This window comes from Rubrobacter sp. M3-4 (genome assembly GCF_059772285.1).
The window spans coordinates 55,001-110,653 of sequence record NZ_JCBAJP010000003.1; the positions used below are offsets into that span (position 1 = coordinate 55,001).

At 65.5% G+C, this 55,653-nt stretch carries 60 protein-coding genes, 3 tRNA genes, 1 rRNA gene and 1 pseudogene (2 of these 65 only partly in view); 21 read left to right on the top strand and 44 right to left on the bottom strand.

What is annotated here, in order from left to right; all coding sequences use genetic code 11:
- Together AC6EKW_RS04100 and tyrS are read right to left on the bottom strand one after the other, a co-directional pair.
- Positions 1–1,005: ribosomal RNA gene (locus tag AC6EKW_RS04100) — 16S ribosomal RNA — on the bottom strand; it reaches 549 nt to the left of the window's first position.
- A 306-nt stretch (positions 1,006–1,311) separates the two neighbouring features.
- Complete coding sequence (gene tyrS, locus AC6EKW_RS04105; protein ID WP_498513772.1) at positions 1,312–2,508, bottom strand: tyrosine--tRNA ligase; 1,197 nt, start codon at positions 2,506–2,508, stop codon at positions 1,312–1,314.
- A 146-nt stretch (positions 2,509–2,654) separates the two neighbouring features.
- Here tyrS and AC6EKW_RS04110 point away from each other — a divergent pair, with 146 nt between their 5' ends.
- The gene (locus AC6EKW_RS04110; RefSeq protein WP_498513773.1) at positions 2,655–4,637 is read left to right on the top strand and encodes a transglycosylase domain-containing protein; all 1,983 of its coding nucleotides are present in this window, start codon (positions 2,655–2,657) and stop codon (positions 4,635–4,637) included.
- Here the strand turns inward: AC6EKW_RS04110 and AC6EKW_RS04115 are convergent.
- Together AC6EKW_RS04115 and AC6EKW_RS04120 are read right to left on the bottom strand one after the other, a co-directional pair.
- The gene (locus tag AC6EKW_RS04115) at positions 4,610–5,248 is read right to left on the bottom strand and encodes a DNA-3-methyladenine glycosylase (protein WP_498513774.1); all 639 of its coding nucleotides are present in this window, start codon (positions 5,246–5,248) and stop codon (positions 4,610–4,612) included. The genes AC6EKW_RS04110 and AC6EKW_RS04115 overlap by 28 nt on opposite strands.
- Positions 5,245–5,586, bottom strand: coding sequence for a hypothetical protein (locus tag AC6EKW_RS04120; RefSeq protein ID WP_273887539.1), 342 nt, complete (start codon positions 5,584–5,586; stop codon positions 5,245–5,247). Before AC6EKW_RS04120 ends, AC6EKW_RS04115 begins: the two co-directional genes overlap by 4 nt.
- Positions 5,587–5,639: 53 nt before the next feature.
- Here AC6EKW_RS04120 and AC6EKW_RS04125 point away from each other — a divergent pair, with 53 nt between their 5' ends.
- Positions 5,640–6,218 (top strand): GNAT family N-acetyltransferase, encoded by a 579-nt coding sequence (locus AC6EKW_RS04125; protein WP_498513775.1) that lies wholly within the window; start codon positions 5,640–5,642, stop codon positions 6,216–6,218.
- Here the strand turns inward: AC6EKW_RS04125 and pheT are convergent.
- The 13 genes and pseudogenes from pheT to AC6EKW_RS04190 form a co-directional block, all read right to left on the bottom strand.
- A complete protein-coding gene (pheT, locus tag AC6EKW_RS04130; protein WP_498513776.1) occupies positions 6,205–8,649 on the bottom strand; it encodes a phenylalanine--tRNA ligase subunit beta in 2,445 nt (814 codons plus the stop codon). The genes AC6EKW_RS04125 and pheT overlap by 14 nt on opposite strands.
- A 12-nt stretch (positions 8,650–8,661) precedes the next feature.
- Positions 8,662–9,690, bottom strand: coding sequence for a phenylalanine--tRNA ligase subunit alpha (gene pheS / locus AC6EKW_RS04135; protein WP_498513777.1), 1,029 nt, complete (start codon positions 9,688–9,690; stop codon positions 8,662–8,664).
- An 8-nt stretch (positions 9,691–9,698) separates the two neighbouring features.
- The gene (locus tag AC6EKW_RS04140) at positions 9,699–10,436 is read right to left on the bottom strand and encodes a TrmH family RNA methyltransferase (protein WP_498513778.1); all 738 of its coding nucleotides are present in this window, start codon (positions 10,434–10,436) and stop codon (positions 9,699–9,701) included.
- An 82-nt stretch (positions 10,437–10,518) separates the two neighbouring features.
- A complete protein-coding gene (gene rplT / locus AC6EKW_RS04145) occupies positions 10,519–10,905 on the bottom strand; it encodes a 50S ribosomal protein L20 (RefSeq protein WP_273887534.1) in 387 nt (128 codons plus the stop codon).
- Entirely contained in the window at positions 10,906–11,103 is a 198-nt protein-coding gene (gene rpmI, locus AC6EKW_RS04150; protein ID WP_273887533.1) for a 50S ribosomal protein L35, read from the bottom strand. It lies immediately after the preceding gene.
- 125 nt (positions 11,104–11,228) lie between these two features.
- A pseudogene (gene infC / locus AC6EKW_RS04155) lies at positions 11,229–11,765 on the bottom strand (translation initiation factor IF-3); the annotation flags it as partial.
- A gap of 140 nt (positions 11,766–11,905) precedes the next feature.
- Positions 11,906–13,840, bottom strand: coding sequence for a threonine--tRNA ligase (thrS, locus tag AC6EKW_RS04160; protein ID WP_498513779.1), 1,935 nt, complete (start codon positions 13,838–13,840; stop codon positions 11,906–11,908).
- Positions 13,841–13,929: 89 nt separating this feature from the next.
- A tRNA-Val gene (locus AC6EKW_RS04165) sits at positions 13,930–14,001 on the bottom strand.
- An 18-nt stretch (positions 14,002–14,019) separates the two neighbouring features.
- Positions 14,020–14,090 (bottom strand) — tRNA-Cys (locus AC6EKW_RS04170).
- Between the two features lie 41 nt (positions 14,091–14,131).
- Positions 14,132–14,204: transfer RNA gene (locus tag AC6EKW_RS04175), tRNA-Gly, on the bottom strand.
- A gap of 40 nt (positions 14,205–14,244) precedes the next feature.
- Positions 14,245–15,423, bottom strand: a complete 1,179-nt coding sequence (locus tag AC6EKW_RS04180) for a glycosyltransferase family 4 protein (protein WP_498513780.1) — start codon at positions 15,421–15,423, stop codon at positions 14,245–14,247.
- A 27-nt stretch (positions 15,424–15,450) separates the two neighbouring features.
- On the bottom strand, positions 15,451–16,455 hold the full coding sequence (locus AC6EKW_RS04185; RefSeq protein ID WP_273887530.1) for an isocitrate/isopropylmalate dehydrogenase family protein: 1,005 nt from the start codon (positions 16,453–16,455) through the stop codon (positions 15,451–15,453).
- A 77-nt stretch (positions 16,456–16,532) separates the two neighbouring features.
- Positions 16,533–17,144: a YIP1 family protein gene (locus AC6EKW_RS04190; RefSeq protein WP_273887529.1), complete on the bottom strand. Its 612-nt coding sequence runs from the start codon at positions 17,142–17,144 to the stop codon at positions 16,533–16,535.
- Between the two features lie 146 nt (positions 17,145–17,290).
- Here AC6EKW_RS04190 and AC6EKW_RS04195 point away from each other — a divergent pair, with 146 nt between their 5' ends.
- Positions 17,291–18,352 (top strand): hypothetical protein, encoded by a 1,062-nt coding sequence (locus AC6EKW_RS04195; RefSeq protein WP_273887528.1) that lies wholly within the window; start codon positions 17,291–17,293, stop codon positions 18,350–18,352.
- A 6-nt stretch (positions 18,353–18,358) separates the two neighbouring features.
- Here AC6EKW_RS04195 and AC6EKW_RS04200 read toward each other — a convergent pair whose 3' ends face one another.
- On the bottom strand, positions 18,359–18,562 hold the full coding sequence (locus AC6EKW_RS04200) for a hypothetical protein (RefSeq protein WP_273887527.1): 204 nt from the start codon (positions 18,560–18,562) through the stop codon (positions 18,359–18,361).
- Between the two features lie 82 nt (positions 18,563–18,644).
- Between AC6EKW_RS04200 and AC6EKW_RS04205 the strand changes: the two genes are divergently transcribed.
- Both AC6EKW_RS04205 and AC6EKW_RS04210 read left to right on the top strand, forming a co-directional pair.
- A complete protein-coding gene (locus AC6EKW_RS04205) occupies positions 18,645–19,892 on the top strand; it encodes an NAD(P)/FAD-dependent oxidoreductase (RefSeq protein WP_273887526.1) in 1,248 nt (415 codons plus the stop codon).
- Positions 19,885–20,682, top strand: a complete 798-nt coding sequence (locus tag AC6EKW_RS04210; RefSeq protein WP_273887525.1) for an MBL fold metallo-hydrolase — start codon at positions 19,885–19,887, stop codon at positions 20,680–20,682. The genes AC6EKW_RS04205 and AC6EKW_RS04210 overlap by 8 nt, the downstream gene beginning before the upstream one ends.
- Here AC6EKW_RS04210 and AC6EKW_RS04215 read toward each other — a convergent pair.
- Positions 20,679–21,254 carry a nitroreductase family protein gene (locus tag AC6EKW_RS04215; RefSeq protein WP_273887524.1) on the bottom strand — a complete coding sequence of 192 codons (576 nt, stop codon included), beginning with the start codon at positions 21,252–21,254 and terminating at the stop codon, positions 20,679–20,681. The two genes, AC6EKW_RS04210 and AC6EKW_RS04215, sit on opposite strands and share 4 nt — an antisense overlap.
- A gap of 191 nt (positions 21,255–21,445) precedes the next feature.
- Between AC6EKW_RS04215 and AC6EKW_RS04220 the strand changes: the two genes are divergently transcribed.
- On the top strand, positions 21,446–22,423 hold the full coding sequence (locus AC6EKW_RS04220; RefSeq protein WP_273887523.1) for a malate dehydrogenase: 978 nt from the start codon (positions 21,446–21,448) through the stop codon (positions 22,421–22,423).
- A 7-nt stretch (positions 22,424–22,430) separates the two neighbouring features.
- Positions 22,431–22,880 (top strand): MaoC family dehydratase, encoded by a 450-nt coding sequence (locus AC6EKW_RS04225; RefSeq protein WP_273887522.1) that lies wholly within the window; start codon positions 22,431–22,433, stop codon positions 22,878–22,880.
- Here the strand turns inward: AC6EKW_RS04225 and AC6EKW_RS04230 are convergent.
- The 3 genes from AC6EKW_RS04230 to mce form a co-directional block, all read right to left on the bottom strand.
- A complete protein-coding gene (locus AC6EKW_RS04230) occupies positions 22,877–23,998 on the bottom strand; it encodes an Mrp/NBP35 family ATP-binding protein (protein ID WP_273887521.1) in 1,122 nt (373 codons plus the stop codon). The genes AC6EKW_RS04225 and AC6EKW_RS04230 overlap by 4 nt on opposite strands.
- A gap of 100 nt (positions 23,999–24,098) precedes the next feature.
- Positions 24,099–25,682, bottom strand: coding sequence for an acyl-CoA mutase large subunit family protein (locus tag AC6EKW_RS04235; protein WP_273887520.1), 1,584 nt, complete (start codon positions 25,680–25,682; stop codon positions 24,099–24,101).
- A 2-nt stretch (positions 25,683–25,684) separates the two neighbouring features.
- Positions 25,685–26,092, bottom strand: a complete 408-nt coding sequence (gene mce / locus AC6EKW_RS04240) for a methylmalonyl-CoA epimerase (RefSeq protein ID WP_273887519.1) — start codon at positions 26,090–26,092, stop codon at positions 25,685–25,687.
- Positions 26,093–26,181: 89 nt separating this feature from the next.
- On the opposite strand from mce, the gene AC6EKW_RS04245 reads away from it, so the two are divergent.
- Complete coding sequence (locus AC6EKW_RS04245; protein WP_273887599.1) at positions 26,182–26,403, top strand: DUF2630 family protein; 222 nt, start codon at positions 26,182–26,184, stop codon at positions 26,401–26,403.
- Positions 26,404–26,407: 4 nt separating this feature from the next.
- Here AC6EKW_RS04245 and AC6EKW_RS04250 read toward each other — a convergent pair whose 3' ends face one another.
- From AC6EKW_RS04250 to AC6EKW_RS04260, 3 genes are all read right to left on the bottom strand, one after another.
- Positions 26,408–26,638: a hypothetical protein gene (locus AC6EKW_RS04250; protein ID WP_273887518.1), complete on the bottom strand. Its 231-nt coding sequence runs from the start codon at positions 26,636–26,638 to the stop codon at positions 26,408–26,410.
- A gap of 2 nt (positions 26,639–26,640) precedes the next feature.
- Positions 26,641–26,874: a hypothetical protein gene (locus AC6EKW_RS04255; RefSeq protein ID WP_273887517.1), complete on the bottom strand. Its 234-nt coding sequence runs from the start codon at positions 26,872–26,874 to the stop codon at positions 26,641–26,643.
- Between the two features lie 68 nt (positions 26,875–26,942).
- Positions 26,943–27,635, bottom strand: a complete 693-nt coding sequence (locus AC6EKW_RS04260) for a DUF554 domain-containing protein (protein ID WP_273887516.1) — start codon at positions 27,633–27,635, stop codon at positions 26,943–26,945.
- 90 nt (positions 27,636–27,725) lie between these two features.
- Here AC6EKW_RS04260 and sucC point away from each other — a divergent pair, with 90 nt between their 5' ends.
- Genes sucC through AC6EKW_RS04275 form a run of 3 tightly spaced genes read left to right on the top strand, consistent with a single transcriptional unit; the run spans position 27,726 to position 30,808 of the window.
- Positions 27,726–28,880 carry an ADP-forming succinate--CoA ligase subunit beta gene (gene sucC / locus AC6EKW_RS04265; RefSeq protein ID WP_498513781.1) on the top strand — a complete coding sequence of 385 codons (1,155 nt, stop codon included), beginning with the start codon at positions 27,726–27,728 and terminating at the stop codon, positions 28,878–28,880.
- Position 28,881: 1 nt separating this feature from the next.
- Complete coding sequence (gene sucD, locus AC6EKW_RS04270; protein ID WP_273845166.1) at positions 28,882–29,751, top strand: succinate--CoA ligase subunit alpha; 870 nt, start codon at positions 28,882–28,884, stop codon at positions 29,749–29,751.
- Position 29,752: 1 nt separating this feature from the next.
- Positions 29,753–30,808, top strand: a complete 1,056-nt coding sequence (locus AC6EKW_RS04275; RefSeq protein ID WP_498513782.1) for an alpha/beta hydrolase — start codon at positions 29,753–29,755, stop codon at positions 30,806–30,808.
- A gap of 3 nt (positions 30,809–30,811) precedes the next feature.
- On the opposite strand, the gene AC6EKW_RS04280 is transcribed toward AC6EKW_RS04275, so the two are convergent.
- Together AC6EKW_RS04280 and rocF are read right to left on the bottom strand one after the other, a co-directional pair.
- A complete protein-coding gene (locus tag AC6EKW_RS04280; RefSeq protein ID WP_273887513.1) occupies positions 30,812–31,822 on the bottom strand; it encodes a lysylphosphatidylglycerol synthase transmembrane domain-containing protein in 1,011 nt (336 codons plus the stop codon).
- Between the two features lie 10 nt (positions 31,823–31,832).
- Positions 31,833–32,771, bottom strand: coding sequence for an arginase (rocF, locus tag AC6EKW_RS04285; protein ID WP_498513783.1), 939 nt, complete (start codon positions 32,769–32,771; stop codon positions 31,833–31,835).
- A gap of 203 nt (positions 32,772–32,974) precedes the next feature.
- On the opposite strand from rocF, the gene AC6EKW_RS04290 reads away from it, so the two are divergent.
- Positions 32,975–34,135 carry a nicotinate phosphoribosyltransferase gene (locus AC6EKW_RS04290; RefSeq protein ID WP_498513784.1) on the top strand — a complete coding sequence of 387 codons (1,161 nt, stop codon included), beginning with the start codon at positions 32,975–32,977 and terminating at the stop codon, positions 34,133–34,135.
- On the opposite strand, the gene AC6EKW_RS04295 is transcribed toward AC6EKW_RS04290, so the two are convergent.
- A complete protein-coding gene (locus AC6EKW_RS04295; protein WP_273887510.1) occupies positions 34,132–34,962 on the bottom strand; it encodes a carbon-nitrogen hydrolase family protein in 831 nt (276 codons plus the stop codon). The two genes, AC6EKW_RS04290 and AC6EKW_RS04295, sit on opposite strands and share 4 nt — an antisense overlap.
- Before the next feature lie 24 nt (positions 34,963–34,986).
- Complete coding sequence (locus AC6EKW_RS04300; protein ID WP_273887509.1) at positions 34,987–36,783, bottom strand: glycoside hydrolase family 15 protein; 1,797 nt, start codon at positions 36,781–36,783, stop codon at positions 34,987–34,989.
- Between the two features lie 144 nt (positions 36,784–36,927).
- Between AC6EKW_RS04300 and AC6EKW_RS04305 the strand changes: the two genes are divergently transcribed.
- Complete coding sequence (locus AC6EKW_RS04305) at positions 36,928–37,644, top strand: metal-dependent hydrolase (RefSeq protein ID WP_273887598.1); 717 nt, start codon at positions 36,928–36,930, stop codon at positions 37,642–37,644.
- Between the two features lie 54 nt (positions 37,645–37,698).
- Here the strand turns inward: AC6EKW_RS04305 and AC6EKW_RS04310 are convergent, their stop codons facing one another.
- The 4 genes from AC6EKW_RS04310 to AC6EKW_RS04325 are packed head-to-tail and all read right to left on the bottom strand — an operon-like array spanning position 37,699 to position 40,531.
- Positions 37,699–38,358, bottom strand: coding sequence for a hypothetical protein (locus AC6EKW_RS04310; RefSeq protein ID WP_273887508.1), 660 nt, complete (start codon positions 38,356–38,358; stop codon positions 37,699–37,701).
- 36 nt (positions 38,359–38,394) lie between these two features.
- The gene (locus AC6EKW_RS04315) at positions 38,395–38,988 is read right to left on the bottom strand and encodes a YdcF family protein (RefSeq protein ID WP_498513785.1); all 594 of its coding nucleotides are present in this window, start codon (positions 38,986–38,988) and stop codon (positions 38,395–38,397) included.
- On the bottom strand, positions 38,985–39,575 hold the full coding sequence (gene mobA / locus AC6EKW_RS04320; protein ID WP_498513873.1) for a molybdenum cofactor guanylyltransferase: 591 nt from the start codon (positions 39,573–39,575) through the stop codon (positions 38,985–38,987). Before mobA ends, AC6EKW_RS04315 begins: the two co-directional genes overlap by 4 nt.
- Positions 39,572–40,531 carry a PrsW family intramembrane metalloprotease gene (locus AC6EKW_RS04325; protein WP_498513874.1) on the bottom strand — a complete coding sequence of 320 codons (960 nt, stop codon included), beginning with the start codon at positions 40,529–40,531 and terminating at the stop codon, positions 39,572–39,574. The genes mobA and AC6EKW_RS04325 overlap by 4 nt, the downstream gene beginning before the upstream one ends.
- A gap of 138 nt (positions 40,532–40,669) precedes the next feature.
- Between AC6EKW_RS04325 and AC6EKW_RS04330 the strand changes: the two genes are divergently transcribed.
- Both AC6EKW_RS04330 and AC6EKW_RS04335 read left to right on the top strand, forming a co-directional pair.
- Positions 40,670–41,158, top strand: coding sequence for a flavin reductase family protein (locus AC6EKW_RS04330; RefSeq protein WP_273887595.1), 489 nt, complete (start codon positions 40,670–40,672; stop codon positions 41,156–41,158).
- A 2-nt stretch (positions 41,159–41,160) separates the two neighbouring features.
- Positions 41,161–41,643 (top strand): RidA family protein, encoded by a 483-nt coding sequence (locus tag AC6EKW_RS04335; protein WP_498513786.1) that lies wholly within the window; start codon positions 41,161–41,163, stop codon positions 41,641–41,643.
- Here AC6EKW_RS04335 and AC6EKW_RS04340 read toward each other — a convergent pair.
- Positions 41,640–43,292: a VanW family protein gene (locus AC6EKW_RS04340; RefSeq protein ID WP_498513787.1), complete on the bottom strand. Its 1,653-nt coding sequence runs from the start codon at positions 43,290–43,292 to the stop codon at positions 41,640–41,642. The genes AC6EKW_RS04335 and AC6EKW_RS04340 overlap by 4 nt on opposite strands.
- 177 nt (positions 43,293–43,469) lie before the next feature.
- On the opposite strand from AC6EKW_RS04340, the gene AC6EKW_RS04345 reads away from it, so the two are divergent.
- The gene (locus tag AC6EKW_RS04345) at positions 43,470–43,721 is read left to right on the top strand and encodes a glutaredoxin family protein (protein WP_273887503.1); all 252 of its coding nucleotides are present in this window, start codon (positions 43,470–43,472) and stop codon (positions 43,719–43,721) included.
- A gap of 53 nt (positions 43,722–43,774) precedes the next feature.
- Positions 43,775–44,401: a histidine phosphatase family protein gene (locus tag AC6EKW_RS04350; RefSeq protein ID WP_498513788.1), complete on the top strand. Its 627-nt coding sequence runs from the start codon at positions 43,775–43,777 to the stop codon at positions 44,399–44,401.
- Between the two features lie 6 nt (positions 44,402–44,407).
- Here the strand turns inward: AC6EKW_RS04350 and AC6EKW_RS04355 are convergent, their stop codons facing one another.
- The 6 genes from AC6EKW_RS04355 to AC6EKW_RS04380 form a co-directional block, all read right to left on the bottom strand.
- Positions 44,408–44,590 carry a cold-shock protein gene (locus tag AC6EKW_RS04355; RefSeq protein ID WP_420542034.1) on the bottom strand — a complete coding sequence of 61 codons (183 nt, stop codon included), beginning with the start codon at positions 44,588–44,590 and terminating at the stop codon, positions 44,408–44,410.
- Positions 44,591–45,201: 611 nt separating this feature from the next.
- Complete coding sequence (locus AC6EKW_RS04360) at positions 45,202–45,948, bottom strand: hypothetical protein (protein WP_273887500.1); 747 nt, start codon at positions 45,946–45,948, stop codon at positions 45,202–45,204.
- A gap of 37 nt (positions 45,949–45,985) precedes the next feature.
- Positions 45,986–46,228 (bottom strand): winged helix-turn-helix domain-containing protein, encoded by a 243-nt coding sequence (locus AC6EKW_RS04365; protein WP_273887499.1) that lies wholly within the window; start codon positions 46,226–46,228, stop codon positions 45,986–45,988.
- Positions 46,229–46,231: 3 nt separating this feature from the next.
- Entirely contained in the window at positions 46,232–47,341 is a 1,110-nt protein-coding gene (pheA, locus tag AC6EKW_RS04370) for a prephenate dehydratase (protein WP_273887498.1), read from the bottom strand.
- Between the two features lie 244 nt (positions 47,342–47,585).
- Positions 47,586–48,374: an undecaprenyl-diphosphatase UppP gene (gene uppP / locus AC6EKW_RS04375; protein WP_273887497.1), complete on the bottom strand. Its 789-nt coding sequence runs from the start codon at positions 48,372–48,374 to the stop codon at positions 47,586–47,588.
- A 42-nt stretch (positions 48,375–48,416) separates the two neighbouring features.
- On the bottom strand, positions 48,417–49,112 hold the full coding sequence (locus AC6EKW_RS04380) for a Crp/Fnr family transcriptional regulator (protein ID WP_273887496.1): 696 nt from the start codon (positions 49,110–49,112) through the stop codon (positions 48,417–48,419).
- Positions 49,113–49,289: 177 nt separating this feature from the next.
- Here AC6EKW_RS04380 and AC6EKW_RS04385 point away from each other — a divergent pair, with 177 nt between their 5' ends.
- Positions 49,290–49,427, top strand: a complete 138-nt coding sequence (locus tag AC6EKW_RS04385) for a hypothetical protein (protein WP_273887495.1) — start codon at positions 49,290–49,292, stop codon at positions 49,425–49,427.
- Between the two features lie 10 nt (positions 49,428–49,437).
- On the opposite strand, the gene AC6EKW_RS04390 is transcribed toward AC6EKW_RS04385, so the two are convergent.
- Both AC6EKW_RS04390 and AC6EKW_RS04395 read right to left on the bottom strand, forming a co-directional pair.
- Positions 49,438–49,740: an antibiotic biosynthesis monooxygenase family protein gene (locus AC6EKW_RS04390; protein ID WP_273887494.1), complete on the bottom strand. Its 303-nt coding sequence runs from the start codon at positions 49,738–49,740 to the stop codon at positions 49,438–49,440.
- A gap of 24 nt (positions 49,741–49,764) precedes the next feature.
- A complete protein-coding gene (locus AC6EKW_RS04395; RefSeq protein ID WP_498513789.1) occupies positions 49,765–50,700 on the bottom strand; it encodes a GGDEF domain-containing protein in 936 nt (311 codons plus the stop codon).
- Between the two features lie 195 nt (positions 50,701–50,895).
- Between AC6EKW_RS04395 and AC6EKW_RS04400 the strand changes: the two genes are divergently transcribed.
- From AC6EKW_RS04400 to AC6EKW_RS04410, 3 genes are all read left to right on the top strand, one after another.
- Complete coding sequence (locus tag AC6EKW_RS04400; protein ID WP_273887492.1) at positions 50,896–51,774, top strand: sigma-70 family RNA polymerase sigma factor; 879 nt, start codon at positions 50,896–50,898, stop codon at positions 51,772–51,774.
- A gap of 86 nt (positions 51,775–51,860) precedes the next feature.
- Complete coding sequence (locus tag AC6EKW_RS04405; RefSeq protein ID WP_273887491.1) at positions 51,861–52,502, top strand: phosphatase PAP2 family protein; 642 nt, start codon at positions 51,861–51,863, stop codon at positions 52,500–52,502.
- Positions 52,493–53,254: an MBL fold metallo-hydrolase gene (locus tag AC6EKW_RS04410; protein WP_273887490.1), complete on the top strand. Its 762-nt coding sequence runs from the start codon at positions 52,493–52,495 to the stop codon at positions 53,252–53,254. The genes AC6EKW_RS04405 and AC6EKW_RS04410 overlap by 10 nt, the downstream gene beginning before the upstream one ends.
- A 7-nt stretch (positions 53,255–53,261) precedes the next feature.
- Here AC6EKW_RS04410 and AC6EKW_RS04415 read toward each other — a convergent pair whose 3' ends face one another.
- Both AC6EKW_RS04415 and AC6EKW_RS04420 read right to left on the bottom strand, forming a co-directional pair.
- Positions 53,262–53,678, bottom strand: a complete 417-nt coding sequence (locus tag AC6EKW_RS04415; RefSeq protein ID WP_498513790.1) for a Fur family transcriptional regulator — start codon at positions 53,676–53,678, stop codon at positions 53,262–53,264.
- Positions 53,679–53,710: 32 nt separating this feature from the next.
- Positions 53,711–55,653, bottom strand: partial view of an MMPL family transporter gene (locus AC6EKW_RS04420; protein WP_273887488.1) — the 3' portion only. The gene runs 538 nt beyond the window's last position; only the last 1,943 of its 2,481 coding nucleotides appear in the window; the start codon falls outside the window, past its right edge — the gene reads right to left on this strand; it ends in the stop codon at positions 53,711–53,713.

Sequence of the window (55,653 nt, forward strand, 5' to 3'; positions counted from 1 at the left end):
AGCATGTCAAGCCCAGGTAAGGTTCTTCGCGTTGCATCGAATTAAAGAACATGCTCCGCTGCTTGTGCGGGCCCCCGTCAATTCTTTTGAGTTTTAGCCTTGCGGCCGTACTCCCCAGGCGGGGCACTTAACGCGTTAGCTACGGCACGGAGGGATTCGACTCCCCCCACACCTAGTGCCCATCGTTTACGGCTAGGACTACCAGGGTATCTAATCCTGTTCGCTCCCCTAGCTTTCGCGTCTCAGCGTCAGGAACGGCCCAGCGAGCCGCCTTCGCTACTGGTGTTCCTCCCGATATCTGCGCATTTCACCGCTACACCGGGAATTCCACTCGCCTCTGCCGTCCTCTAGCCCGGCAGTATCCACTGCACGCCCGGGGTTGAGCCCCGGGTTTTCACAGCGGACTTACCGAGCCGCCTACACGCTCTTTACGCCCAATGATTCCGGACAACGCTCGCCCCCTACGTATTACCGCGGCTGCTGGCACGTAGTTAGCCGGGGCTTCCTCGTCGGGTACCGTCAAGCTAGGGGCTATTAACCCTTCGCCCTTCGTCCCCGACAACAGGGCTTTACGACCCGAAGGCCTTCTTCGCCCACGCGGCGTTGCTGCGTCAGGCTTTCGCCCATTGCGCAAGATTCCTGGCTGCTGCCTCCCGTAGGAGTCTGGGCCGTGTCTCAGTCCCAGTGTGGCTGGCCACGCTCTCACGCCAGCTACCCATCGTCGCCTTGGTGAGCCGTTACCTCACCAACTAGCTAATGGGGCGCGGGCCCATCCCTCGCCGGATGGCCGAAGCTACCTTTCCTTGCCAGGGCATGCGCCCCGACAAGCGTACGGGGTATTAGCCGGGGTTTCCCCCGGTTATCCCCCTGCGAGGGGTAGGTTACCCACGTGTTACTCACCCGTTCGCCACTCTACTCACCCCCGAAGGGGCTTTCGCGTTCGACTTGCATGCCTAAAGCACGCCGCCAGCGTTCGTCCTGAGCCAAGATCAAACTCTCCGAACTAATCCTGCGGGCGCTACCCGCCGTGGCGATCCGCATTAGACTCCCGGATCGCAGGGAGTCAGCCTTGGCTCCGAAGAATCGACGGGTTTCGATCCTCCGATTCGCTGCTATTCAGTTTTCAAGACCTCCAGGTCCCTCGCCTCTCGGCGGGACTGGCGGAGGGAAAACCTCCGAGCGACTCAAACGCCCGCCTGTCGGCGGGCTCCGGGGATCCCTCTTCTCGGGGATCCTACCCGGTGAGTCCCTCTTCGGTTGTCAAGCTCCCTCTCATGTGCGTGGAGGAGTATAGCAGGCCCCGGCGGGTTGTCAACGACCTGAGGAAAATTTTTCTCCTGCGCTCCCGGAAGGGGCGGCGAGCCGGGCGTAGCGACGCTTGCCGACCTGCAACACGGCCCCCTGAAGCCTGCCGAGAGGGATGTTGAGGTCTTCCTCGGTGACCTGCTCCCCATCGAGCCTAACCGCCCCTCCCCGGATGAAGCGGCGGGCCTCGCCGTTCGTCCGGGCGAAGCCGGCGCGGGTTATGAGGTCTACTATCCAGACCTGCGGCTCGTCGGGGAGGGAGACCTCTGGGACGTCCTCCGGAACCCCACGCCGGACGATGGTGTCGAAGTGGCGCTCGGCGGATCGGGCCTGCTCCTCGCCATGAAACTGCTGGACGATGGAACGGGCGAGCTTGCGCTTCTGTTCGACGGGTTCCGCTTCGGGCGGCTCACGGTCGAGCAGTAGCCGGTAGTAATCCGCCATGATCTGGTCGGGGATGCTCATCACCTTGCCGAACATCTCTTCCGGCGGATCGGTCACTCCTATGTAATTGCCGACGGACTTGCTCATCTTGACCTTGCCGTCGGTGCCGACGAGGAGCGGCACGGTGAGTATGCACTGAGGACGTTTGCCGTAGTACTCCATTATCTGGCGCCCCATGAGCAGGTTGTAGAGCTGGTCGGTGCCGCCGAGTTCGACGTCGGCATCGATGGCGACGGAGTCGTAGGCCTGCATGAGCGGGTAGAGCAGCTCGGTGAGAGAGATCGGACTCCCGGAAGCGTAGCGCCTGGCGAAGTCGTCACGCTCCAGGATGCGGGCCACGGTCACGGCCCGGGTCAGGTGGATGATATCCGCCATGGTGAGCCCGCCCAGCCACTCCGAGTTGCGCCGGACCTCGGTGCGCTCGGGGTCGAGGATCAGGTATGCCTGATCCAGGTAGGTTTCGGTGTTGCGCTCTATCTGCTCGACCGAGAGGATGGGACGGGTCTTGGAGCGTCCCGACGGGTCGCCCACGCGCGCCGTGTAGTCGCCTATCACCAGGACCGCGGTGTGACCGAGGTCCTGGAACGCGCGCAACTTGCGCAGGACCACGGTGAACCCGAGGTGTATGTCGGGTGCGGTGGGATCTATGCCGAGCTTGACGCGCAACCGCCCTTCGCGCATGCGCTGCTCGAGCTCCTCGCGGCTCACCACGTCCACCGCGTTGCGGAAGATACCCTCAAGATCCGTATTATCAGCCATCAAGCAAAGACCCCTCAAGCTCTCCGATGGGCAACCAACGCGAAAACAGACTGTTGTAATATACCAGCCCCATGAGCGGGCCCCGTCCAAAAGGTGCGACGAGCGGACGCGCCGGGGCTCCGAAGAGACCGGCGGACGGAGCAACGGTGAGATCAAGACACCTCCTGCTTTTTCTTCTTGCCCTGCTCGCAGCAGCAGCCGGCTTCTCCACCGGTGGCTACATCGGCCTGATGAGGGCGGTCGACCGCCTCGGAGATCCATCCAGAGTCTCCACCGGCCCCACCTACATATATTCGGCCCCCCTCGGCAAAGGGGACGATACCCGCCGGGTGATAGGCATCATCTATCCGGCGCGCAACCACCTCAAGACACCCCTTCAGGACATGCCGCCGGGCCTGCTCAACGCCGTGGTCGTAAAAGAAGACAGGCGCTTCAGGGAACACGGAGGGGTCGATCTGTGGGGGATAATCCGGGCTCTCTACGCGGACCTGAAGGCCGGGAGCACGGTGCAGGGGGCCTCGACCATCACCCAGCAGTACGTCAAGAACGCCTATCTCAGCCCGGCTCCCACGCTCACCCGCAAGCTGAGGGAGGCTCTGATCTCGATCGAGATAGAACGCCGCTACTCGAAGGACGAGATCCTGGCGAAGTATCTCAACGCCGTCTACTTTGGGAACAACGCCTACGGTGTGGGGGCTGCCTCGGAGACCTACTTCGGAAAACCGGTGAAAGACCTCACTACCGCAGAGGCGGCCACGCTGGTGGGACTCCTGTGGGCACCATCCACGCTCGGGTCCGACAAAGAAGCCGCCCGAAAACAGCGGGATCTCGTCCTGAAGAAGATGCTCGGGGCCGGGTACATCACGGAGCAGGACTACGAAAGGGCGCTCCACGAACCCATGCCGGAGAGATGGCCCGTCAACCCTCCACACAGGAGCGGGCTCGAAGCCCCGACGCTCACCAGAGACTTCGCAAAGATGGTCGAGCAGGAGCTGACGAAGCGGTACGGAACCCGCGACGTGCTGGAAGGAAACCTGAGCGTCTACACGACGCTGGACCTCGAAGACCAGACGTCGGCCTGGGATGTGCTCTACGGGCCTTCCGGCTACCTCTCCCACCCCGGTTATCCGGACGCAGCGCTGGTCTCTCTGGACCCGAGAACCGGCGGCATAAAAGCGATGATCGGTGGTCATGGCAGTAAGTCCGATTTCAACCTGGCGACCCAGGGTCGCCGGCAGCCGGGCAGTTCCTTCAAGCCGTTCGCGCTGATAGCGGCGATCGAGCAGGGCATAAGCCCGAAGAGAGAGTACGTTTCGGAGAAGAAAACCTACCACCTCAGAAAGCCCGGAGGCAGGACCGAGGTCTGGAAGGTCGAGAACTACGGTGGTATAGAGCGCGGGCCGATCACGCTGGAGAACGCCCTCTGGCAGTCGGACAACACGGTCTTCACCGACCTCGTCACCAACGCGAAAGGCCGGGGCCTGAAAGACGGACCAGAAAAGGTCGTCGAAGTGGCGAGGAAGGCCGGGGTCGAGGCCGACTACGGCAGAAATCCAGGCCCGTCGGTGGTTCTCGGGACGAAGGAGACTTCACCGCTCGAAATGGCGCAAGGCTACGCCACGATAGCCAACGAGGGCCGCAGGCTGAAACCGAGGGCGATCGTCCGGGTGGTGCGGGAGGAGGGCAAAGGCAGGGAGAAGGTCCTCTACGATGCCCCGTCCCACCCAAGGGGCGAGCGTGTGATCCCAAAGGACGTCGCCCGGAAGACCCTGAGCATCATGATCGGCGACGTGACCCAGGGTATAGCGCGGGAGGCCGCCCTCCCGGGACGTCAGGTAGCAGGGAAGACCGGAACCTCGGAGAACTTCTTCGATTCCTGGTTCATCGGCTCCACACCACGGCTCACCACCGCGGTGTGGATGGGATACGCGAAGGGAGGGAAGACCCTGGAAGGTCTCATCGGGCCAGAGGCACAGCAGATAGGCGACGCCCCAACCCCCACGATCATCTGGCACGACTACATGCAGCGCGCGTTGCGCGGCGAACCAAAGGAGAGATTCGAAGGCGTGAAGCCCCCCTCGAGGTCGGACGCCACCGACTTCTACGGCAACCCACTGCCGGCAAGATGACCCGAACGGGCGAGGCCACGTCCACAGAGCGTCCTGGGTCGCACGGAGACGTCGGGATCTCCGTGCAGAAGATACCGCCACGGCAGCTCCGTTCCACGTCTTATGCCTATCCTGGTCGTGGATACGATCTCCCCTTCCGGGGGAGGTCCGTAGCGGATGGTGAGGGGACCGACGGTGAGGTCACACCCGTCGTGGTGAAGCTCTATGCCCAGAGCCTGGGCGAGCCGTCCGGGACCGTCGCAGAGATGCGACGGGCGTCCACGACGGCGGACCATGAGATCCAACCCCTCCAGCGGACGCAGGGCCCTGACGAGCACCGCGCTCCCCACGCCTTCCGGCTCGCAGACCACGTTGAACAGACGATGCATGCCATAGGAGAGGTACACGTAAGATACGCCGGGAGGACCGAAGAGCATCCGGTTGCGGGAGTCCGGCCCGCGGTACGCGTGGCAGGCGGGATCCTCCGGACGGTAAGCCTCGGTCTCGACGATCATCCCGGAGGCGGTCCCCTCCGGGGAGCGGTGGATCAGCACGCACCCGATGAGATCCACCGCCACCTCCCGGGGATCCCGGTCGAAGAATCCGGCCGGGAGCGCCTCCTCCGGGATCACCGCTCTCCGACGAGCTCGGAGATCCGGCGGGAGAGCTCGTCGAGGTCGAGTCCCGCCTCAGAGCGTATCGAGGCCTTGAGAAGTGGGCGCACCTGTCCTATCTGGGCCTGCAGCTCACGCAGAAGCTCCGTGTAGCCGCTCTCCTCACCGACCATGTCGCGCAGGATGGTCGTCTCGGTGCGCCCGGCCACGATCGGCTCGTCCACCCCCTCGACGTACACCAGCGTACGGCGTCCGCTACCGCGGTCCTCCTCGATGGGGACGAGCGCCACTATCTTGTCCGAGCGGACATACTTGCCGAACCCCAGGGGTACGATGCGATCCCGCACGATCCTCATGTCGAGCGAATCTTAACATGGCACGAAGGATCCGAAGCGGATATAGTTTCGTCATGAGGCTCATCCGCAGGCCACGCAAGCTGATCGGGGAGAGGGTGGAACTCAGACACCACTCACGCCGGCACTATCCGCTCTACGGCGAATGGTACGCGGACGAGGAGATATGGAACCTCACCAGCTGGGCCCCCGCCCCGCTGAGCCGGCGCGAGTCGGAGAGGCTTTTCCGGGACCGGGAGGCATCCCCCACCGAGGAATCCTTCGCTATCCACGTGAGGGGAGAGGACGAGCCGATCGGGATAATAAGCCTGGTGAACATCAACAAGACGAAGGGTTCGGCGGATCTTTCGGTCATGCTCGGACCGCCGGAGAGCAGGGGGAAGGGCTACGGACCGGAGGCGATCGGCCTGCTCCTGGATCACGCCTTCGGCACGCTGCATCTGGAGCGGGTCGGCCTCTCGGTCTTCGAGTTCAACGAGCGGGCTATCTCCGCCTACCGCAAGCTGGGGTTCCGGGAAGATGGCCGGATGCGCCAGGCCATAAAGCGCGGCGGGCAGCTGCACGATGCCATCCTGATGTCACTCTCGAAAGAAGAGTGGGAAGCGAGGGGCACCGGCGGGGCTAGCCGCCCCTGATCTCCGCACCGAACCGCTCGCCCAGCCGGGAGGCGATGCGCTCTATCTCGGCGTTCACCTCCTCGTCGGTGAGCGTCTGCGGGCCCTGGAAGGTGAACCCGAAGGCAACGCTCTTCTTCCCTTCGGGGACCTGTTCGCCCTCGTATACGTCGAAAATCCGGAGCCCGGCGAGGGTCGGTACCCGCAGTCGCTCTATCTCGTGCAGCATGTCCCCCACCCTCACGTCGCGCCCGACCACGACCGCGAGGTCGCGTGCCACCGTCGGCACGTTGACGAACGGCTCGAAGTGCGGTTCGGGGTCCGGGTCGCAGGCGGAAAGCTCCACCTCCAGAAACGCCACCGGCACACCTTCGAGATCGAACCTCTCCGCCGTCTCCGGGTGAAGCTCGCCGGCCCACCCGACCTCACGACCTTCCTTCAACACCCGCGCCGATCGCCCCGGGTGCAAGAACGCGGGGACTTCTCCTTCACCCGGAGGGTCGAAACCGGCTCCGGGTACGATCCTCTCGGCGATGCCCCGCACCTCGAAGTATCCCGCCCTCCGCTCCGGAACATTCCACCCCTGCGGTCGAAAAGACCCGAACAGGAGCACCCCCAGACGGGGTCTCTCTACGACCCCCGTAAGGGTGGTTTCGTCCACCTCTCCGGATGACCTTCCAGTGAACCGGAAACGCAGCGCCGCCTGGCGATCCTGCATCCTGCGGGGCTCGAAGGTGCGTCCTATCTCGAAGAGTGCCCCACCACGCTCCCCAAAGGAACGATTGCGCGCGGCCGCTTCCAGAAGCCCGGGCAGCAGCGAGCGCCGCAGGTTGCGCCCCCCGGAGCTAAGCGGGTTCTCGACGCGCACGGGGTCTCCCTCCAGGCTCAATACCTCCTCCCAGAGGTCCGGTCCGAACGGATAGGTTATCGTCTCGGCGAGACCGAGGTCCGCGAGCAGACGCCGGAGCGTACGGAGCCTGCGCTGGGGGACGCTCAGACCCCCGGGAAGGTTCGTGGAGGGCACCTCCTCCGGAACCTTCTCCAGCCCGACGATCCTGCCGATCTCCTCGATGAGATCGACCTCGCGCCTGAGATCGCGTCGGAAAGTGGGGACCGTGACCGAGAAAGCCTCTTCCTGCTCTTTCGAGACCTCGCATCCGAGCCCTTCCAGCACCTCGCGGGCCTCCCCCCCATCGATGTCCGTGCCGAGCAGGAGGGCAGCCCTCTCGAGCCGGAGCGGAACCCGCCACGGTTCGACCGGCTCGGGGTAGTGTTCGAGCACGTCGGAAGCCACACGTCCCCCGTGCAACCGCGAGAGCAGCCCGCACACGCGCTCCATCGTGTAGTCGACCATGTTCGGGTCGAGCCCGCGCTCGAAGCGCCCGGAGGCGTCGGTGCGCAACCCCAGCCTGGAGGAGGTCTCGAGGATGCTGCGTCCGTCGAAGGTCGCCACCTCTACGAGCACGTCCGAGGTCCCTTCGTCGACCTCGGCGTCCTCCGCCCCCATCACACCAGCGACGACGAGCGGACGCTCCTCGTCGGCGATGACGAGCGTGTCAGCGTTCAGAGTGCGGGTCGAGCCGTCGAGCAGGGTGAGCTTCTCCCCGGGTCTGGCGCGGCGCACCACGATCCCGCCCCGCACCTTGGACGAGTCGAAGGCATGGATCGGCTGCCCGGTCTCGAGCATCACGTAGTTGGTCACGTCGACGATGCCGTTGACCGGGCGCATGCCGGCCGCATGTATCCTGCGGCGCATCCAGACCGGCGCCCGGCCCTGCGTGAGCGAACTCACACGCCTCAGGTCGTAGCGGGGACAGAGATCCGGCTCTTCCACCCGCAGGGTGTACTCCGCGGTCTTCGCCCCGTCCTCCTCGAAAGTGCTCTCCGGCACCCGGAAACCCGTGCGGAGGATCGCAGAGAGTTCCCTGGCCACCCCGATCATGCCCCACAGATCCGGTCGGTTCGGCATCACGTCTATATCGAGCACGGTCTCCCCGATCGGGAAGTAATCCGAGAGAGGGCGTCCGACCTCGAAGTCACCATCGAGGAGCAGTATCCCCTCGTGGTCGCCAGAGACGCCGAGCTCGCGCTCGCTCATCATCATCCCGTAAGACTCCAGCCCTCGCAGCCGGGCCTTCTTTATCTTACCGACGCCGGCGAGCGTGCTGCCCGGCAGAACCACCGGCACCCGTGCCCCGGGGTGGGGGTTCGAAGCACCGGCCACTATCTGCACTTCTTCCCTCCCCAGGTCCACCTTAGCCACGAAGAGCCGGTCGGCGTTGGGATGAGGACCGAACTCCACCACCTCACCCACGACCACCTCGCCGTCGAGGACGCCGAGTTGGTCTATCCCCTCGACCTCCTGACTGTGCAGGGAGAAAAGCTCGGCGAGTTCCTCCGCAGAAAGATCGAAGTCTACGTACTCTCGCAGCCAGCCAAGCGGAACGCGCAAATCGGGACTCCTTCAGAACTGACGTAGGAAGCGCAGATCACCCTCGAAAAAGAGCCGGAGATCCGGGATGCCGTACTTGACCATCGCCATCCGATCCGGCCCCATCCCGAAGGCGAACCCGGTGTACTCTTCGGGGTCGTAGCCGACCTCCTCCAGGACCGCCGGGTCCACCATCCCGGCCCCGAGCATCTCGAGCCAGCCGGCCCCTTTACATACCCGGCATTCGGCGTCGGCCCCGCCGCAGACGAAACAGCTCACGTCCAGCTCGACGCTCGGCTCGGTGAACTGGAAGTAGCTGGGCCTGAGACGTATCCCGACGTCCTCACCGAAGACGTGGCGGGCCATCGCCGCGAGCGTACCTTTGAGGTGGGCGAGCGAGAGGCCCCTGTCGACGGCGAGCCCCTCTATCTGGTGGAACATCGGGGTGTGGGTGGGGTCGGAATCACGCCGGTAGACCCTGCCGGGGACGACCACGTAGGCCGGCGGTTCCTGCGAGAGCATCGTCCGGACCTGTACCGGCGAGGTGTGCGTCCTGAGGACCAGCCCTTCGCCGAGGAAGAAGGTATCCTGCATGCTGCGCGCCGGGTGGCCGGGCGGGATGTTGAGCGCTGTGAAGTTGTAGTAGTCGGTCTCGACCTCCGGCCCCTCAGCGACCCGGTACCCGAGCCCGACGAAGAAGTCCACGACCTCGTCCACCACACGTTGCGTGGGGTGAAGGTGTCCTTTGGGATAGGGAACACCGGGGAGGGTTACGTCCACGGCCTCCCCACGCAGACGCTCTTCGAGCTCTGCACCGGCGAGCTCCGCCAACCGCTCTCTGAGCGCGCTCTCGACCTCCCGCACCGCGAGGTTGACCTCCCGGCCAACCTCCCGACGCTCCTCCGGGGGGAGCTCGCCTATGGACTTCCGAATACCCGCCAGCTCGGAGCTGCGCCCCAGGTACCTGACGCGCGCCTCCTCCACCTCGGCGGAGGAGGAGGCGCGTTCGATCTCGCCCAGAGCCCGGGATTTAAGCTCATGTATACGCTCGAGGGCCTCCATGCAGGGCGCTATGGTAGCACACGCGCCGCAGCCTCGTAGAGCAGGATCGAAGCGGCCACCGCCGCGTTGAGCGAGGGCGCCCGGGACGGTATGGTCACCCGCAGCTCGCAGGCCCGCACCACTCCTGCGGGGAGCCCGGCCCCCTCGTTTCCCACCACCAGCAGCACCTTCCCGCCGGGCACCCGGCGCGGCGGGACGCCACCCTCCACCACCGCGGCAGCGCTCCGGTAGCCGACCTCAGAGGAGAGACGCAGGAACTCCACCGGATCTACGTCCCGTGCCACCGGTACATGGAACAGAGCCCCCATCGTGGCCCTGACGGTCTTGGGATTGTACAGGTCGGCACATCCTCTGGAGAGCGCCACCGCCCCGCCGAAAGCGTGCGCCGAGCGCACCACGGTGCCAACGTTGCCAGGATCCTGTACCTCGCAGAGCAGGACCACGGGCGACCCAGCGCACAACAGCTCATCGAAGCCCACGTCCACGAAGGGGAAGACGGCGACTGGACCAGAGGGAACCGTGAGCGTGGAGAGCGCGCGGACCTCTTCCGGGCGTTCGAAGAGGGCGACTGGCCGGACCGGAGCCTCGCGTACCAGAGCCTCCCCCTCGGCCAAAAAAAGCCTCTCCCGCTCCCGGTATTTCTTCAGGCGCAACTTCGCATAGCGCCTGAGACCGCTCTTCGAGCTCAAAACGATCGCCCTACCGGGAGACCCGGAGCCCCGCGCGACCCACGCCAGGGCCAGCACGGCCTCCGATCTCGAGATATTCCCGCCGGACCGCAGACGTCAGAGGGGGAAGCACCCCTGGCCCTGCGGCTGGAGGGCGTCCCTAGCCCTCCGCAGCCGGGCGCCGGCCGTTCTCCTCGAGGGCCTCTCGCACCCGGGAGACCACGGCGGCGAACGCCTCGGGCTCGTTCACGGCGAGGTCGGCCAGGATCTTGCGATCGAGATCAATACCCGCAAGCCTCACCCCCTGGATGAAGCGGGAGTAGGAGAGCCCGTGCTGGCGGGCGGCGGCGTTTATGCGCTGGATCCAGAGCGCCCGAAAGTCCCGCTTCTTCTGCTTGCGCCCGACGTAAGCGTATACGCCGCTCTTCCAGACCTGTTCCTTGGCCCGCTTGTACGAGCTGTGCTTGGTCCCGCGGTAACCCTTCGCCTCCTTGAGGACCTTGCGCCGCTTCTTGCGGGCGTGGACGCTGCGCGCTGCCCGAGCCAACTACCTCACCCCCAGCAGACGGCGCACCTGGGGCACGTCGTTCGGATGTACCGTGGTCTCGGTGTTGAGCCGGCGCTTGCGCTTGGGGCTCTTCTTCTCCAGGATGTGGTTGTGCCCGCTGCGCCGGCGCTTGATCTTCCCTCGCTTGCCCACCTCGAAGCGCCCGGCGGCGCCCTTGTGGGTCTTCATCTTCGGCATCTCTATATCCTCCACGTTTTCTCGCTACGATAGGACAGATACGGAGGCTCGCGGCACGGGAGTGGGCCGTGTCGCCTCCCGATCCTCTTCTACCCGGCGGGTTATTCTACACCACCATCGGGCGCTCAGTTCCGGGTCGCGCTCTTCTTCTGCTGATCCTTGCCCCCCTGGGCGTCCTTCTTGGGGGCGAGGACCATGACCATGTTCCTGCCATCCAGGTTGGGTTGACTCTCTATCTGCCCGAGGTCCTTCAGATCGTCGGCGAGCCTCCTGAGGAGCCGCTCCCCCAGCTGCGGATGCTGTACCTCGCGCCCGCGGAACATGATCGTCACCTTGACCTTGTCTCCGCCGCGTAGGAACCGCTCGACGTGGGAGCGTTTGGTGTTGAAGTCGTGATCCCCGATCTTGGGCCGGAGCTTTATCTCGCGCACGCTTATGTTGGTCTGCTTCTTGCGCGCGGCCTTGCGGGCCTGCTCCTTCTGGTACTTGTACTTGCCGTAGTCCATCAGCCGGACCACCGGGGGGTTGGCGTTCGGCGCGACCTCCACCAGGTCGAGATCCAGCCTATCCGCGTACTCCTGAGCCTCGCGGATGTGTTTTATACCGAGTTGTTCGCCTTTCTCCGAGATCAGCCGCACCGAGCGAGCCCGGATCTGGTCGTTTACCCTCGGTTCTCCTTCAGGTGCTACTGTACACCACTCCTCTCTGAGCTAGCCTACACGGGTCCGAAGATAATACATAGCCACATGACTATCCTGCGAGGTGCTCGAACGGACCCTTTCGATCTAATTATACTCTGCCATCAGCCGTGAAGTCCATGGGGACCGAGAACCTCCTCCACCTCGCTCCGGACCAGCGCGGCGAACCCGTCCACGGTCATCTCTTCCTGCTCCTTCTGCCCGCGACGACGCACGTTGACGCTCCCGGCTTCGGCCTCGGCATCCCCGACTACGAGGAGGTAGGGGACCTTCTTGCGGGCGTTCTCCCGGATCTTCTTCTGCATCGTGCTCGGCGAGTCGTCGACCTCGACGCGCACTCCTGCGCCACCGAGCTTTTCGCTCACGATCCCGGCGTACTCCAGGTGACGATCCGCGACCGGGATCACCACCGCCTGCACCGGGGCGAGCCAGACCGGGAACGCCCCCGCGTAGTGCTCGATGAGCACGGCCATGAAACGCTCGGTGGTTCCCGTCACCGCCCGGTGCAGAAGAACCGGGGTGTGCTTCTCCCCGTCCTCACCGACGTACTCGCACCCGAGCCGCCCGGGCTGGATGAAGTCGACCTGGATCGTCGAGAGCTGCCACTCACGGCCGAGCACGTCTTTGGCCATGAAATCTGCCTTCGGCCCGTAGAAAGCAGCCTCTCCCTCGACCGGCTCGTAGGATATCCCGGCGGCGTCGAGCGCCCTCCGCAGGGCATCCTCGGCCCGCTGCCACTTCTCCTCGTCGGCGATGTACTTGCTGCTGTCCGGATCGCGCAGCGAGAGCCGCACCCGGTAGTCGGTAAAACCGTAGGTATCGAGCACTTCCCGGATAATCGCGAGCGCCCGAGCGAACTCTCCCTGTACCTGCTCCTCGGTGCAGAAGACGTGGGCGTCATCCTGGGTGAGTGCGCGCACCCGCGTCAGGCCGGAGAGTTCCCCGCTCTTCTCGTAACGATAGAGGGTGGCGAACTCCGCGTAGCGGACCGGAAGATCCCGGTAGGAGTGGGCGCGGGAGTTGAAGAGAACCATGTGGCTCGGACAGTTCATCGGTTTGAGCCGGTAGACGTTCTCTCCGTCTTTCATCGGCGGGAACATCGCATCCCGGTAGTGGTCGAGGTGCCCCGAGCGGGCATAAAGCTTCTCGTTCACGACGTTGCCGGTCCAGACATGCTCGTAACCGTGGCGGCTCTGCACCCTGCGCACGAAGCTCTCCATGAGGTGCCTGAGCATCTCACCCTTGGGCAGAAAGATGGGGATACCAGCGCCGACGTCGGGCGAGAAGGTGAACAGATCGAGCTCGCGTCCGATCCTGCGGTGATCGCGCGCCCGAGCCTCCTCGAGCCGTCGCAGGTAAGCCTTGAGCTGCTTCTCCGTAGGCCAGGCGGTGCCGTAGATGCGGGTGAGCATGGGGTTGTTCTCGTCCCCGCGCCAGTAGGCCCCCGCGACGCTCTGCAGCTTGAAAGCCCCGATCCTGCCCGTGCTCGGCACGTGCGGCCCCCGGCAGAGATCGTAGAAATCACCCTGCCGGTAGATGGAGATCTCCCCGTCCTCCAGATCCCGGATCAGCTCCAGTTTGTACGGGTTGTCCGAGTAGAGCCGCTCGACCTCCTCTTTGGAGACCTCCTCACGCCTTATGGGGAGATCCCTCTCCACGATCTCGCGCATCTTCTCTTCGATGCGCGGCAGATCCTCCTCGGTTATGCGCCCCGCCACCTCGATGTCGTAGTAGAAACCGTCCTCGACCGGCGGTCCGATGGTGAGCCTGCTGCCGGGATAGAGCTCGAGTATCGCCTGCGCCATCACATGCGCCGCCGAATGACGCATCACGTAGAGCCCCTCAGGTGAATCCTTGGTTATGACCTCGAACTCCCGTGCCCCATCCAGCGGTGCTTCGAGGTCGACGAGCCGCCCGTCCACGCGCGCCGCCACGGCATCGCGCGCCAGGCGCGAGCCTATCCTCCGCGCGACGTCCCTGGCCCGCTCACCGGGCTCGACGTGCAACTCAGTTCCATCGGGCAACCTGACTGAAGACATAGATCCTGCGCCTCTCTGTTTCGGAAGGTGGACAGGGTGGAGATAAGTGCCGGCTAGCTAGTTCGAGGACCGTACGCGGTACGGAGTAGTGGGCGATAGTGGATTCGAACCACTGACCTCTTCCGCGTCAAGGAAGCGCTCTCCCCCTGAGCTAATCGCCCGTTCTCAGCAAAGCCGGGAGGCGGCACCCGGAATCGAACCGGGGTACAGGGTTTTGCAGACCCTTGCCTAACCACTCGGCCATGCCGCCAAAGCCGGCCGGCGCCGGTCCTGTTCCGGCTCTGCGGCCAGAGCGGACGACGGGATTCGAACCCGCGACCCTCACCATGGCAAGGTGATGCTCTACCAGCTGAGCTACGTCCGCCTAACATCCCGGTCGCCCGTGTAATTTAGCACGCCTCAGCCTACCTTACAACCGCCCGCCGGAGCTGCTCGTAATAGCCCCGCAGGGTGAGCGTGGCCTTCTGCCAGTTGCGTCCCAGAGCCGCACTTCTGGCTCCCGTCCGCAGCCGACGCATCCGCTCTTCGTCTCCGAGTATCCCGCTCACGGCATCGACCAGACCGGACGGGTCCTTGGGCGAATACAGCCGCCCGCTCTTTCCCTCCTCCACCACCTCCTCCGAAGCCCCGCTGCGGGCCGCCACGACCGGGAGCCCGGAGGCCATGGCCTCGAGCATCGCCATCCCGAGGGTCTCGGTGGTAGAAGGGAAGAGGAAAAGATCCGCGGAAGCGTAGGCCCGCGCGAGATCTTCACCGTGCAGAAAGCCGGTGAAGGTTGCCGGCAGGCCGGAGAACTCCTGCTCGAGCCTCCCGCGATCCGGTCCATCACCTACCACGGCCAGCCTTACCCCCGGCAGCTCCCGCAGAACGTGCTTGAGGGAAGATATCCCCTTCTCTCGAGCGAGCCTGCCGACGAACAAAAGCAGACGGTCCTCGGGGTGTCCGCCGGAGAGGCGTTTTCTCCAGGACACCGAGCGCTTCTCGGGAGAGAAGAGGCGCGAGTCCACCCCCTGCGGCCAGAGCCGGACGTGTCGGACGCCCTCGTTCCGGAGGTAACGCGCCGTCGCCTCCGAGGTACAGAGGTTGAGGTTGGCCTGGTTGTGCAACCCTCTTATCGCCCGGCGGGCGAAGTTCGTCAGGAAACCCAGCCTGTACAGCGAGGCGTAGGTGGCGATGTTGGTGTGGTAGGAGGCGACGAGCGGTACCCCCATCCTGCGGGCGTAGTAGACGCCCCCGGGCCCGAGTATCACCGGGTTCACCACGTGAACCACATCCGGCTCGAACTCACTCAAGGCCCGCCCGAGCCCGGGATGGGGCGGGCAGAGCTTGACCTGGGGGTACATCGGGAAAGGAATCCCGCGAACCCCCAGGATCCTGGCCCCGGCATAGCGCTCGGGCCCCCCGGAGGGGGCGAAGACGATCACCTCGTCTCCGAGCCGGGAGAGCTCATCGAGGGTGTGGCGCAGACGGGTCACCACGCCGTCCGTTGCAGGGAGGAAAGTCTCTGTGAAGTACGCTATACGCAAGGCCCTGCGGGACGGTCTCAGGCCGGTGCGTGCAGGCCCATGGTTCTCGACCCTCACCTTCTTCAGGCCCCCGCGCTCCAGGGTTCAGAGGTTGGCCACGATCGCTTTCGTGAACTCCCTGGTCCCCGCGGTCCCGCCGAGGTCCTTGGTGCGCGTCTCGGGGCTCTTGAGAGCCGCCTCTATGGCTCGCTGCATCCTCTCCGCGTCCTCCTCGTAACCGAGGTGGATGAGCATGTTCTTGGCCGAGAGCAGGGTCGCGAGCGGGTTGGCTCTGTTCTGGCCGGCGTACTTGGGGGTGGAGCCGTGCACCGGCTCGAAGACGGCTATCTCATCCCCGATGTTGGCTCCGGGCGCGACCCCGAGACCCCCGGTGAGGCCGGCGCAGAGATCGGAGAGGATGTCGCCGTAGAGGTTGGGGCAGACGAGCACGTCGTAGAGATGAGGCTTCGTGACGAGCTGCATCGCCATGTTGTCAACGATGCGGTCGTCTATCTCTTCGAAGTCGTCCTCGTACTCTTTTGCGACCCGGAAGAAGACGTCCCGGAAGAGCCCGTCGGTGTACTTCATGATGTTGGCCTTATGAACGACCGTTACGTGCCTGCGGCCCTGCTCCCTGGAACGTTCGAAGGCCAGGCGACAGAAGCGCTCGGTGCCTTCCTCGGTGATGATCTTGATGGACTCCGCCGCGTGCTTGCCGACCCAGTGCTCGACGCCGGCGTAGAGGTCCTCGGTGTTCTCCCGGTAGAGGACGATGTCTATGTCCTTGTACGGGAGGTCGAGCCCCGGCAGGCTCAGCGCGGGCCGGATGTTGGCGTACAGATCGAGCTCCTTGCGCAGCGCCACGTTGACCGAGCGGAACCCCGTCCCGACGGGCGTCGTGAGCGGCCCCTTTAGAGCGACCTTGTTGCGCCGGATGGATTCGAGGACGTAGTCCGGGAGCGGCGTGCCCTCCTTCTCCATCACGCTCTCCCCGGCCTCGACGATCTCCCACTCGATGTCCACCCCGAGCGCCTCGATCACCTCTTTTACCGAATCGGTCAGCTCGGGGCCGGTGCCGTCTCCGGGGATGAGGGTAACGGTTTGTGCCACGTGAAATCTCCCTTGTTAGCCTGAAAACCTCCCTATCAACTTCTCCAGTATAGCTCCCCTGAGCGGGAGATCACCTGTCAGCGGCCCGCCCCAAAGAACATCGCCGCTCCCACGAGCACCATCAACATCAACATGAGTACGAACACCACGGCGACGGGGATCAACACGATCGCGGCAGCCCGCCCCGTGCTCGTGGAGTGTACCTCCCGAATGCCAACGATCGAAAGATAGATGCCATAGAGGCTCAAGATCCAGCCGACCAGTGGAACCCAGCTCACCAGCGCGGTGACCGAGGCGTACGCCGCCACGCGAAAGGTCCCCTCATATCCGGCGCGCTGCGGGCCCGCGAGCAAAACCACCAGCAGGTGGTAGATCCCGGCCCCGACGAAAAGCACTATCACCCCGCCCACAAGGCCCGAGACGATGCCCGCGATGAACCCGCCTATCCCCTCACTCCCCGAGATCATGCCGATGACCCCACCCAGAAAAGCCGAGGTCACGTAGCAGATGAGGGCGAATAAGAGCGGGCTGAGATAGTCTCCTTCCCTCGCGATGCCCCGGAAAAATCCCACCGGCCTCAGCAAAACCTCCCTCGCCGTCTCCACGAAGCTCGAGAACGGGACCGAGGGCTCGAACTCCTTGCCCGTCGGGGCACTTCCGGCCCCACCGGAACCGGTCTGAAAGCTCATGCTCTCTCCTTCCTTCTACGCAGGATGACTACACTCAGACTATTTGTATCATACGCAACAGAATTTTGGTATCCGGAATCGTTTCGGCGGCACTACTGCTGTAAAATCTGGTTCGAGAGGCGGAGAGAGACGGAAGCGGGTTCCCTATGCCGTCCACGATAGAGGCGTTGGAGCGGGAGCTGGGAGAAGCCCAGCGGGAGAAGGAGAAGCAGGAGCGCGCCGTGATGCGGGCGCGCAACGCCCACGACGCGGCCTGCGCCGCCAGGGACGAGCTCTGGGAGGGCAGGAGTGCGGACGATCCCGAGGTCCGGCGGCTCTCTGAGCTCGTCTACCGCAGGAGGAGAGAGCTTTACGAGGCGGTGGATCACCTGAAGGCCGCCGAAGGCCGCGAGCGACGGATAAAGAGCCGGCTGATGTACGTGCTTCCGGCCGAGCGGCGACGCTATCTCTCCGGCAACGTCGACCGGGAATTCGAGCGCTTCCTCGAAGCGATGAAAGAGGTCTACGAGGGCGAGATCCCGAACCTCGGGATCGAAGTCAGGGTAGAGAGGCCCGGAGAGCTCGACCTCAGGGGAGACGCGACCTGGAGGGCGCTCGAGCGTCTCTACGCGAGCAGCGAGCGCAGGTGGGTGGAGATCCGGGCTTCGCGGGAATCTCCCGCGCTGCACAGGATGGCCCGGCAGATCTCCTACTACGCCGGAGGGCACGTACCGCGCATCTTCGCCGGTGGCCGGGAGGTTCCGGCCGAGATACCGCGGAACGCCCCGCAGGAAGAGTGGCCCAAACCCGCGCGGTACGAGAGCCCGGAGGGCAGGCTGGAGCTCGCCCGGATCACGGCCCGACGCTACCTGGAGGAGAGCACCATCGAGCGCCTCTCGAAACGAGAGCGGGCCCTGGTGCAGATCGCGGAGATCGCCCGCGTCTACCAGAGTATGAACCTGACCGGGGACGAGGTACGCTGGAGGCTCGAACAGCTCGTCTCTCTCAGCACCGAGGTCCTTTCGGCGGTGCGCCAGCTAACGAGCCAGCGGCGCCGGTTCTCCTTCTACGAGATCGCCCGCGCCGCCCGCCTGCTCGACAACCACTTCCCTGACCCCTCGGTAGCGGCAGAAGCCCTGATGCGCTCGGTCGACCGGGCGCTCAGAAACGGCGTGCCGCTCGTGGACGTCGCCTACATCAGCGTCACCGCCGGAGAGGGGTTCTCCTGAGGACTTCTAGGCGTCTTTGAGGTCGTGCTCGGGCACCGATAGGTTGTATGGTCGTGCGGGCTTCTCGGCGAGCACCCTCACCTTGTAGACGAAGTCCGGGATGAACTCGGCCCTGCGGACGTCGAGTATCTCGACCGGTTGTCCGGTCGCCTTAAGAGCGGCCCTGTCGCCGGGTTTGTACCTGGCTGGTCTCGTACGATCGACGGGCATCCTCTGACACCTCCCAAAAAGCAAGAACCCGCCGCAAGTATAATGCCCGCTGCGCCCTTTGAGCGGAGAGCCGGGAGGAGAGATGCCAGAGCGTTACGATCTCATCGTCGTCGGAGCGGGACCCGCAGGATCCTCCACCGCCTACCACGCGGCGAGAGAGGGGCTCGAGGTGCTCCTGATCGACCGGCAGGGATTCCCGCGCGACAAGCCCTGCGGCGACGGTCTCATGCCCCACGCCGCCTCGGAGATATCCCTCATGGGGCTCGGCGACTGGCTCGATGAGCCCCACCACGGCAGGTTCCGCGGCTTCAGCATCTACACCGAGAGTGCCTTTCTCAAGCAGAGCGTCCCTCCCACCCTCAACGGGGTCCACGGCTACACCTCCCGGCGCATCGAGACCGACGCGAAGCTCCTCGAGAGGGCGAAGGAGGCGGGAGCCAGGTTCCTGCCGCAGACCAGGGCCACCGAACCCCTCCGAAACTCCACCGGAGAGATCACCGGCGTCGCGGCCGAGAGAGACGGCGAGACGCTGCGCTTCTCTGCTCCGCTCGTCGTCGCGGCCGACGGCGTGGGAGGATTCGCGGCGGAGGGGATGAAGGCGCACCAGAACGCCGTTGCCTGCAGGCAGTACTTCAGGGGGATCGAGGGACCGGACAAGGACTACCTGCACGTCTTCGTCACCCGCGACATGAACGAGCACGGGGCGGGCTACGGCTGGGTCTTCCACTTCGGCGACGGTACGGCGAACGTAGGAGCGGGCGTCTCCACCCGCACAATCCACAAGACGGGCAGGAACCTCAAGGACTTCTACGAACGATTCATTGAGGAGCCGCGGCTGAAAGAGTGGCTCAAGGACGCCGAGCCCGAAGGGCCGCCGAAGAGCTGGTCTTTGAAGATGGGGATGTGGGGCGCCAGGCGTCACTCGCAGGGGATGATGAGCGCAGGGGATGCTGGCAGCATGATCCACCCGATAAGCGGCGAGGGGGTCGGCTACGCGATAGAGTCCGGCAGGCTCGCCGCCGCGTGGGCGTACGAGGCGCACTCGCGCAAAGACTTCTCGGCACGTCTCCTGCGCGGCTACGAGAGGCAGCTCCTCAGGCGCAGGGGCCGGGAGCATCTCTCGGGCTACGCGCTCGTCCGGCTCGTACCGAACCTGCGACTGCTCGAGCCGCTCTTCAAAGCGTGCGAGAAGCACCCCGGCGCCCGCAAGACGCTCGTGGAAGGGTTCATCGGGGACGTCCCGATCTACCGCATGCTGGGCCATCCCGGCGCGCTCGCTGCGGCGCTGAGAGGTGCGGTCGGGGGCGGGAAGGAGGGCGGACGTGTCTGAGCAAAAGATCACGGTTTCCGGATCGAAGGTGGTCGTGCTCGACGACGGGACCTTCATCACCGACGCGGGCAACCTGCTCGGCGTGAAGAGCCGGGCGAGGATAAAGGGAGCGATGCACCCCATCCTGCTCGATACCGGGGAAGGGAACGTCCTGATCGACGCGGGCTTCGGGCCGGAGCTCCCTGCCTCTCTCGAAGGCCGCTACGAACTGAGGAGAAAGCTGGACCTGCTCGAGAGCATGAGAGAAGCAGGATACAGACCGGAGGAGGTCACGGCCATCATCCTCAGCCACCTCGACCCGGACCACATCGGCTGGGCGCTGAGACCGAGGAGCTTCCCGAACGCGACGGTCTACGTGCAGCGGGCCGCACTGGAAGAGGCCCGGAAGATGCCGGAAGAGGAGGAGCGCCACGAGGCCGTCCCGCTCGTCGAGCGGGCGGTGGAGGAGGGCTGGTGCGAGCTGCTCGAAGGGGAGCGGGAGATCCTCCCGGGCGTGAGGGTCGAGGTGCGCCCGGGACACGCCGAGGGACATCAGATCGTCTGGATAGGGTCCGGCGAAGAGCTGGCGCTCTACACCGGGGATCTCGCACCGGCGAAGATCTGGCTCGACCCCGACCTCATAAGCTCCGTGGACACCGACCCGAAGGCCGCCCGCACAAACCGCATCGAGGTGCTCTCCGAGGCCGCGCGTCTCGACGCCCCGGTCATCCTCTACCACGAACCCACGGAACCCCTTGTGAGGGTCAGGCGCACCGAGAAGGGGTTCGAAGCGGTCCCTCTCGGGTCCTAGCCCTCGTACCAGGTCGTCATCCGCTCGACCGGGCTGCGTCTGCGCCGGGTCTTCGGGGCATCCGGGTAGCCGATGTAGAGGTAGGCGACGATGCTGTCCTTCTCCTCGAGGCCGAAAAAGTCCCGCATGTAGCCGTGGTACGCTGCGGCGCCGGTGCGCCACATGCAACCAAGCCCGAGGTCGTGCGCGGTGAGCTGCATGTTCTGCACGGCCGCGCAGCAGGCCGCGTAGTTCTCGATCGTCTCGACCTCGTCGCGCCCGCCTTTCGAGATAACCGCGATCACGACCGGCGCCCGGAAAGCCTTTTTGCGCTCACGGCTTATGCGCCCCGCCGCGAGCTCCTCGTCCTCACCCTCCTCCTCGGCCATGATGCGCGCCAGCTCGGCCCTCGCCCGGGCCAGCCTGCCCCGGCCCCGCCCGACGAAGACATAAAAGCGCCACGGCTCGGTGATCCTGTGGTTCGGAGCGTGTATTGCGCTCTCCAGGATCTTTTCGACGAGCTCACGAGGGACCGGATCCTGTTTGACCCTCCCCACGCTCCTGCGCGACTCTATGGCCTCGCTTACCTCCAAAGCACCTCCCAGGGGTTTGCCGTCTGTGGTTCCTTCGGAGAGGAGATTTTAATGCAGAGAGGCCCCGGCAAAACGGCGGGAATTCACTTATCATGAGTTTCGAGGTTGTATGCTGACAAGCACGTCCCGAAGATCCTGAGGACCGTTCCAGCGCACGGCCCTCAGGCAACGAGAAAAGGAGGCATGCCAGAGTGTCGAAGACCGTGACCGTCACCGGCGCCGCAGGCGCCATCGGGTACGCGATACTGTTCAGGATAGCCTCGGGTCAGATGCTCGGCCCCGACCAGAAGATCCGGCTGAAGCTGCTGGAGATAGAACCCGCCCTCAAGGCCGCCGAGGGCACCGCGATGGAGCTCTACGACTGCGCCTTTCCCCTCCTGGAGTCCATAGACATCACCGCCGACCCCAAGGAGGCCTTCGACGGCGCGAACGTCTGCCTGCTCATCGGCGCCCGACCTCGCCAGAGGGGGATGGAGCGGGCCGACCTTCTGGAGGCGAACGGTCAGATCTTCAAGCCCCAGGGCCGGGCCATAAACGACCACGCCGCCGACGACGTGCGCGTGCTGGTCGTCGGCAACCCGGCGAACACCAACTGCCTGATCGCGATGAACAACGCCCCGGACGTCCCGCGCGAGCGCTTCAGCGCGATGACCCGCCTCGACGAGAACCGCGCCGTCTCGATGCTCGCCCAGAAGCTGGACGTGGGTATCGAGGACATCCGGGACCTCGTCGTGTGGGGCAACCACTCGCCGACGATGTTCCCCGACCTCTTCAACGCCAGGGTGAAGGGCCAGCGGGCCGTGGATTTGGTAGAGATGGACTGGTACGAGAACGAGTACATCCCGCGCGTCGGCAAGCGCGGCGCGGAGATCATCGAAGCCCGCGGCGCCTCCTCGGCCGCCTCGGCGGCGAACGCCGCCATAGACCACGTCCACGACTGGATGCTGGGCGCCGAAGGCCTCCACTCGATGGCCGTCGCCTCGAGCGGCGAGTACGGCGTCGAGGAGGGCCTCGTCTCCTCTTTCCCGGTGCGGCTCTCGGGCGGCGGCGAGTACGAGATCGCCGAAGGGCTCGAAGTCGGGGACTTCGCCCGCTCGAAGATCGAGATCACCGTCGGCGAGCTGAAAGAAGAACGTGACGCGGTCAGGCAGCTTGGTCTGATCGGCTGACGAGCCCGTGCCCGAGGCGACGCCGGGGTTCAAGCGACGCCTGAAGGAAGCGTTCGACGCGGTGAGCGTCGGGCAGACGTTCACCTACCGGCGCACCTTCACCGAGGGTGACGTCGCCCTCTTCTGCGACGTCACGGGCGACCACAACCCCTACCACCAGGACGAAGCGTTCGCCAGGGAGAGTTGGTACGGCCGCAGGACCATCCCGGGGCTCCTCACCGGGAGCATGCTCACCCACATCGGCGGGATGCTCGGCTTTCTCGCCACCGAGATGCACTTCGAATACCTGGCGCCCGTGTTCGTCGGCGATACGATCACCTGCACCGTGACGGTGCTGGAGAAGGACGAGGAGCGGCGCCGCCTCTCGTGCGGCGCCGACTTCGTCAACCAGGATGGGGTTCGGGTGATCCGGGCGCGCTTCTCCGGTTTTCCAGGTCAGCTGCGCCTGGCGCGCTAGAGAACCTGTATCCTCTTGCGGACCTTCATGCTGGAGATGCTCGCCGCGATCTCGTCGAAAGCACGCGCCGGGGAGCTGCCCTCCTCGAAGAGGCACCTTCCGGGCTCACCCGTCGTATCCGGCAGGATCGGGATGCGCCCGAGGATGCGCGAGCCGAGCTCCGCGGCGACCCTCTCGCCGCCGTCGCCGCCGAAGATCCTCATCTCGTGGCCGCACTCCGGGCACTCGGCGTAGCTCATGTTCTCGACCACGCCGTCGAGCTTGAGGTGGGCCTGAACGGCCATCTTCCCGGCTTTCACGGCGACGCGCGCGGCGTCGGCCTGCGGGGTTGTCACGACGAGCGCCTCGGCCTTCGGGATCATCTGCGCCACCGTGAGGGCCACGTCGCCGGTGCCGGGGGGCATGTCCACGATCACGAAGTCCGGCTCGCCCCAGTAGACGTCGCGCATGAGCTGGGCGAGCGCTTTGTTGACGATCGGGGCGCGCCAGATGATCGCCTGCCCCTCGCCGACGAAGTTCCCCATCGAGATGAACTTGAGCCCGGTCGGGGACTCTATCGGGAAGATGACGCCGTCTATGACGTTGGGCTTCTGCAGAGCCCCGAGCATCACCGGCACCGAAGCCCCGTGCACGTCGGCGTCGAGGATCTGGACGGTCTTGCCCGCCCGCTGAAGCGCAGCCGCGAGGTTGACCGCGACGGTGCTCTTACCGACTCCGCCCTTGCCACTGACGACGGCGACGATGCGGGTCTTCGACTCGTCGCGGAAGGCAGAGGCGATCTCACGTTCTCCTCCCGAGAGGGAGTTCATCAGGTTCTGCCGGTCGGCGTCGGTCATCACGCCGAAGTCGACGTCTACCTCGGAGACGCCTTCCACCATCTTCAGGCGGTCGGTGACGTCCTTCGTGATCCGGTGCTTGAGAGGACAACCGGCGGTGGTGAGAGCAACCCCCACCCTGACCCTGCCGCCGTCGATCTCGATGCCGCGGACCATGTTGAGAGAGACGATATCGCGCCCTATCTCCGGGTCGCGGACGTCTCTCAAAGCCTCCCGGACGGCGTCCTCGGTCGGCCCGTCCTGTCGACGCCTATCCTCCCGTCTGCGGAAAAGGTTAGCCACTTTCAATACCCTCCTCGAGGCCCCGGAGGCCGAAACGACCATCTCCTGAAAGCTTCGGATCAATACTATCACAGCCTTCGATCCGTTCGACCGGATAGGATCACGGCCGGTATTCGCCGAAGACCTCGCGCAGGGTGTCGGAGACCTCCCCCAGGGTGGCGAGGTTACGCAGAGCCTCTTTCATCGGATAGAGGAGGTTTTCGCCGGAGAGCGCGGCCCGCTTGAGCTCCGCGAGCGCCCGCTTGACCGCCCCGGTGCTGCGCATCTCCCTGAGCCGGTGGAGCCTGTCGCGCTGCACCTCTCCGACGGAATCCCCGACGGTGTGAAGCTCTATCTCAGGCTCCTCCCCGGGGACCTCGTAGCGGTTGACGCCCACGACGACGCGCTCTCCACGTTCGAGCTCGAGCTGACGCTGGAAGGCGGATTCTTCGATCTCGCGCTGCATATATCCCTCCTCCACCGCCCGGACCGCACCCCCGCGCTCCTCTATCTGCCGGAGATACCTCCACGCGGCCTCCTCCACCTCGTCCGTGAGCCGCTCGACGAAGTACGAACCGCCGAGCGGGTCGGCAACGCGCGTGAGGCCACTCTCGTGCGCGAGGATCTGCTGGGTGCGCAGCGCCAGCGTCGCGCTGCGTTCGGTGGGGAGCGCGAGAGCCTCGTCGTAGGCGTTGGTGTGCAGCGACTGGGTACCACCGAGCACGGCCGCGAGCGCCTCGACGGTGGTGCGCACGATGTTGTTCTCGGGCTGCTGTGCGGTGAGCGTGGAACCGGCAGTCTGGGCGTGGAAGCGCAACCTGAGGCTCCTGTGATCCCTGGCCCCGAACCGCTCCCGCATGATCTTCGCCCACATGCGCCTGGCAGCCCGGAACTTGGCGACCTCTTCGAAGAGATCGCTGTGGGCGCTGAAGAAGAAGGAGAGCCGGGGGGCGAAGCGGTCCACCTCGAGCCCGGCCCCGAGGGCCGCCTCGACGTAGGCCACCGCGTCGGCGAGCGTGAAGGCGACCTCCTGCACGGCGTCGGCGCCCGCCTCGCGGATGTGGTAGCCGGAGATGGAGATCGGGTTCCAGCGGGGCAGCTCGCGGGCGCAGTAGGAGATCAGGTCGGTGGCGAGACGCATCGAGGGTCCGGGTGGATAGACGTAGGTGCCCCGCGCCAGATACTCCTTGAGTATGTCGTTCTGGGTGGTGCCGGAGATCCTCTCCCGCGGCACCCCCTGCTCTTCGGCGACCATCTGGTAGAGGAGGAGCAGGATGGGGGCCGTGGCGTTTATCGTCATGGAGGTCGAGACCGAACCGAGCGGTATGCCGCTGAAGAGCTCGCGCATGTCCAGGATCGAGTCGACCGCCACCCCGACCTTGCCCACCTCGCTCGCGGCGAGCGGGTGGTCGGAGTCGAGCCCCATCTGGGTCGGAAGGTCGAAGGCGACGGACAGTCCGGTCTGGCCCCGCTCTATGAGGTGCCGGAAGCGCCGGTTGGTCTCCTCGGCGGTGCCGAAACCGGCGTACTGGCGCATCGTCCAGGGACGTCCGCGGTACATCGTCGGGTAGACACCGCGGGTGTAGGGGTACTCGCCGGGATCACCGAGCTTCTCGCCGTAGTCGAAGCGTTCGAGGTCGTCGGGTCCGTAGAAGGGGCGAACCTCTATCCCGCTCTCCGTGAAGAGCTTCTCGCCGGAGGACAAGGTTACTCCCCCCTCTCCTCGACGAGCTCGGTGAGGACGCCGAAGGTGCTCTGCGGATGGAGAAAGGCGATCCTTCTCCCTCCCAAGCCGACCCGCGGCTCGCGGTCCACGAGCTCGACCCCCCGGCTCTCGAGCTCTCCGAGCGCCCGCTCGAGGTTCGGGACGAGGTAAGCGACGTGGTGCATGCCTTCACCCCGCCGGGCGAGAAAACGACCCACGGGGGAGTCCGGATTGGTGGGCTGCAGCAGCTCCAGCTCCACATCTCCGGCCTGAAGGCGCGCCGCGAGCACCCCCTGCTCTTCGCTCATCTCGGTCTGAAGGTGCCGCATCCCGAAAACCTCTTCGTAGAAGGCGACCGCCGACCTGAGATCCCCAACGGCGTACGCGACGTGATGAACCCGCCCGATCAACCCACTACCCCCTCACGAAAGCAGCCCGCTGGCAACCACGTTTACCCGCGGTATACAATGCCCTCCGTGACGTCCCGGGAGGATTCGTGATGCAGAGCAAGGTCTTGAGGAAGATCGAAGAGCTCTCCGAGGAACGCGAGAGGATCCTCTCGCGCGAGAGCGAACACCACGCCACCGCCGCGGACCACGCCAGGCTCAAAGAGATCGAACACTCTCTGGAGGTCCTGTGGGATCTCAGAAGACGCGAGCTCGCCGGTGAGGACATAGACCCGGACGAGGACTTCTACGACCAGTACGACCGGTACCGCTAGTAGTCTACTGCCGGGGTGAACGGTCTTCGGCCGTCTCAGACCACTCGGCCGTCGCCGAAGCCCTCTCGAACACCTTCACCAGCTCCATCATGTCGTCGTGGTTGAAGGTCTCACGATCGGCGTCGGGCACGAAGGTCGCCGTCCTCCCGTCGGCGTAGCGCAGGACGACCTCGCGCACGGCCATGTTCTCGTGGTCTGGTCTCTCGGTCTGTCTCTCTCTTATTATGCCGTGCATCTTCAGGACTCCCGCTCTCTCTTCTCGCTCTTGCGTATGTCGTCGGCTATCGCTTCCAGGTAGGTGGCCATCTGGTGCAGTTCGTAGGCGTAGAACCTGTCGCGCAGCTTGGATCTGAAGACGTCGCTCGTGCCGTCGTCGAACCTGAGCACCACCTCTTCGATCCCGTAGGGGTCGAAGGTACCCTCCACGTCCAGCGGGCTCCCCCGCCATTCCTCAGTCGTACGCTCCGCCATCCTGTACCTCCGCTCCTCAGACAAGCTCAGACCAAGTCCACCTCAGGATATTACACCAGCCCCCCGGCCTACAAATGCAACACGGGAGAGACGGCCACGAGCAGAGGAGCGACGAGCAGTGCGGGGAGCATGTTGGCGACCCTCATCTCTTTAAGGTTCAGAAGCCCGAGCCCGAGACCGAAGATGAGTATGCCGCCGGTGGCTGTGGTCGCAGAGATCATCCCCTTCGTCACCACCTCCTGCAGGAACCCGGCACCGAGGGTTATCGAGCCCTGGACGACGAGTACGGTGCCGGCCGAGAGCATCACGCCCCACCCGAGCACGGAAGAGAACGAGAGCGCCGCTATGCCGTCGAGGACGCTCTTGAGCGCGAGCAGGCTGTAGTCTCCGCGAAGGCCGTCCTCTATGGAGCCGAGGATCGTCATCGGGCCGACGCAGAAGAGCAAACTCGTGGTTACGAAGGCCCGGCTGACCTGGCTCGTCCCCTTCGAGAAGCGGGCTTCGAGGCCGTCCCCCAGCCGGCGCAACCAGGAGTCTATGTCCACCCACTCCCCGACCAAGAGCCCCACGATCACGCTGATGAGCGGTACCAGGGGGTTCTGATACTTCAAGAAATCCTGCACACCGACGAGCAGGGTGACGATGCCTATGGCGTGCATGGCCGTCTCACGCATCTTCGGCGGGAAACGCCCCCCGGCCAGGGTGCCTATCCCTCCTCCGGCGAGGACGGTGGCCACGTTTATGGCGGTCCCTACGCCCACGGCAGAGAAGTATATAACTGAACCCGCTCCGCACGCTCTGTATAATTTTTTTGAATTTGTGAGGTAAAACCGAGCTTCGGGAGTTTTCGCTTGGATCTTTACGAGCATCAAGGCAAGGAGTTGCTGCGCGGTTTCGGCATCGAGACGCTGCCGTCGATCGTCGCCGCCACGCCGGAGGAAGCAAGAAGGGCGGCCGAGACGCTCGGCGGCGGGACGGTAGCGGTCAAGGCCCAGGTCCTGACGGGAGGTCGGGGCAAGGCCGGGGGCATCAAGGTGGTCGGGAGCCCCACCGAAGCCGAGCAGGCAGCAGAGGCTGTCCTCGCGATGGAGATCCGGGGACACAGGGTCCGCAAGGTGCTGGTCGAAGCCGGGGCCGAGATAGAGCGGGAGATGTACCTCTCCGTCACCGTCGACCGCGAGGCCAAGGCTCCGCTCATCCTCTTCTCGACCGAGGGCGGGGTGGACATCGAGGAGGTCGCCGCGACCAAGCCCGAGTCGATAGTCCGGGTGCACGCCAACCCGCTCGTCGGGCTGTTGCCCTATCAGGTGAGGCGGCTGACGTCCGCCGCGGGGCTGTCGGGTGAAGCGGCGAAGAGCTTCGGCAGGACGCTCTCGAACCTCTTCGAGGCCTTCGAGAAGCTGGATGCGAACCTGGTCGAGATCAACCCGCTCGTCCTCACCCGCGACGGCAACATCGTCGCGCTCGACGCGAAGGTCACGGTGGACGATTCGGCCCTCTTCAGGCACCCGGACATCGCCGAGATGCGCGACGTCGAGGCCGCGGATCCGCAGGAGCGGCGCGCCCGGGAGGTCTCGCTGCAGTACGTCAAGCTCGGCGGGGACGTCGGCATCCTCGGGAACGGCGCGGGGCTCGTGATGAGCACGCTGGACGTGGTCGCGCAGGCCGGGGGCGAGCCGGCGAACTTCTGCGACGTGGGCGGCGGGGCGGACGCCGAGAAGATCGCGACCGCGCTCGACATCGTCACCTCCAACGAGAACGTGAGGAGCGTCTTCTTCAACATCTTCGGCGGCATAACCCGCGGAGACGAGGTGGCGAAGGGCCTCCTCTCCGCGATAGAGCGCACCAACATAGACCTCCCGATAGTCGTCAGGCTCGACGGGACCAACGCCGAGGAGGGCCTGAAGATCCTCTCGGAGAACACCCCGCAGAACGTGCACACCGAGAAGACGATGCTCGACGCGGCCCGCCGGGCGGTCGAGCTCGCGAGCGAAGGGGGTCGGTAGCGTGGCGATCCTAGTAGACGAGAACACCCGGCTCCTGGTCCAGGGGATAACCGGGCGCGAGGGCAGCTTCCACACGCGGAGGATGCTCGCGAGCGGCACCAACGTGGTCGCCGGTGTCACGCCGGGCAAGGGCGGCCAGAGCTTCGAGGGTATCCCGGTCTTCGACTCGGTCGAGGAGGCCGTGGAACAGACCGGGGCGAACACCGGCGTGATCTTCGTCCCCCCGCCCTTCGCCGCCGACGCCATCTTCGAGGAGCTGGACGCCGGGATCGGCACGATCTGCTGCATCACCGAGGGCATCCCGGTGCACGACATGCTCCGCGTCTCGGGGTACCTGCCGCTCAAGGAGGCGACCCTCATCGGGCCGAACTGCCCGGGCATCTTCTCCCCCGGCAAGGCGAACGTCTCGATCATGCCGGCCGACATCTTCAAGCCGGGCAGGGTCGGCGTGGTGAGCCGCAGCGGGACGCTCACCTACCAGATCGTGAGCGAGCTGACCCAGCGCGGGATCGGCCAGTCGACCGCCGTCGGGATCGGCGGCGACCCGGTCATCGGCTCGGACTTCGTCGAGATCCTCAGGAAGTTCGAGGAGGACCCGGAGACCGAGTGCGTCGTGATGATCGGGGAGATCGGCGGCAACGCCGAGCAGCGGGCCGCGGAGTTCTGGAAGAGCGAGATGAAGACCCCCGTCGTCGCCTACATCGCAGGGTTCACCGCCCCGGAGGGCAAGACGATGGGACACGCCGGTGCGATCGTCTCCGGCGGCGAGAGCACGGCCGAGGCGAAGAGCCAGGCATTGCAGAAGGCTGGCATCAAGGCCGCGACCAACCCGACCGAGGTCGGCGAGCTGGTCGCAGGGATCGTGGGCTAGCGTGGCGCTCGAGGAGGTGGAGGGCCCTCCGGGCCCTCCCTGGGACCGTCCCCTGAGGGGCCGATTCGAGCGCCTGACGGTCGAGTCCGGGATCCTCGCGGACAACCCCCTCGGAGATCCCTCCCGCCGTCCGCTCTACGTCTACGTGCCCCCGGAGATCGACTCCGGGGGCACCTTCGCCTCCATCTACGTGATACAGGGCTTCACCGGCCAGCTCGACATGTGGCTCAACCGCAGCGCGTTCGAACCGACGGTCGTAGAACGCGTGGACGAGCTCTTCTCCTCCGGCTCCTGCCCCCCGGCGATAGTTGTCTTCGTCGACGCGTGGACCTCATACGGAGGGTCGCAGTTCATAAACTCCACGTCCACCGGACGCTACATGGACTACCTCTGCGACGAGGTGGTCCCGTTCATCGACGGCCGCTACCCGACCGCCGCTTCCCACGAGCACCGCGGGCTCACCGGGAAATCGAGCGGAGGCTACGGGGCGATGGTGGTCCCGATGCTCCGTCCGGACGTCTTCGGGGCGCTCGCCTCCCACGCAGGCGATGCCCTCTTCGAGGCCTGTTACCTGCCGGACTTCCCGAAGACGGCCCGCATCCTCAGGGACCACTTCGAGGGATCGTGGGAGACCTTCTTCGAGCGCTTCCGCAAGGCCGAGACGATGGAGTTCGAGCGCCACGGCGTGCCGCTCGAGGTCTACGGCTACGCGGCCTGCTACTCGCCCGACGAGGAGAACCCCGGAAAGGCGCTCCTCCCGTTCGAGACCGAGACCGGGCGTCTCGTCGAAGAGGTCTGGGAGAGGTGGCTCGAGTGGGATCCGGTCCGGATGGCGCCACGATACGGCGAAGAGCTGGCGAGCATGCGCACCATCTATCTGGACGCCGGCAAGTCGGACGAGTGGTATCTCGACCTCGGCGCGCGGGCCTTCGCCCGGGAGCTCGAGAAGCTCGGGATAGAACACACCCTTGAGCTCTTCGACGGAGGACACATGGGAATCCAGTATCGTTATCCCCGCGCGATAGCAGCCCTCGCGAGGGTACTCGATCCCGGCTAGAGATCAGTGTTCTCTGAGGCTCTCCAACCGTGAGAGCAGCCCCTCGTTTATGTCCCGTCCGACGAAGAAAGCCCCGATCACCATCGGGAGGTAGTAGCTCAGGCTCCGCCAGATCATGATCCCCGCGAGCAGCGATCCCCCGGAGCCGGAGCCGACCAGGGCGGCGAACCCCAGCTCTGCGGCTCCGCTCCCGCCCGGCGTCGGAGAGAGCGGCAGGAGAAGGTACACGACGAACTGCGCCGCCATGGCCTCCAGCGGGTTGCCATTCCAGCCGCCAGCCATGAGCGCCAGCGCTCCGATCGCCGTGTAGGAGAGCCAGTAGACGATGTGCAGCCCCGTGCACACGAAGATCGCTCCCGGCTCCTTGCGCCAGATCTCCATGAAACCCGAGCGGAGGTCCGCGTAGAACGCCCTTGCCTTCTGTCGCCAGTCGCCATCCTCCCCGGAACCACCGGTCGGACGCCTCGCGCCCTCTCCCCTGCGGCGGAGAACAAAAGCCACGATCACCCACACCAACACCGCTCCTACAGCGATGGCGAGCAGGATCTTCCCGCTGTCCTTGATCGAGAAGTAACCGCCGTAGAGCAAGAACCCCACCACCGTACCTGAGACCAAGACCGTGAAGTTCAGGATGGCCTTGACCGCCAGAAGGGCCCCGCCCATCCCGGGCGAGAGCCCTGCCCGGCTCAACCCCCATACTTCGTAGGGCACCTCCCCGCCCATGAACGGGGTGATGTCCCCGACCGAATGCGATGCCAGGTAGAGGCGGATCATACCGCGGTACTCGTAGCGCCCGACGAGCGGCTTCAAGAGCACGGAGAACATCGCTCCCTGCACGAACCAGGTGAAAATGGCGAAGAAGACAGCCGCCGCCAGAGGAGCGACGCCGGTGATCTCCACGCTCTCGCCCCTGAGCTCGCGTGCAACGATGATGAGCGCGATGGCGCTGAAGAGCACGCCGCCGCCGAGCCCGAGGAGCGTCTGTCTTATGTGGTGGTGAGTCTCCCTCTTCAAACGGTCCTCTCTATCCAGACCCGCCGCCTCCGGAGGGAGTATCCGGCAGCCCTATTATCTGACGCCCCATCAGGCTGGCGACCAGCTCCACCGCGAGCTCCGCGGTACCGTTGCGCACGTCCAGGATGGGGTTGACTTCCACGACGTCCAGCGAGGTAAGAAGCCCCGACTCGCTGATGAGCTCCATCACGAGATGCGCCTCACGATACGTCAACCCTCCACGCACCGGCGTACCCACCCCCGGGGCTATCTCCGGATCCACCGCGTCTAGGTCGAGGGAGACGTGCACCCGCTCGAGACCAGAGAGTTTCCCGAGCGCCCGGCGGACCACGCTCGCCACCCCGTAGGCGTCTATCTCCTTCATCGTGAAAACCGTGACACCGGATTTCCGGAGCAGCTTCTGCTCCTCGGGGTCTACAGACCTCAGCCCGACGATCACCACGTCTTCGGGACGTACGCTCGCTCCTTCGCCTCCTATCTCCACCAGCCGCGGGTCACCGTATCCGGCGAGCACCGCGAGCGGCATCCCGTGGATGTTCCCCGAGGGGGAGGTCTCCGGTGTGTTGAAGTCGGCGTGGGCGTCGATCCAGATGACGCCCGTCCTGCCGGCCCTGGCCACCCCAGAGACGGTCCCGATGGAGATCGAGTGGTCACCGCCGAGGAAGACCGGCGTCATCCCCTCGGAGGCGACCGCGGCGGCTTTTTCGCAAACCTTGGCACAGACCACCCTTATGCTCTCAAGGTGCCGTATACCCTCACCGTCCTCGACGAGCTCGGGAAGCGGTACGCCCGCGTTGCCGAGATCCTTCACCTCGTAGCCCAGCTCCTTCAGGGCGCCCTGCAGCCGGGCGTAGCGGATGGCGCTCGGCCCCATATCGACGCCCCTGCGGCTCTGTCCAAGGTCCATCGGTACGCCGAATATGCCAACGGGTCTTTCGGTCGTGCGCAAAGGAAGGCTCCCTCCGGCCTCTACGGAACCCGAACGTTAATCCTGGTTCGTCTCTGTCTCGGCTTTCATGGTACAGCTATTCTACAAGCCAACGGCTTCGTCACCGGGAGAAATCCACCCTCTTTCGGGTCAGGAAAGGTCGGGGATTGGCTATCATAGCCTCTCTGAAGAACAGGCAGGAGTCCCGAGAAGGAGTCTGGATCGTGGGTGAGATCGGCATCGACAGGTTCAACTCGGCCACCGAGGAGGAGATAAAGTCGGCCAAGGTGGCCGACTCGTACTTCCACCGCACGATGGAGGTTCTCAAGTCACGCGGCCTGGAAGACACCCCGGTGTGCATGGAGGTCTCCTACAAGAGCTCCAACGAGGACGAGTGGTTCGTGGTGGCCGGCCTAGATGAGGTGGCGTACCTGCTCGAAGACGTGGAGGTGGACGCACGCGCGGTCCCGGAGGGGACGATCTGCCGCCCGCACGAGCCGATCCTCGCCCTCTCCGGTCCCTACGGCGCGTTCGCCGAGCACGAGACGGCGATCCTGGGGTTCCTCTGCCAGGCCTCGGGGGTGGCGACCGCCGCAGCCAAATGCCGGCTCGCAGCGGGCGACCGCCCGGTGATCTCGTTCGGGGCGCGCAGGATGCACCCCTCGGTCGCGCCGGTGATCGAACGCTCCGCCTACCTCGGAGGCTGCGACATGGTCGCGGTAGACCTCGCGACCAAGCGGCTCGGCATCCCGGCGACCGGCACGCTGCCGCACGCGCTCGTCCTGATCCTGGGCTCGACGGCGGAGGCGGCGAAGGCGTTCGACGAGGTGATGGACCCGGAGGTGCCGCGTACGATCCTCATAGACACCTTCGACGACGAGACCGTGGGCGCGCTGGAGGCCGCCCGGGCGATCCCGGACTCCATAACCGCCGTCCGGCTAGACACCCCGGGCAACCGACGCGGGGACTTCCGGGACCTGATGCGCGAGGTACGCTGGGAGCTCGACCGCAACGGCTTCTCGCACGTGAAGCTCTTCGCCTCGGGCGGGATAGACGTGGAGTACATCCTGCACCTCAACCCGGTCTGCGACGCCTACGGGGTGGGCGGGGCGATCGCCTCCGCCCCGATGATCGACTACTCGATGGACATCGTCGAGGTGGCGGGGGAGGACCGGCACAAGCGGGGCAAGCGCGGGGGGCGCAAGCGCCTCCTGGAGCTGCGCGACGGCTCCCACCTGGTGATTCCCGAGGGAGCAGATGCCCCCGAGGGAGCGAGGGACCTCCTCAGGCCGCTCTCCGAGCTCTACGCCTCCCCTCCGGACCTCTCGGCCCTGCGCGAGAGGGTGCTGAGACAGCTCGAAACGGGCAACTTCCCCCTCTACTAGAGAGCGCTCCGGTAGACCTCGGGGCGGCGGTTGGCGAGCGCCGGGAACTCGGCCCTCAGACGCTCCAGGTACCCCAGATCGAGCGGGGCGAGCGCGAAGCCGTCCCTATCCGGACACCGCGCGAGCACCACCCCCCACGGGTCGACGATCATGCTGCGCCCGTAGGTCCAGCGCCCGTCGGCCTTCTGTCCCCACTGCGCCGGGGCGACTACGTACGCCTGGTTCTCGACGGCCCGCGCCCGCAACAAAAGCTCCCAGTGGTCCTTCCCAGTCTGCAGCGTGAAGGCTGCCGGGACCATCAGGATCTCCGCGCCGGCGAGCGCGAGCATGCGGTAGAGCTCGGGGAAGCGGACGTCGTAGCAGACCGAGAGCCCGATGGTGGCCGGCCCCGCCTTCGCCGTCACGATCTGCTCCCCAGGCGCCATGGTTCTGCTCTCCAGGTACTCTCTGTCCGCCACCTTCACGTCGAAGAGGTGTATCTTGCGGTAGACGGCCAGAAGATCCCCCGACGGAGCGAAAAGGGTCGAGGTGTTGTGCAACCGCGTCGAACCGGGCACCTTCTCGAGGATCGAGCCGCCGAGCAGGTAGATGCCCAGCTCGCGAGCGAGCGAGCCGAGGAAATCGGTCGTCGGCCCGGGGATGCTTTCGGCGTTCTCCCGGTAGACCTTCTCGAGCCCGTGGCAGCTCCAGAGCTCGGGCAGGCTCACCAGATCCGCCCCGGCGGATGCGGCCTCGCGGATGAGGCGCTCCGCCGTCTTTTTGTTCTCCTCCCTGTCCGGGGTGGATGACATCTGCACCGCGGCCGCGATTATCCTTCGCTCGCTCATGAAATACTCCTCTCTTCCTCCGTCTCAGCCGCCTCCCAGAGCACGGTCGAGGTGGATGGCCGCGCTGATCAGGGAGAGGTGTGTAAAAGCCTGCGGGAAGTTGCCCAGGGCCTCGCCGCTGCGGCCTATCTCCTCGGCGTAGAGCCCGAGGTGGTTGGCATAGGAGAACATCTTCTCCAGGGCGAGTCGGGCCTCGTCGAGCCTCCCGGCCTGCGTGAGGCACTCCACGAGCCAGAAAGAGCAGAGGCTGAAGCTGCCCTCGGCACCCTCGAAGCCGTCGTCGGCGGCCTCTCCAACCCGGTAGCGGTCGACGAGGGTGTCGAAGGAGAGCTCCTGCTGGATCCTGTCCAGCGTGGAGATCCAACGCGGGTCTATGGGACCGACGAACTTGACCAGCGGCATCAGGAGCAGCGCCGCGTCGAGCGCCTGAGACCCGTAGTGCTGGACGAAGCTCTGCTTCTCCTCGCTCCACCCCTGCTGCATAACCTCCTCGTAGACGGCGTCGCGCTCTTCGACCCAGCGTCCCTCGCCGGCCGGCAACCCCCTCTGGCGGGCTATGCGGACGGCTCTCTCCAGGGCCACCCAACACATCACCTTCGAAGAGACGAAGTGCTGGCGGCCGCCGCGCACCTCCCACATCCCTTCGTCCGGCTGACGCCAGTTCTCGGCGAGCCACCCTATGGTCTGGCGCAGATCCTTCCAGAGGTCGTAGTCGAGGGGGGCACCGTGCTTGTTGTAGAGGTAGGCGGCGTCGAGGACCGCGCCGTAGAGGTCGAGCTGAAGCTGCTTGTAGGCAGCGTTCCCGACCCGGACAGGACGGGAGCCTCTGTATCCGGAGAGGTGGTCGAGGGTGTACTCTTCTATCTCGCTCCTCCCGTCGATCGAGTAAAGGGGCTGCAGCATGCCATCCCCGCCGTCCTCGCAACGTTTCCTGAGCCAGCCCATGAAGTTGTGGGCCTCTTCGTCGAAGCCGAGCTTTATGAGGGCGTAGAGGGTGAACCCGGCATCCCTGAGCCAGGTATAACGGTAGTCGTAGTTGCGGGCGCCCCCGATCTGCTCGGGCAGCCCCATCGTGGGGGCGGCAACGAGTGCCCCGGTGGGATCGTAGACCATGAGCTTGAGGACCAACGCGCTGCGCCGGACCATGTCCTGCCAGCGCCCGCGGTAGTTGCAGCGGGAGATCCAACGCCGCCAGTAGCTCACGGTCTCGTTGAGGTTCCTGTTGAAGACCTCCTCGGAGGGTGCCTCCCCGGGGTCGTCCTCCCCGTCGAGCCCGCGCAGGACGAACGTGGTGCGTTCGCCCTCCCCCAGCGTGAAGCGGGCCCGCACCGAGCCTTTTGGTCCTTCTTCGAGCGGGATCTTCGAAGAGAGGCCGAGGACGCTGCCGTCCTCCCCCCGGAAGACGGCCCCACGCCCGCCGACCGAGACGGTGTGCCGGGCGCGGGCGTAATCGAAGGCCGGGCGGCACTCGAGCTCGAAGGGCATCTCGCCGCGTACGGCGTGCACGCTGCGTACCAGACGGCTGTGTCCGGAACCGGTGGCGATCGGCATGTAGTCGAGGATCTCGACGACGCCTTCCGGCGAGAGGAAGCGGGTGAGCAGCACGTTGGTGTCGGGCAGGTAGATCTGCTGGCTGCGAGCGTGCGAGAGCGGGCGCAGCCGGAAGTGCCCTCCCTTCTCGTCGTCCAGGATCGAGCAGAAGACGCTCGGCGAATCGAACGCCGGCAGGCAGAGCCAGTCTACGGTGCCGTCCCTGCCCACGAGCGCCGCGGTGCGCAGGTTGCCGATGATGCCATGGTCCTCTATCGGAAGGTAAGCCACTCGACTGCTCCTCGCGTTCTCCGAACCTCCTCGCAAGAGTATAGTGCAGTAGCCTGGTCTGTTTCCCGGACGCTACGGCGGGGTATAGCTAGAGAGGTCTTTACCTCGGTTCGATCAGCGAAAGGAGGATGAAGAGTGGAAGAAATGCTCGGTGGCACCCGGATAACCTACCTCGGACACGCAACGTTCCGTATCACCACGGCGGGTGACGAGCAGATCATCATAGACCCCTTCCTCACCGACAACCCCCAGACGCCCGACGAGCTCAAACAGGTCGGAGAGCTCGACACCATCCTCGTCACCCACGGACACTTCGACCACATCGCGGACGCCGTCCCCCTCGCGCAGCAGACCGGGGCCACGGTCGTCGCGAACTTCGAGATATGCAACTGGCTCGGCACCAAAGGCGTGGAGAACACCTTCCCGCTGAACAAGGGCGGCACCGGGCAGGTCGGCGGGGTGAAGATAACAGCCGTCAACGCCCACCACGCCTCCTCGATCACCGAAGAGGACGGGACCGTGATCTACGCCGGGGAGCCCTGCGGGTTCGTGCTGGAGTTCGAGAGCGGCTTCAAGCTCTACCACGCCGGCGACACGGCGATCTTCGGAGACATGCGCCTGATCGGCGAGCTCTACGGACCGGACCTGGCGCTGCTCCCGATCGGGGACCGGCTCGTGATGAGCCCGTTCGAGGCGGCGCACGCGGCGAGGCTACTCGGCGTGCGTCACGCGGTGCCCATCCACTACGGTACCTTCCCGTTCCTGCCGGGGACGCCGGAGGAGTTCAAGAAGCAGGCGCAGAGCATCGCGCCGGACCTCATAGTCCACGTCATGAAGCCGGGAGAAGAGCTCTCCTCCTAAGCGAGGGCATAAGCCGGTCGCTGTCAGGGCGCCCCTCTGCGGGGCGCCCTCTTCTCATCCCTCTCGCTCGGCCGCCGGCTCGCCTTCGGGCTCTCCGCCCGCGGCGCCGCCGCGGTGGTTCCGGCCGCGCAGGGCCCCGACGGCGGCCCCCACACCCCCCATGATGATAGCCCGCAGGACGCCGTTGAAGATCGAACGTCCCAGATCCCAGAGCTGCGGCGGTTGCAGAGCAGAGCGCACCGGTCCCACCCGGGCCGGAGGGGGTGGGTTGCTGAGGATCTTTCGCGCCTCGTTGACGTAGTGGACGATCCTGGGCGCGGCCGCCTGCGCATAGTCGCGCATCGCCCCGGCGAAGACCGTGGCCTCGAGCGCCAGGATCACGAAGAGCGCCCCCCAGACCATCACGGCGATGACGGTGGCCGCGAGGGCGCCGTCGCGCACGAGGAGAGAACCGTAGGAAGAGCCCGGGTCGAGCCGCGAAGGGCGCACCCGCAGCGCGGCGAGTATGCCGAGGAAGAGGTAGACGGTCAGCGCGAACGGGGTGCGGTACTGCTGGATCACGGCGAGCAGCCACTCGCTGGTGGTACCAGGGTCGATGAACAGGAAGTAGAGGTTGGTGACGATCGCGACGACGACCGCCACGACGCCGTAGAAGAAGCCGATGCGTAGCGGTCCTTGAGTGTTCTCCGCGCTCTTGTCTCTGGTCTCCGTCATCTCTTCCCGAGAGAATACACCATGGCGGATGTTTTTCTAAGTGCCCGGCGCGGGAGGACGTCGCGAACCCATACGATGATGGAACCTGTACCAGACGATCGCCCCCGCCTCGCGCACGAGCTGCCCCGTACGCCGCCATTTCCTGTACCACATGGGGCTCTCGTAGGCCGGCTCGGCCAGAGCACGCACGCCCGCTTCGCCGAAGGCTTCGACGGCCCGCACGCAGTGCAGCGGGTCGGTGACGAGCACCACCGATCCCGTCCCCATCCGGTGCAGCATGTCCGCGACCAGCCAGGCCGAATCCCAGGTGCTGAGCGCCTCCTTCTCCGGCAGGATCGCCTCGTCGGGTACGCCCCGGGAGCGCAGTATATCGGCCATCACCTCGGCCTCGCTGGGTGGATTCTCCCCCACTCCGCCGGTGACGATGATCTTCCGGACCCGCCCGGAGGCGTACAGGCGGGCCGCGTGCTCGACCCGGGCCCTGAGGGTCGCGCTCGGCCTCCCGCCCCTCACCACCTGCGCCCCCAGCACCACGGCGACCTCCGCACCGTCCGGACTGGAGGGCGGCCCGTTCCGGTATGCTTCGAGCAGCTTGATCAGGTCTCCCAAGCTCTGGAAGATCGCCCTCAACCCGCCACCCGCCGCGCCCGCGCGAGATCTTCAGGCGTGTTCACGTTCATGAGCATCAGGGAGGGATCCCCGATCCCGGAGAGTTCGTCCTCTCCTAAGTAGATCACACGCTCCAGATTGCCCAGGAACCCGCGCACGGCTCTCCCCCCGGAGTCCAGGAAGCATGAGACCCGCGGAAGGAGCGTCCTGTCATAGGCCGCGCAGAGAGGGTGCGGCCCCTCCCACCAGGGAACCGCAGCCCGCGCCCCCCCGCGGACCAGACCGGCGAGCCTCTCCACCAGCCCCACGGACAGGAAGGGCATGTCCCCCGCCGCCACGAAGACGACCGGATGAGCGGCGGCGTGTAGCCCGGCTTCGATCCCGGCCAGCGGTCCCTCGCGGCCCGGCCGGAGGTCCCGGGCGAACCTCACCCCGGCGATCGGCACGGAATCCCTCCCGACGACGAGCACTTCCTCGCAGGCAACCTGCAGCACCCGGTAGACCCTCTCGACGAGCGTGAGCCCACCGACCTCGAGGAGGAGCTTGTCCTCGCCCATCCTCTCGCTCGCCCCCCCGGCGAGGATGATGCCCGAGAGTCCCCCGCTCAGAGTCCCTCCGGCTCCCCCACGCTCACCCCTCTCAACTGCAAGATCCGCTCCCGGAGCCTCTCCACCCGTTCGCGCCGCGCCGGATCGCCGCTTCGGCGGGCGAGACGCTTGGTGAAGGCCAGATCCACCGCCGCCGCGTGCACCCTCCGGTCGGTCCTCCAGTGCCCGAACCTCCCCCGTGAGAGCAGCCGCGCGTAGTGCAGCTTGCGCCTGAAGTAGGTGGGCATGAGGGGGTACTCCCGCGGGTCTATCGTTCCGATCCGGGCCTCTTCGCAGAGTTCCTGTCGGATGACGCGTCGCTCGAAGGCCAGCCAGAGGATTATCAGGACGAGGTACGCGAGGACCACGAGAAAGAGGAAAGCATACGCCAGGGCTCCGAAGAGCGTGGCGGTCAGGTTGAATGCGGCGTGAAGCAACATCGCCCCGACCAGCCCGAGAAGCGGGAGCGCGACCTTCGCCGGAAGCGTGCGCACCCATGGCACGAGCCCTATCCCGACACCGGTGAGCGAGGTGAAGGCGGCATGCCCGAAGCCGCCGAAGAACCGGCGCACCACGAAGGTCTCGGGACCGAACTGCACGTAGTAGAGGAGATCCTCGGCCAGCGAAAAACCGAAACCGACCGCCGAGCCGTAGACTATGCCGTCCATCACGCCGGAGAACTCCATCTCCCCCCGGGAACGGGCGAGCAGCAGGGAGAAGAGGAAAACCAGAAAGAGCGCAGCCCCCTTCGCGCACTCCTCTATCACCGGCGCTCCCAGGACCGCCGTCAGGGCGTGCGCGAAGCGCGCGCTGGTCATCACCCCGAGCGTGTATTGCAGGATGGATTCGAACACGACCGAGACGAAGACCGCGACCGTAAACCCCCACACGAAGACCGCCACCACGTAGGAGAGCGGCTCGCGCTCGTAGAGATCGACGGCCCGGATGAAGAGCAGGTAGACCACCGCCTGTAGCACGCCTATGCCTGCTATTGTGGAGCTCAAGATGCTGCCCGTCGCACGACATCTCCCGTCCTCGGCATGGGAGCAGTATACTCGCTGCTGGTAGAATCATACGAAAGGCGAGATTACAGAGGCGGAACGTACCCGGTGGACATGGAACCACAGCAAGAGAGTTCGATCCTCGAAGCGCTGAGGCACATGACCCACGGCGTCTACGTGCTGGCGACCAGGAGAGGGCAGGAGACCAGCGCGATGACCGCCTCGTGGGTCATGCAGGCCGCCGAGCGCCCGCCCTGCGTCGCGGTCGCGGTCAGGAACGACCGCTACACGCACGATCGTATCCTCGAGAGCGGCACCTTCTCGCTCAGCATCCTGCGCGAGGACCAGGTAGACGTGGCCACCCACTTCGCCGAGACGAGCGGCGAGTACCACGACAAGTTCCAGGGCGTTCCCTACGGCCTGACACCCGGAGGCTCGCCGTTTCTGCTCGACTGTCTGGCCTATCTCGACTGCCGACTGCGGGACACCGCGCACGCCGGGGACCACACCGTCTTCATCGGGGAGGTGACGGCGGGAGACGTGCTGGAGACGAGCTATCCCCTGATCTACGACCCCGGCGAGTACGAGGAGGCGATCCGTTAGAGATGACGGTCACGCCACACGAGAGGCTCAGGGAGCTGGGTTACGAGCTGCCCGAGGTCCCCGTCCCGGCCGGTTCCTACGTCCCGGCCGTGCGTTCCGGCAACCTGGTCTTCACCGCCGGGCAGCTCCCCTTCCGGGAAGGCGAACTCCGTGTCCGGGGCAAGGTGGGCGCGGAGGTGAGCGTCGAGGAGGCCCGGGAGGAAGCACGGATCTGCGCCCTCAACGCCCTCGCCGCGGCGGCGGAACGTGCCGGGGGCCTGGAGAAGATCTCGCGCATCGTGCGCGTGGGCGGTTTCGTGGCCTCCGCTCCGGGCTTCGACCGTCAGCCCGAGGTGCTGAACGGGGCCTCTGAGCTACTGGGCGCGCTCTTCGACGAGGCGGGCACCCACGTCCGGACGGCCGTCGGTGTCTCGGAGCTCCCGCTCGGCTCCCCGGTCGAGGTGGAACTCGTCGTGGAGATAGCCGACCAGCCGCGCACGGCCTAGTCGTTCTTGAGGGGTTTGTAGGTGTCGGTGTGCAGGACCCCGTCGAAGAGGACCTTGCCGTCCTTGGTGACCTTTTTGTAGGTCACCCACTTGGTCATCTTCGGGCTCGAGTAGACCTTCTTCGACCACATCTCGACGTGCTTCCCGGTCGGCCTGCCGTAGATGCGGGCGGTGACCCATCCGGTCTTCGTATCCACAGACTCTTCGAGCAGGATGTAGCCGGGAGAGGTGTTCTTGAACTTCATGTCCAGGGAACCGAACCACACCGTGGCGTCGAAGCCGGGACGGACGTACGGGAGCTCGGCGTAGTGCGGATGACGCTCGATGGGCTCGAGACCGGCCTCGTTGGCGGCCATGTAGAGGTTGGTGGAGACCTGACACAGCCCCCCACCGTCGGCTTTCTCCACCTTTCCGCCGACGATCACCTTGGTCGGGTAGTAGTGCAGGGGAGCGGCCACCGCGTTGAACGAGAAGATCTCCCCGGGAGCGACGAGCCTGCCGCTGATGGCGCGCGAAGCTATCTGTAGGTTCTTCACCCGTCCGGGGTCGTCGCTGTAGGTCATGTAGTTCGTGCGGTATTCCCCGATGAGCTGGGTGGGCTTGAGCCGCCGGGCCTCGTCGGTGGTGAGCTTCGGCCTCCAGACGGCGAGCGGCACCTCGTAGCGGAAGTCCCCGGAGAAAACGCCGCGCCGAATGGCTCCGATCAGCTTCTCGCTCTCTATCTTCCGACCGTTCTTGCTCGGGGTGACCTTTATGTCGCGCGGACCGTCGACGACGTACCCGGCCTCCACCGGCCTGACGGTGAGCGCGTCGTAGACCCCCGAGAGGCTCTCGCGCAACCTCCCGGGGCTGAGGTGAACCTCGAGGTCTCTGCCGCTGCGCGTCACGTAGAGGGCGCGTCCGATCTCGCCCCGGCTCAGCGTCCACCGCCGCCCGAGGGCGCTCAGGGTGACGTCGTGCTCGAGCGCGCCGCGGGCCTTCCGGGCTGCGGCGACGGCTGAAGAGGTGGGCACCTGAGGCTCGATGGTCTCACCGTAGATCTTCGCCTTCCCGGACATGGACTCCACCGCGCCCCTGATGCTCTCCAGCGTCCTGGTGCGATCGACCCTGTATCCCTCCCTGGCGTCGATGACGCGGACGTGCCCGCCGGATATCCTGATTGAGGCGTTCCTCGGGCTTCGATCGAGCCGCGACGCCATCCGCCGAACCTGTTCCTTCGCGACCTCCGGCCTGTAGTCGATCGCGGGCTCGACCTTCACGGCGCCGAAATCCGCCCGTACCCGGTCCATCAGATCCCCGAACACCCCCCCGCTACGCCCGACCGAGTAGGCCCGCTCCACGCTGCTGCCCACGTCGAGGTTCATCCCGAGACTCTGCGCGCTCAGAGCACGAGTTCCTTTCGGCCCCCGCAGGTGTATGACCCCGAGCTCCCTCTGCTTCTGCCGCGAGAGAATCTCGCGGGCCTGCGCCGGGGTCTTCCCGCCGAGATCCACGCCACCGACCGAAACCCCACCGTGGATCTTTCCCGCGTTCATCGAGTAATCGGCCCCGGCGAACACGACGATCAGAAGGCAGAATGAACCCACCAACGCGACGGCCACGCGCCACCATCCAGTACCCTTCCGGCGTATGACTCTGCGCGGTTTCACCTGCTCCCTTCTCTCGGCGAGCCGTCCCCTACCGTCCACCCGACGGGCGAAGCCCCGCCGGGCCGCTCTCCGAAACACTACCATCCCCACCAGCACGCTTCCACGAAAACGGAGACGACCGCTGCGGCGTTATAATCGTCTTCGGCGGATTTGAGTGCCAGATTTGTGGAGGAAGATTTGAGCGAAGCGGTAAAGCAGCAGGAAAAGATAAGGTTCTTCACCGGAAGCTACTGCCCGTATTGCCGCAGGGTAAAGAAAGAACTCGACAGGCTCGGACTCGAATACGAATCTGTCGACGCCGACGCCGACGGGCGCGAGGAGGTGATCCGCCTCTCCGGACAGCGGGCCATCCCCATCCTGACGATCGGAGACGAAGTGCTCGTCGACTCGTCGTACATAATCCGCGAGCTGCGCCGGCGCTACGGCTGACGGCCCCGGGGCTTGCGCACCCACCGCCGCATACTCTAACCTGTTCCCCCGTGATGCCGCTGGAAGTCATCCTGGTCCGTCACGGTCAGTCTACGGCCAACGCCGAAGGCGTGTGGCAGGGACAACTCGACTACCCCCTCTCGGAGGAGGGCAGGGTGCAGGCGCGCCTCACCGGGGCGGTGCTCGCAGCCGAGCGCATCACGGCCATCTACACGAGCCCGCTCTCGCGGGCCTTCGAGACCGCCGAGATCATCGCGCGTGAGGCGGGATACCGGGGGGAGATCGTGCCGGTGTCCGGGCTCATGGAACGTCACGGCGGCATCCTCGAAGGCACCACCGGCGCCGAGCGGGAGGAGAAGATGCCCGAGCTGGTCTCGAAGCTGGCCTCGCTGCCGGAAGAGGAAGGCTGGCTCCTGGTCGGCGCCGAGACCGACGAAGAGGTGCTCGCGAGGTTCGAGCAGGCCCTCTCCGGCATATTCTCCCGCCACGGTCCGGGAGACAGAATCCTCATCGTCTCCCACGGTGGTGCCATCCGGGCTTACCTGAGAGCACTCTTCGGAGAAGGCATCCTGCCGGGGTCGGAGAGGGCCCCGAACGCTTCGATCACCCGCCTGCGCCGGAACGATGGAGGCGAGCCCGAACTGGTCGAGCTCGCCTCCACCTCTCATCTGACCGATTGATCACGCTCAGAGCAGCCTGACCCTGCGAGCGTTGGGTCCGCGTTCGTTCTCTCCCACCTCGTACTCCACGCTACCCCCGGGCTCCAGCGCCCCGGGATCCCCCTCTATCTCCGAGTGGTGGACGAAGATGTCCTCACCGCTGGAGCGCACGAGGAAACCGTACCCCTTCTCAGGATCGAACCACTTCACCTTTCCCCGCTCGCGTCGGGCGTGTCCGTTGCGCTCCTCCCCTCCTCGCCCCCCGTCCGCACCCTCCTCTACCTCACCCCGGTTCCGCTCCGAGGATTGAGGCTCCTGCTCGCCGGTCCGATCCGGCTCTATGACGATCGACTCACCGCTCACCTTTACGACCACGGCGTCGACCTTCTCCCAGTTCTTCTTCCATATCGGGTCCTCGGCCACCGACGGGTCGAACCACAACCCCCACCCGTCTCGCTCCCCATGGTCGAGCACCCCCTCGAAGACGCTCTCCGGCTCCTGGTTGGACCTGTCCCGCCGGTAGATGTTGTTGCGGCTTCTGAACGACTGCACGGAGGAGGCGCTGGTGCCGAGGGCGTCCGCTATCCACTCGTCGCTCTTTCCAGCGTCGACCCATTCTTGTATCTGCTTTATGTGCGGCTTGAGCGCAACCCTCTTCTTGGACTCTCCCATGCTATGCCTGCTCCTTGATCTTTTCGTGTAAAGCCAATATCCCGAGTGACGAGTCTTCCGTAAGCTCTCCGCCCGACAAGCTACTGGTAATTGCTACTGCATTCTATCACCTTGCCTGCGAATGCAAAGTCCCCCTCTCAGAAAGAGAGTTATTCTTCTTCCGAAACGCCTTCCTCCTGACCGGCGGGATACTCCGGGAGTTCCGGCGCCCCTTCCTCCGCGATCTCTTCCAGTATCTGAGCGACGAGCGGCGCGGGAAGCTCCATCCCGAAAGCAAGCTCCTCCGCGAGCCCGATGACCTCGTAGTCGTCGTGCGGAGAACCCACGCCCAGCGAGCCGAGCGCGGAGGCGAGCCGGGAGGTGGGCAGGACGGTGTTGCCCCCGGCGGCGACCCGGAGATACTGCAACGTGTTCAGATCGACGCCGGGGACCACACCGGCGACCGGCTCGGTCTCCGGTATGCGCCGCCGGACGAAGAGCTTGGTGTCCGCCGAGTCCGCCCAGCGCCGGAGCACCTCTCGCTCATCGAGGTAGTTGTACTGCGCGACCCGGTGCTGGAACTGCCCGAGGAGCCGTCCGGCCATGCGCCTGAGCTCTCCGCTGCCGAAGAACCACTCGTCCCCTTCGGAGTTCAGGATACTGCTGACCTTCGGAATGCTGAGCGGCTCGTCCTCCTCCTCGAAGGTTCGCCGAAAACGGCGGACGAGGTCCCTGATCTCCTCTCCGGGACGCCCGCTTCTGGCGAGCACCGCCTCGTAGATGACCAGTGCCGCGAGATCCCGGTCGCGAAAGAGTTCCTCGAGCCGTCGGGCAGCTCTTTCGAGCCTCTGCTCGTAGTCTTCGAGGTGCATCATCTGCCAGGCCACCTGCTCGGTCTTGCCAGCTGTCTCTACCACCTTGCAACCTCCGTGCGCCTCCGGGTTACGACCGCTTTCAATATACATTATCTTCCGCCGACCACTCTTTGAGCCCGAAGACGCCGGGCGCGGTGCGCGTGAAAGGGCTCTGCGGGTTGTCCCTCACGTCGACCGAGAGCCGGGCACGCATGGTATCGTGCGGCGTACGCCCCGAGCTCTCCAGGTATCCGGCGTCCATCGCCAGGTCGGTGATGTCTCTGTAGTGCAGAGGATGCCCGATCTCCCGCAGAACCTCGCGGGCGGCCCGCTTGAACCCCAAGGCTCAGACGACCTCCGGTGGAGCCTCCGGGTAAGCCCCGATCACGCTGACGTAAGGGCAGTACTCCTCCAGCCTGGCGAGCGCCCGCTGCACCCTCTCCTCCTCTGGATGGCCCTGAAAATCCGCGAAGAACACGTAGGTCCAGGCGCGTTTGCGGCTCGGGCGGCTCTCGATGCGGGTGAGGTTTATCCCTTCGTCGGCGAAGGCGGACAGAGCGTCCTTGAGCACGCCGGGCCTGTCCTTGACGGAGAAGACCACGCTGGTCTTGTCCTTGCCGGTAGCCCCGGCCCACGACCGACCGAGGATTATGAACCGTGTGGCGTTGACCCGGGAATCCTGTATGTTGCGAGCGAGAACGTTCAGACCGTAGACCTCCGCCGCGAGCTCGCTCCCCACGGCGGCGACCCCCGGCTCCGAGGCGGCGTTCCGGGCGGCCTCTCCCGTGGACTCCACCTCTTCGACCTTCGCCCAGGGCAGGTATTTCCTGAGCCAGGCGGCGGACTGAGCGATGGCCATCGGATGTGAGCGTACCACGGAGACCTCATCCAGGGTCTCCTCTTTGGAGAGGAGATTCTGTGAGACGGGGAGGTACACCTCACCACACACCTTGAGCGGACTGTTCATGAGCTCGTCCAGGGTGTGGGTCACGGCACCCTCCATCGAATTCTCGACCGGCACCACCCCGTACTGCGCCTCACCCCGCTCGACCCTGGCGAAGACCTCCGGCACAGAGGCCTGAGGCTCGAACTCCACGCTGGAACCGAAGGCCCTGCGCGCCGCCTCGTGGGTGAATGTCGTCTCGGGGCCGAGGTAGGCTATCTTGAGCCGGGCTTCGAGCGATATGGAGCAGGAGATTATCTCCCTGAAGACCATCTCGAGCCCCTTCTTGGGGAAATCTCCTTCGCTCAGCGAGAAGACCCGGTCCATCACCTCACGCTCCCGGGAAGGCACGTAGGCGCCCAGACCCCGCTCCCGCTTCACTTCACCCACCCTGCGCGCCAGCCGCGCCCGCTGGTCCAGGAGCCGCACTATCTCGGCATCCACCTCGTCGATCATACGCCGCAGCTCGCCCATCTCGGAGGGGAGCTCGCGGGCGTTCTCTCTAGCAAACAAAGCCCCACCACCCATCTCCGAAGCTGCCTGTGCTGTGACGGTGAGAGCTGAACATATGTCCTGTCCTCCCTGGGATCTCGTGGACGGGAGAGCGCTGAAGGGAAGGAGGGCTTCGGAGGCCCTCCTAGCTAAATCGAAGGGGTAGGAGCCCCTCGCGTTCGAGGCTGCGATGGCGAACGGCTGATTCCGATGCAAACATCTTGTTGATAAGTTAGCAGATCCAAAGGCGCGGTGTCAAAGCTCCTCAGAGGGCCGCGGCCACCGCCCCGGCGAGGGCGAACCTGTAGAGCGCAAAGATACCCAGGCTGTGGTTGGCAAGGAAAGAGAGCAGGAACTTTATCGCAGCGTATCCGAACAGCGCGGCCGAAGCGAGCCCGGCTCCGAAGAGCAGAGCTTCATCCTGCCCCATCCCCCCTCCGATGGTCTCCAGCAGACTGAAGCTCCCCGCCCCCACCGTGATCGGGAAGCTCATCAGGAAAGAGAACCTGGCCGCTTCCTCCCTCCGCAACCCGAGGAAGAGGCCAAAGGTGATGGTGGCACCGGACCTGGAGACCCCCGGCACGAGGGCCGCTGCCTGCGCCAGCCCCATGCCGAGCGCCTGCGGGAAGGAGAGCCCGTCGGCTTCCTTCTGCTTGCGCCCGACGGCCTCGCCCACCAAAAACATCACCCCGACGGCCACCAGCGCACCCACGACTACCCAGGGTGACCTCGCGGAGGTGGTGAAGAAGCCCTCGAGGGTGAACCCGGCCACCGCCGCGGGAACCGAAGCCACCACGAGCAGGTAGGCCATCCTTTGATCGGGGTGCGCGAGATCAGGACCTTTCAGCGAGGCAAAGAAGGCGACCGCCAGCCGCAGGAGATCCCGCCAGAAATACACCAGCACGGCGAACGCCGTCCCCAGGTGCAGAGCGGCGTCGAAAGCCAGCCCGAACCTCTCCTCGTCGAGGCCGAGGAAGTGCTGGGCGAGGAGCAGATGTCCGGAGCTCGAGATGGGCAGAAACTCCGTGAGCCCCTGCACCGCGCCGAGGAGCACGGACTGCGCCAGATCAGACCCGATGGCCGATCTTCCCCCTACCTACGATCCACTCAGCTCGGCCAGCGCCCCGGGATCCTTCAGGGTGATCCTCCCACCCTCGATCCCGATCACGTCCCTGCTGCGCATGTCGTTCAGGACCTTCGTGACCGACTCGCGGGTCGAGGCGACCATGGCCGCGATCTCCTGATGGGTCAGCCTGAGGTTTATGGTGGTCCTCCCATTACCGTTCTGCTGGCCGAACTTCTGCGCGAGGATCGGCAGCAGGTTGGCGATGCGTACCTCCGTCTCACGCGGCAGCAGGCACTTGACCAGCTCCTCGTACTGCACCAGCCGGAGCTCCATGAGCGTCAGTATCTTGAACGCCACCCTGGCGTCCTGCCGTACGGCCCGCTCCACGAAGATCTTGGGCACCTTCACCACCTGACACTCGGTGACGGCCTCGGCGTAGGCCAGCTGACGCGCCTCACCGGCGAAAGCCAGGTGCCCGAAGATGTCCCAGGACCTCAGAAGCCGCAGGGTGGCCTCCTTGCTCCCGGAGTAGGACCTGAAGAGCTTGACTACTCCGGACACCAGTATGTAGAGGGCATCGCCGTACTCCCCCTCACTGTAGATCACGTCTCCAGGCTGGTAGATCCTCTCCGCAACGGCTATACCCAGCCCCTCGAGCAGACCTAGCAGCTCCCTGCACTCCTGCTCCTGAACCTGTCTGTACTCTAGAGAGGGATCGATCTCCAACTCTGCCCCCCAGAGTCGCCCACATCCAACGTGCTCCGCCCTCCTGTCCGATGAGAGATGGGCCTGCCCAAAACAGCGGGGTTATTGTACATTAACTCGCACTCTGGTAACTTTGCGGGCGGCATCGCAGCCCATGGAGTAAAATACATTTGTTATGATGATCTGGAAGGAGGCGAGGTGCGTACCCTCTCGTTCGCCATATTGATCTTCGTGTTGATCTTCCTCTTCGCCTTCATGTTCGCCGTGCTGGGGAAGGGAGACTACTCGCCCTCGGGCTCCGGCGAGCTCCCCTCCCTCACACAAACCCTGGCCTGAGGAGGCTCTTCTAGTCCGCGACCCGCTCCAGCGCGACCTCGTAGAACGAGATGTTCGGGTGCCCGGTGAAGAGCCCGTCGCCGCTGCTCCTGTGGGCCTGGGAGAACTCGGGGCTCCTCACCCACGCCTCGAAGTCCTCCCTCCTCTGCCAGCGGGTGATCACCACGACCTCCCTCCCGTCCTCTGAGCTGAGCACCTCCATCGACACGAATCCGGGGAAGTTCTGCACGCTGCCGCGGCTCTCCCTGAACATCTCGACCACCCGCTCCGCCGCTCCTTCGCGCACAGGAAGGCTGTTGAAGACGGCTATCATCCGGGCGCACCTCCTTCTCTCGCTTCACGTTCCGGACTTCGCGGATACGATCCCTCCCCCGCCCATGCGCTTGGCCATGTTGAGGGCCCGCTGGACCTCGTTCAGGAGGGTACCGACATCCTCCGCATGTAGAGGATACTCCGCTATCCCCACATCCACCTGAAAACCTTCGGTGACACGCTCCATCTCCGAGACCACGGCCTCGGCCAGCTGGTAGGCCTCCTCCGCGCCGGCCCCGGGCAACAGAAGAGAGATCTCGTCGTCTCCGAACCGCGCACAAACCGCCCCCTCCGGCGCAACCCCCCGCACGGTCTCCGCCAGAGCGCGCACGGCGTCCCGTGCCCGCTCCACCTCACCGGCCGCCACGACCCCGGAGAGACCGGCGATGTCGAAGATGGCGACCGAGAGTCGGTCGTTCCCGTCCACCGCCCGTGGAAGGAGCAGCCGCCCGAAAAGGTCGCGGTCGGGAAGCCCCGTGAGGAGGTCCGTAGCCGCCGCCCGGCCCAGAGCCTCCTCCATCTCCCGGCGCACCAGGGCGTCGAACTCCTCGAGCGCCGCGTGGGTAACCCAGTCGGAGGCCTGCATGAGCTTCAGAAAGAAGCGGGCCGTCACCTCGCCCCCGAGGCGGGAAAAATCCACCCTCCTCCCGACCGATTCCCAAAGGGCCCTGCGCAGCGAGGCGAAATCCTCGATCACACCGACGGCGTCACGCCCGACACGGTGCTGCTCGTCGGCCACCTCGCGCACCAGTTCGCGCGTCCTCCCTCCCAGGCTGAAGGTCTCCACCGACTCTGGACTGCGCAAAAACTCCACGAACGCCTCCACGAGGCGCCCCATCTTCCGAGAGAACCCGACGGCGTCCTCCTCCGGAAGATCCTCCATACGCCTCTCGCGCCAGAGCGCCAGAACCCCCGGCAGGCAGCGCTCGACCTCACGCGCTATCGTCTCGGTCTCACTCACCTCTTCAACAGTATAACCGCAGGCAAGATGCAACTGATGCGGCGTCCTTTGCGTATATAGACCTGCGTACGGACGAAACGAGCAGTGTGCCAGACAAGCCCACGAAACGGCGATCCTTTCGAGACCGATGAAGGAGACCAAGAGTAGTTTTCGAAACTGCTTTCGAGTAGAATGAGAAGCACGAGGGAGGTTGCGTTGACCGTAAAGACAAACAAGACGGCGGGGAGGCTGGAACGCGAGGCTGAGACCCCGGAGCTGCTCGCCAAGTACCTCTCCCACATAAGCCAGGGCGAGCTCCTGACCCACCGGGAGGAGATAGAGCTCTCGCGCCGCTACAAGGAGGGCGATCGTCGAGCGAGGACCCGCCTGATAGAGAAGAACCTCCGGCTGGTCGTCTCGGTCGCGAAGAAGTACCGGGGCTACGGGCTGCCGTTCGAGGACCTCATCCAGGAGGGCAACATCGGGCTGATGAAGGCGGTCGAGAAGTTCGACCCCGAGCGGGGCTACCGCTTCTCGACGTACGCCACCTGGTGGATCCGGCAGGCCGTGCAGCGGGCGGTCGCGGACAAGGGCCGCACCATCCGCGTCCCGGTGCACATGACCGAGAAGATAAGGAAGGTGAGCCGGGCGGTGGCCTCGCTCGCGGTCGAGCTCGAGCGGGAGCCGACGGAGGAGGAGATAGCGGAGAGGCTCGGCTGGACGCTCGAAGAAGTACGGCTGACGATGAGCGCCATCCCGGATGCGACGAGCCTCGACCAGCCGGTCTCCACCGAGGAGAGTTCCTCCGAGCTGGGTGATTTCATCGAGGACGAGCGCACGTCGGACACCCCGGACGAGGTGATGCGCGCGCTCGAGACCGAACAGCTCAAAGAAGCGATAACACGGCTGCCCGAACGTGCGCGGTACGTCCTGATCCGTCGCTACGGCCTCGACGACAGAGATCCGGCGACGCTCGCCGAGCTGGGCGAGGAGCTGGACATCTCGCGTGAGCGGGTGCGCCAGCTACAGCGCGAGGCGGAGCGCATCCTCAAAGCCGGAGAGTACGGGCGTACCCTGCGTGACGCCGTGGCCTGAGAACCAACCGGGGAAGCATCAGAGAAAGGGCGGGCAAGGAAGCTCGCCCTTTCTCTACGCCCGGCATCTCTGCTAACCTCAGAGTCATGAGCCGCTCGCACCGTCATCTGCCCCTCGCGGCGCTACTCCTCGCCGCCTTCGTCTCGGTCTCCATCGTCGCGGCGGCCGGATGGGTACACGAGCTGGACCTGTGGGTCCTCAGGGTCACGCAGGAGTACTCCACCCCTACCCTCGACGAGCTCGGGCTGCTCCTCTCGATCGCGGGCAGCGTTCCGGTGAGCGGGCTCGCGATACTCTCCATCGCCCTGGCCCTGAGACTCCGGGGACGCAGACGAACCGCCGCCCGGCTCCTCGCCGTCTTCGCCGTGACGGCGCTCATCGAGCTCGTACTGAAGATGTCGCTGCCGCAAACCCCGATCGAGGCCAGCGCCGTGCGGGTCGCCTCTCCCTCGTTCCTGCTGGCTTTCGAGACACCCTTCCCCTACCCGAGTGGACACATGATAAGGTCCGTCCTCGCCCTCGGCGCCCTCTTCATCATGGTTCGACGCCGGGTCTGGAAGCTCCTGCTGGTGTCGCTGCTCTTGCTGATGGCCCTGAGCAGGATCTACGTCGGGGCACACTGGATCTCCGACGTGGCCGGAGGTACGCTGCTGGGTGCGGCAGGGCTCGTGTGGGCCTTTAGCGGCGGGGAAACGGAGAGCCGAGCGAAAGGGAGGCGATGGAGGTAGTGGTCGTCGGTTCGGGCACGGTCGCGCCGCGCCTGGAACGCCGGCAGAGCTGCGTGGTAGTCCGCGCAGGAGGCGAGACGCTGGCGATGGACCTCGGTTCCGGGGCCGTGCGCGGCATGCTGCGCGCCGGGCTCGACCCGCTGGCGGTCGACCGCATCTTCGTGACGCACTTCCACCCCGACCACACCTCGGACCTCGTACCCCTGCTGTTCACCCTCAACTACGGCTCGGAAGAGCCACGCTCCCGTCCCCTCCACGTCTACGGGCCGGAACCTTTCGGAAGGTTCTATTCGGCCCTCAGGGACGCGTGGGGAGAGTGGATGGAGGGAGATTACCCGCTGGAGGTGCACGTCCTGCCCATCGAAGAGGGCGCCGCCCTCGATCTGCCGTACGGGAAGCTGAGCTGGACGCCGGTACGGCACCGCCCGGAGAGCATCGCCTACAGGCTGGAGGCGGGAGGAAGATCTTTCGTCTACACCGGCGACACCGAGTACTGCCGGAGCGTCCCCGCTCTGGCGCGCGGAGCGGACCTCCTGCTCGTCGAGTGCTCCTTCCCGGACGATTCCCCGGTGCCCGGACACCTCACCCCATCAGGCGTAGCCCGAATCGCCAGCGAAGCATCCCCCAAACGCGTCGTGCTCACCCACGTCTACCCGAAAGCCGACGAGAGAGATCTGCCAGAAAAAGTCCGCAAGGGCGGCTACCCTGGCGAAGTGCACCTCGCCAGGGACGGCAGCAGGTTCGTCCTCTGAGAAGAGATCAGGAAGAAGCAGCGCACTCCGCGCAGCGTCCGTGCAGCGTTATCTCGTACCAGTCGGTGGAAAAACCCGTCTCGCGCTCGACCTGCAGAACCAGATACTCCATGAGCTCCTCGTTGAACTCGATCACCTTCCCGCACTCCCGGCAACGGGCATGGTGGTGCATCCTCTCCGTCGTCAGCTCGTAGCGCGAGTAACCTTCGCCGAAGTCTTCCTTGCGCACGATCCCGAGCTCCGTCAGCAGGTCCAGGGTCCTGTAGACCGTCGAGAGCCCCAGCTCGGGGTGCTCCACCTTGAGTCGGTCGTGGATCTCCTCGGCCGAGAGGTGCCTCTCACCCTCCAGCTCGCGCACGATGAGTCGGCGCTGGTTCGTGAGCCTGTAGCCCCGCTCCTTGAGTATCTGCTCGAACTCCGTCATCTTCTTGAGTCTATCCTCTCCTCGCAGCAGGATCAAGAACCACTCTTATCCCTGTCCCCGAAGATCCCCCTGCGTCCCGCCGGCCACCAGTTCCAGTCACCCAGGATGCGCATGGCGGCGGGTACGAGCAGTATACGTATGAGGGTGGCGTCGACGAATACGGCCACCGCGAGCCCGAGACCGACGGCTTTGGTGAGGACGATGCCCGTAAAAGCGAAAGCGCCGGTGACGACGATGACTATGGCGGCCGCCGAGGTGATTATCCCCGCGGTGGTGGTGATCCCTTCTGCGACGCTCTCGGTGTTCGATTTCCCCCGCTCGTACGCCTCCCGAATTCGCGAGAGCAAAAAGACCTCGTAGTCCATCGAGACCCCGAAGACGGTACAGAACATGAGAATGGGGAGCGTGGCGTCTATGAACCCCTCGGGGGTGAACCCGAGCAGGCCCGAGAAGTGCCCCTCCTGAAAGACGAAGACCATGGCCCCGAAGCTCGCGCTCAGGCTCAGGATGTTGACCAGAACCGCCTTGAGAGGAATGAAGAGCGAGCGGAAGGTGAAGAACAGGATGACGAGGGTCACCCCGAGGACGAACCCCGCGGCATACGGGAGATGACCGTAGAGGCTGGATATAAAATCCCTCTGCCCGGCCGAGAGCCCGCCGACGAGGATGCTCACCCCCGGCGGGGTCTGCACGGTCCGGATCCGCTCGACCGTCCGGCGGGCCTGGCCGGAGTAAGGATCGGCCTTCGTCGTCGCCTGCAGGAGCACCATGTTCCCGGAGACTTCGGAGCGCAAAAGCCCTCTAAGCTCCTTAGAAGACTTTGCCTGGGGGAGATCCAGGAAGTTCGCCACGCCCTGCGGCGTGACCTTTCCGCCGGGTGAGACGCCCTCGGGCAGCTTCGGCAGCCCGCCGAGGAGTCTCTCGTCGACCTCCTTCCGTACGCGGGCCCGAACCTCCTTCTCCGCCCCCGGGGGAACGTAACCGTAGCGGGCTCGCAGCGCAGCGAGCTGCCGCTTGGCCTCCTCGTCGACGAGCCTCGCGGCCCTCTCCCGGGCCTTCGCACGTGCCGCCGCCACCTTCCTGGCATACTCGCTCGCCGCCGCCGACGCGACGTCGTAGAAGCTGTGGGTGCCCGCGACCCCCTTCACCGAGGAGATCCTCTCCTCCAGGCGCCGTATCTCGGCGAGTCCTTTCGCTCCGGTCGGGTCGCTCGGGAGTGTGGCGACTATCTCCACCGGGTTCAGCCTGGAGTAGTCGAAGTCGTGCCTGAGTATGTCGTCGCCCACCCGGGACTCGTACTTGGTCGGAAGCGCCGTCGCCTGAGGCAGCCCGAGCCTCATATGCCTCACCGGGGCGAGCATGACGCCGAGCACGATCGCCACAACCAGGAGTACCAGCAGCGGGTGACGCATGACGACCCTCGCCCCCCTGCTCCAGAAGCCGATGCCCGGCGCACCGCGTCCCCGCCGCACGGCGAGGGCGTTGACCTTCCCCCCCAGCAACCCGAGCACCGCCGGCAGCAACGTTATGGCCGCCATCACCGAGACGAAGACCACCAAAACTCCGGCGATGCCGATCGACCGCATGAACATGAAGGGGAAGAAGAGGAGCCCGGAGAGCCCGATGAGAACGGTGCTGCCGGAGAAGAAGATGGAGCGCCCCGCCGTGGCCACGGTGACCTCGACGGCCTCCCCCACCGGGCGTACCTCGAGCTCCTCCCGGAAACGGCTCACCGCGAAGAGCGCGTAGTCTATACCGAGACCCAGCCCCAGCATCGTCGTTATGCTGAGCACGAAGACCGACAGACCGTACGCATAGGAGACGAAATACAGGACGGCGAGAGAGATCAGGACGCTCACCCCACCCACGGCCACCGGGACCCCGGCCGCCACCACGGTACCGAACGCGATCAGGAGTATCACGAGCGCGAAGGGGAACGCGAACCGCTCCGCGTGTCGCACGTCCTGGCTGGTCG

What these genes read in the sequence shown, in the direction of transcription:
- AC6EKW_RS04195 (WP_273887528.1), top strand. Translation starts at nt 17,291, where the DNA reads ATGCCGTCCACGATAGAGGCGTTGGAGCGGGAGCTGGGAGAAGCCCAG.
- AC6EKW_RS04310 (WP_273887508.1), bottom strand. Translation starts at nt 38,358, where the DNA reads ATGACGGAGACCAGAGACAAGAGCGCGGAGAACACTCAAGGACCGCTA.
- AC6EKW_RS04255 (WP_273887517.1), bottom strand. Translation starts at nt 26,874, where the DNA reads ATGGCGGAGCGTACGACTGAGGAATGGCGGGGGAGCCCGCTGGACGTG.
- AC6EKW_RS04330 (WP_273887595.1), top strand. Translation starts at nt 40,670, where the DNA reads ATGGAACCACAGCAAGAGAGTTCGATCCTCGAAGCGCTGAGGCACATG.
- AC6EKW_RS04335 (WP_498513786.1), top strand. Translation starts at nt 41,161, where the DNA reads ATGACGGTCACGCCACACGAGAGGCTCAGGGAGCTGGGTTACGAGCTG.
- AC6EKW_RS04305 (WP_273887598.1), top strand. Translation starts at nt 36,928, where the DNA reads ATGCTCGGTGGCACCCGGATAACCTACCTCGGACACGCAACGTTCCGT.
- AC6EKW_RS04190 (WP_273887529.1), bottom strand. Translation starts at nt 17,144, where the DNA reads ATGAGCTTTCAGACCGGTTCCGGTGGGGCCGGAAGTGCCCCGACGGGC.
- AC6EKW_RS04250 (WP_273887518.1), bottom strand. Translation starts at nt 26,638, where the DNA reads ATGCACGGCATAATAAGAGAGAGACAGACCGAGAGACCAGACCACGAG.
- thrS (WP_498513779.1), bottom strand. Translation starts at nt 13,840, where the DNA reads ATGTCTTCAGTCAGGTTGCCCGATGGAACTGAGTTGCACGTCGAGCCC.
- AC6EKW_RS04350 (WP_498513788.1), top strand. Translation starts at nt 43,775, where the DNA reads ATGCCGCTGGAAGTCATCCTGGTCCGTCACGGTCAGTCTACGGCCAAC.
- AC6EKW_RS04125 (WP_498513775.1), top strand. Translation starts at nt 5,640, where the DNA reads ATGAGGCTCATCCGCAGGCCACGCAAGCTGATCGGGGAGAGGGTGGAA.
- AC6EKW_RS04390 (WP_273887494.1), bottom strand. Translation starts at nt 49,740, where the DNA reads ATGATAGCCGTCTTCAACAGCCTTCCTGTGCGCGAAGGAGCGGCGGAG.
- AC6EKW_RS04405 (WP_273887491.1), top strand. Translation starts at nt 51,861, where the DNA reads ATGAGCCGCTCGCACCGTCATCTGCCCCTCGCGGCGCTACTCCTCGCC.
- AC6EKW_RS04410 (WP_273887490.1), top strand. Translation starts at nt 52,493, where the DNA reads ATGGAGGTAGTGGTCGTCGGTTCGGGCACGGTCGCGCCGCGCCTGGAA.
- AC6EKW_RS04245 (WP_273887599.1), top strand. Translation starts at nt 26,182, where the DNA reads ATGCAGAGCAAGGTCTTGAGGAAGATCGAAGAGCTCTCCGAGGAACGC.
- AC6EKW_RS04200 (WP_273887527.1), bottom strand. Translation starts at nt 18,562, where the DNA reads ATGCCCGTCGATCGTACGAGACCAGCCAGGTACAAACCCGGCGACAGG.
- rpmI (WP_273887533.1), bottom strand. Translation starts at nt 11,103, where the DNA reads ATGCCGAAGATGAAGACCCACAAGGGCGCCGCCGGGCGCTTCGAGGTG.
- AC6EKW_RS04205 (WP_273887526.1), top strand. Translation starts at nt 18,645, where the DNA reads ATGCCAGAGCGTTACGATCTCATCGTCGTCGGAGCGGGACCCGCAGGA.
- AC6EKW_RS04120 (WP_273887539.1), bottom strand. Translation starts at nt 5,586, where the DNA reads ATGAGGATCGTGCGGGATCGCATCGTACCCCTGGGGTTCGGCAAGTAT.
- pheS (WP_498513777.1), bottom strand. Translation starts at nt 9,690, where the DNA reads ATGGAGGCCCTCGAGCGTATACATGAGCTTAAATCCCGGGCTCTGGGC.
- AC6EKW_RS04295 (WP_273887510.1), bottom strand. Translation starts at nt 34,962, where the DNA reads ATGAGCGAGCGAAGGATAATCGCGGCCGCGGTGCAGATGTCATCCACC.
- tyrS (WP_498513772.1), bottom strand. Translation starts at nt 2,508, where the DNA reads ATGGCTGATAATACGGATCTTGAGGGTATCTTCCGCAACGCGGTGGAC.
- AC6EKW_RS04415 (WP_498513790.1), bottom strand. Translation starts at nt 53,678, where the DNA reads ATGACGGAGTTCGAGCAGATACTCAAGGAGCGGGGCTACAGGCTCACG.